This is a genomic window from Bacillus piscicola (genome assembly GCF_022458745.1).
Lineage (GTDB): Bacteria > Bacillota > Bacilli > Bacillales > Marinococcaceae > Alteribacillus_A > Alteribacillus_A piscicola.
The window spans coordinates 1-57,671 of record NZ_JAJJJF010000009.1 but is presented as its reverse complement, the minus strand read 5'-3'; the positions used below and the strand labels follow the sequence as shown (position 1 = coordinate 57,671).

Annotated in this window: 60 protein-coding genes (1 of these 60 running past the window's edge); 55 read left to right on the top strand and 5 right to left on the bottom strand. The window is 39.4% G+C overall.

Going from position 1 to position 57,671, the window contains the following annotated elements:
- From LOR49_RS13345 to LOR49_RS13300, 10 genes are all read left to right on the top strand, one after another.
- Positions 1 to 540: the 3' end of a ParM/StbA family protein gene (locus tag LOR49_RS13345; protein WP_240377242.1), read on the top strand. Its footprint begins 753 nt before the window's first position; the window shows 540 of its 1,293 coding nt (coding positions 754–1,293); its start codon lies off the left edge, out of view; its stop codon occupies positions 538 to 540.
- A gap of 55 nt (positions 541 to 595) precedes the next feature.
- Positions 596 to 1,075 (top strand): hypothetical protein, encoded by a 480-nt coding sequence (locus LOR49_RS13340; RefSeq protein ID WP_240377241.1) that lies wholly within the window; start codon positions 596 to 598, stop codon positions 1,073 to 1,075.
- Between the two features lie 292 nt (positions 1,076 to 1,367).
- Positions 1,368 to 1,562 (top strand): hypothetical protein, encoded by a 195-nt coding sequence (locus LOR49_RS13335; RefSeq protein ID WP_240377240.1) that lies wholly within the window; start codon positions 1,368 to 1,370, stop codon positions 1,560 to 1,562.
- Positions 1,563 to 1,587: 25 nt separating this feature from the next.
- Positions 1,588 to 1,935, top strand: coding sequence for a hypothetical protein (locus LOR49_RS13330; RefSeq protein WP_240377239.1), 348 nt, complete (start codon positions 1,588 to 1,590; stop codon positions 1,933 to 1,935).
- 141 nt (positions 1,936 to 2,076) lie between these two features.
- Complete coding sequence (locus tag LOR49_RS13325) at positions 2,077 to 4,053, top strand: CAP domain-containing protein (RefSeq protein WP_240377238.1); 1,977 nt, start codon at positions 2,077 to 2,079, stop codon at positions 4,051 to 4,053.
- Positions 4,054 to 4,146: 93 nt separating this feature from the next.
- Positions 4,147 to 4,668 carry a hypothetical protein gene (locus tag LOR49_RS13320; protein WP_240377237.1) on the top strand — a complete coding sequence of 174 codons (522 nt, stop codon included), beginning with the start codon at positions 4,147 to 4,149 and terminating at the stop codon, positions 4,666 to 4,668.
- Positions 4,669 to 4,985: 317 nt separating this feature from the next.
- Positions 4,986 to 5,525, top strand: a complete 540-nt coding sequence (locus LOR49_RS13315; RefSeq protein ID WP_240377236.1) for a hypothetical protein — start codon at positions 4,986 to 4,988, stop codon at positions 5,523 to 5,525.
- Positions 5,526 to 5,553: 28 nt separating this feature from the next.
- Positions 5,554 to 6,180, top strand: a complete 627-nt coding sequence (locus LOR49_RS13310) for a hypothetical protein (protein ID WP_240377235.1) — start codon at positions 5,554 to 5,556, stop codon at positions 6,178 to 6,180.
- Between the two features lie 118 nt (positions 6,181 to 6,298).
- Complete coding sequence (locus tag LOR49_RS13305) at positions 6,299 to 6,628, top strand: hypothetical protein (protein WP_240377234.1); 330 nt, start codon at positions 6,299 to 6,301, stop codon at positions 6,626 to 6,628.
- Positions 6,629 to 6,630: 2 nt separating this feature from the next.
- Positions 6,631 to 7,170, top strand: a complete 540-nt coding sequence (locus LOR49_RS13300; RefSeq protein WP_240377233.1) for a restriction endonuclease — start codon at positions 6,631 to 6,633, stop codon at positions 7,168 to 7,170.
- Positions 7,171 to 7,341: 171 nt separating this feature from the next.
- Here the strand turns inward: LOR49_RS13300 and LOR49_RS13295 are convergent, their stop codons facing one another.
- A complete protein-coding gene (locus LOR49_RS13295; protein ID WP_240377232.1) occupies positions 7,342 to 8,115 on the bottom strand; it encodes a helix-turn-helix domain-containing protein in 774 nt (257 codons plus the stop codon).
- A 152-nt stretch (positions 8,116 to 8,267) separates the two neighbouring features.
- Between LOR49_RS13295 and LOR49_RS13290 the strand changes: the two genes are divergently transcribed.
- From LOR49_RS13290 to LOR49_RS13130, 33 genes are all read left to right on the top strand, one after another.
- Positions 8,268 to 9,260, top strand: coding sequence for a hypothetical protein (locus LOR49_RS13290; protein ID WP_240377231.1), 993 nt, complete (start codon positions 8,268 to 8,270; stop codon positions 9,258 to 9,260).
- Complete coding sequence (locus LOR49_RS13285) at positions 9,214 to 10,053, top strand: ATP-binding protein (protein WP_240377230.1); 840 nt, start codon at positions 9,214 to 9,216, stop codon at positions 10,051 to 10,053. The genes LOR49_RS13290 and LOR49_RS13285 overlap by 47 nt, the downstream gene beginning before the upstream one ends.
- A 277-nt stretch (positions 10,054 to 10,330) precedes the next feature.
- Positions 10,331 to 10,507, top strand: coding sequence for a hypothetical protein (locus LOR49_RS13280; RefSeq protein WP_240377229.1), 177 nt, complete (start codon positions 10,331 to 10,333; stop codon positions 10,505 to 10,507).
- Between the two features lie 80 nt (positions 10,508 to 10,587).
- Positions 10,588 to 11,574 carry a 3'-5' exoribonuclease YhaM family protein gene (locus LOR49_RS13275; RefSeq protein WP_240377228.1) on the top strand — a complete coding sequence of 329 codons (987 nt, stop codon included), beginning with the start codon at positions 10,588 to 10,590 and terminating at the stop codon, positions 11,572 to 11,574.
- 5 nt (positions 11,575 to 11,579) lie between these two features.
- Positions 11,580 to 11,858 (top strand): hypothetical protein, encoded by a 279-nt coding sequence (locus tag LOR49_RS13270; RefSeq protein WP_240377227.1) that lies wholly within the window; start codon positions 11,580 to 11,582, stop codon positions 11,856 to 11,858.
- Entirely contained in the window at positions 11,855 to 12,589 is a 735-nt protein-coding gene (locus tag LOR49_RS13265) for a metallophosphoesterase (protein ID WP_240377226.1), read from the top strand. Before LOR49_RS13270 ends, LOR49_RS13265 begins: the two co-directional genes overlap by 4 nt.
- 113 nt (positions 12,590 to 12,702) lie before the next feature.
- Positions 12,703 to 15,117: a DNA topoisomerase 3 gene (locus tag LOR49_RS13260; RefSeq protein ID WP_240377225.1), complete on the top strand. Its 2,415-nt coding sequence runs from the start codon at positions 12,703 to 12,705 to the stop codon at positions 15,115 to 15,117.
- A 361-nt stretch (positions 15,118 to 15,478) separates the two neighbouring features.
- The gene (locus LOR49_RS13255) at positions 15,479 to 15,703 is read left to right on the top strand and encodes a hypothetical protein (protein ID WP_240377224.1); all 225 of its coding nucleotides are present in this window, start codon (positions 15,479 to 15,481) and stop codon (positions 15,701 to 15,703) included.
- Between the two features lie 266 nt (positions 15,704 to 15,969).
- Positions 15,970 to 16,503 carry a hypothetical protein gene (locus LOR49_RS13250; RefSeq protein ID WP_240377223.1) on the top strand — a complete coding sequence of 178 codons (534 nt, stop codon included), beginning with the start codon at positions 15,970 to 15,972 and terminating at the stop codon, positions 16,501 to 16,503.
- Positions 16,504 to 16,536: 33 nt separating this feature from the next.
- Positions 16,537 to 18,495 carry a type IV secretory system conjugative DNA transfer family protein gene (locus tag LOR49_RS13245; protein ID WP_240377222.1) on the top strand — a complete coding sequence of 653 codons (1,959 nt, stop codon included), beginning with the start codon at positions 16,537 to 16,539 and terminating at the stop codon, positions 18,493 to 18,495.
- 35 nt (positions 18,496 to 18,530) lie between these two features.
- Entirely contained in the window at positions 18,531 to 19,421 is an 891-nt protein-coding gene (locus LOR49_RS13240; protein ID WP_240377221.1) for a 30S ribosomal protein S1, read from the top strand.
- Positions 19,422 to 19,430: 9 nt separating this feature from the next.
- Positions 19,431 to 20,192, top strand: coding sequence for a hypothetical protein (locus LOR49_RS13235; protein WP_240377220.1), 762 nt, complete (start codon positions 19,431 to 19,433; stop codon positions 20,190 to 20,192).
- Positions 20,193 to 20,269: 77 nt separating this feature from the next.
- Positions 20,270 to 21,448, top strand: a complete 1,179-nt coding sequence (locus tag LOR49_RS13230; RefSeq protein WP_240377219.1) for a M23 family metallopeptidase — start codon at positions 20,270 to 20,272, stop codon at positions 21,446 to 21,448.
- A gap of 382 nt (positions 21,449 to 21,830) precedes the next feature.
- Entirely contained in the window at positions 21,831 to 22,700 is an 870-nt protein-coding gene (locus tag LOR49_RS13225) for an ORF6N domain-containing protein (protein WP_240377218.1), read from the top strand.
- 82 nt (positions 22,701 to 22,782) lie between these two features.
- Positions 22,783 to 24,132, top strand: a complete 1,350-nt coding sequence (locus LOR49_RS13220; RefSeq protein ID WP_240377217.1) for an ERF family protein — start codon at positions 22,783 to 22,785, stop codon at positions 24,130 to 24,132.
- Positions 24,125 to 24,427, top strand: a complete 303-nt coding sequence (locus LOR49_RS13215; protein ID WP_240377216.1) for a hypothetical protein — start codon at positions 24,125 to 24,127, stop codon at positions 24,425 to 24,427. Before LOR49_RS13220 ends, LOR49_RS13215 begins: the two co-directional genes overlap by 8 nt.
- A gap of 25 nt (positions 24,428 to 24,452) precedes the next feature.
- On the top strand, positions 24,453 to 25,226 hold the full coding sequence (locus LOR49_RS13210; RefSeq protein WP_240377215.1) for a CHC2 zinc finger domain-containing protein: 774 nt from the start codon (positions 24,453 to 24,455) through the stop codon (positions 25,224 to 25,226).
- Positions 25,227 to 25,262: 36 nt separating this feature from the next.
- Positions 25,263 to 25,709 carry a single-stranded DNA-binding protein gene (gene ssb / locus LOR49_RS13205; RefSeq protein WP_240377214.1) on the top strand — a complete coding sequence of 149 codons (447 nt, stop codon included), beginning with the start codon at positions 25,263 to 25,265 and terminating at the stop codon, positions 25,707 to 25,709.
- 139 nt (positions 25,710 to 25,848) lie between these two features.
- Positions 25,849 to 26,490, top strand: a complete 642-nt coding sequence (radC, locus tag LOR49_RS13200; RefSeq protein ID WP_240377213.1) for a RadC family protein — start codon at positions 25,849 to 25,851, stop codon at positions 26,488 to 26,490.
- Positions 26,491 to 26,685, top strand: coding sequence for a hypothetical protein (locus LOR49_RS13195; RefSeq protein WP_240377212.1), 195 nt, complete (start codon positions 26,491 to 26,493; stop codon positions 26,683 to 26,685).
- 63 nt (positions 26,686 to 26,748) lie between these two features.
- Positions 26,749 to 27,597, top strand: a complete 849-nt coding sequence (locus LOR49_RS13190; protein ID WP_240377211.1) for a hypothetical protein — start codon at positions 26,749 to 26,751, stop codon at positions 27,595 to 27,597.
- Between the two features lies 1 nt (position 27,598).
- On the top strand, positions 27,599 to 27,796 hold the full coding sequence (locus tag LOR49_RS13185) for a hypothetical protein (RefSeq protein WP_240377210.1): 198 nt from the start codon (positions 27,599 to 27,601) through the stop codon (positions 27,794 to 27,796).
- A 102-nt stretch (positions 27,797 to 27,898) separates the two neighbouring features.
- Positions 27,899 to 28,228: a hypothetical protein gene (locus tag LOR49_RS13180; protein WP_240377209.1), complete on the top strand. Its 330-nt coding sequence runs from the start codon at positions 27,899 to 27,901 to the stop codon at positions 28,226 to 28,228.
- Positions 28,225 to 28,689: a hypothetical protein gene (locus LOR49_RS13175; RefSeq protein ID WP_240377208.1), complete on the top strand. Its 465-nt coding sequence runs from the start codon at positions 28,225 to 28,227 to the stop codon at positions 28,687 to 28,689. The genes LOR49_RS13180 and LOR49_RS13175 overlap by 4 nt, the downstream gene beginning before the upstream one ends.
- Positions 28,690 to 28,718: 29 nt before the next feature.
- Positions 28,719 to 28,970 (top strand): hypothetical protein, encoded by a 252-nt coding sequence (locus tag LOR49_RS13170; protein ID WP_240377207.1) that lies wholly within the window; start codon positions 28,719 to 28,721, stop codon positions 28,968 to 28,970.
- A 668-nt stretch (positions 28,971 to 29,638) separates the two neighbouring features.
- Positions 29,639 to 30,598, top strand: a complete 960-nt coding sequence (locus LOR49_RS13165; RefSeq protein WP_240377206.1) for a hypothetical protein — start codon at positions 29,639 to 29,641, stop codon at positions 30,596 to 30,598.
- 227 nt (positions 30,599 to 30,825) lie between these two features.
- Positions 30,826 to 31,170 carry a DUF2325 domain-containing protein gene (locus LOR49_RS13160; RefSeq protein WP_240377205.1) on the top strand — a complete coding sequence of 115 codons (345 nt, stop codon included), beginning with the start codon at positions 30,826 to 30,828 and terminating at the stop codon, positions 31,168 to 31,170.
- A 36-nt stretch (positions 31,171 to 31,206) separates the two neighbouring features.
- Complete coding sequence (locus LOR49_RS13155) at positions 31,207 to 32,274, top strand: DUF6094 domain-containing protein (RefSeq protein WP_240377204.1); 1,068 nt, start codon at positions 31,207 to 31,209, stop codon at positions 32,272 to 32,274.
- 12 nt (positions 32,275 to 32,286) lie between these two features.
- A complete protein-coding gene (locus LOR49_RS13150) occupies positions 32,287 to 32,514 on the top strand; it encodes a hypothetical protein (protein ID WP_240377203.1) in 228 nt (75 codons plus the stop codon).
- A gap of 47 nt (positions 32,515 to 32,561) precedes the next feature.
- Complete coding sequence (locus tag LOR49_RS13145; protein ID WP_240377202.1) at positions 32,562 to 33,518, top strand: hypothetical protein; 957 nt, start codon at positions 32,562 to 32,564, stop codon at positions 33,516 to 33,518.
- A 26-nt stretch (positions 33,519 to 33,544) separates the two neighbouring features.
- Entirely contained in the window at positions 33,545 to 33,745 is a 201-nt protein-coding gene (locus tag LOR49_RS13140) for a hypothetical protein (RefSeq protein WP_240377201.1), read from the top strand.
- A 110-nt stretch (positions 33,746 to 33,855) separates the two neighbouring features.
- Entirely contained in the window at positions 33,856 to 35,277 is a 1,422-nt protein-coding gene (locus LOR49_RS13135; protein WP_240377200.1) for a DNA cytosine methyltransferase, read from the top strand.
- A 274-nt stretch (positions 35,278 to 35,551) separates the two neighbouring features.
- A complete protein-coding gene (locus LOR49_RS13130) occupies positions 35,552 to 40,081 on the top strand; it encodes a hypothetical protein (RefSeq protein ID WP_240377199.1) in 4,530 nt (1,509 codons plus the stop codon).
- Between the two features lie 129 nt (positions 40,082 to 40,210).
- Here the strand turns inward: LOR49_RS13130 and LOR49_RS13125 are convergent, their stop codons facing one another.
- Positions 40,211 to 40,882 carry a MerR family transcriptional regulator gene (locus tag LOR49_RS13125; protein ID WP_240377198.1) on the bottom strand — a complete coding sequence of 224 codons (672 nt, stop codon included), beginning with the start codon at positions 40,880 to 40,882 and terminating at the stop codon, positions 40,211 to 40,213.
- Positions 40,883 to 41,549: 667 nt separating this feature from the next.
- Between LOR49_RS13125 and LOR49_RS13120 the strand changes: the two genes are divergently transcribed.
- From LOR49_RS13120 to LOR49_RS13080, 9 genes are all read left to right on the top strand, one after another.
- Complete coding sequence (locus LOR49_RS13120) at positions 41,550 to 41,786, top strand: hypothetical protein (protein ID WP_240377197.1); 237 nt, start codon at positions 41,550 to 41,552, stop codon at positions 41,784 to 41,786.
- Between the two features lie 49 nt (positions 41,787 to 41,835).
- Positions 41,836 to 42,138: a hypothetical protein gene (locus LOR49_RS13115; protein ID WP_240377196.1), complete on the top strand. Its 303-nt coding sequence runs from the start codon at positions 41,836 to 41,838 to the stop codon at positions 42,136 to 42,138.
- Positions 42,139 to 42,227: 89 nt separating this feature from the next.
- Positions 42,228 to 43,148, top strand: coding sequence for a hypothetical protein (locus tag LOR49_RS13110; RefSeq protein ID WP_240377195.1), 921 nt, complete (start codon positions 42,228 to 42,230; stop codon positions 43,146 to 43,148).
- Between the two features lie 724 nt (positions 43,149 to 43,872).
- A complete protein-coding gene (gene ltrA / locus LOR49_RS13105; RefSeq protein WP_240377194.1) occupies positions 43,873 to 45,774 on the top strand; it encodes a group II intron reverse transcriptase/maturase in 1,902 nt (633 codons plus the stop codon).
- A gap of 332 nt (positions 45,775 to 46,106) precedes the next feature.
- Complete coding sequence (locus LOR49_RS13100) at positions 46,107 to 48,356, top strand: helicase-related protein (RefSeq protein ID WP_240377193.1); 2,250 nt, start codon at positions 46,107 to 46,109, stop codon at positions 48,354 to 48,356.
- Between the two features lie 22 nt (positions 48,357 to 48,378).
- Entirely contained in the window at positions 48,379 to 48,627 is a 249-nt protein-coding gene (locus LOR49_RS13095; RefSeq protein ID WP_240377192.1) for a hypothetical protein, read from the top strand.
- 73 nt (positions 48,628 to 48,700) lie between these two features.
- Positions 48,701 to 48,859 carry a hypothetical protein gene (locus LOR49_RS13090; RefSeq protein WP_240377191.1) on the top strand — a complete coding sequence of 53 codons (159 nt, stop codon included), beginning with the start codon at positions 48,701 to 48,703 and terminating at the stop codon, positions 48,857 to 48,859.
- 98 nt (positions 48,860 to 48,957) lie between these two features.
- Complete coding sequence (locus LOR49_RS13085) at positions 48,958 to 50,670, top strand: hypothetical protein (RefSeq protein WP_240377190.1); 1,713 nt, start codon at positions 48,958 to 48,960, stop codon at positions 50,668 to 50,670.
- A gap of 110 nt (positions 50,671 to 50,780) precedes the next feature.
- Positions 50,781 to 51,929 (top strand): ATP-dependent DNA helicase, encoded by a 1,149-nt coding sequence (locus LOR49_RS13080; protein ID WP_240377189.1) that lies wholly within the window; start codon positions 50,781 to 50,783, stop codon positions 51,927 to 51,929.
- 58 nt (positions 51,930 to 51,987) lie between these two features.
- Here the strand turns inward: LOR49_RS13080 and LOR49_RS13075 are convergent, their stop codons facing one another.
- The 3 genes from LOR49_RS13075 to LOR49_RS13065 all read right to left on the bottom strand — a co-directional run bounded on the left by LOR49_RS13075 (position 51,988) and on the right by LOR49_RS13065 (position 54,452).
- The gene (locus LOR49_RS13075; RefSeq protein ID WP_240377188.1) at positions 51,988 to 52,308 is read right to left on the bottom strand and encodes a hypothetical protein; all 321 of its coding nucleotides are present in this window, start codon (positions 52,306 to 52,308) and stop codon (positions 51,988 to 51,990) included.
- Positions 52,309 to 52,425: 117 nt separating this feature from the next.
- Complete coding sequence (locus tag LOR49_RS13070) at positions 52,426 to 53,157, bottom strand: EAL domain-containing protein (RefSeq protein ID WP_240377187.1); 732 nt, start codon at positions 53,155 to 53,157, stop codon at positions 52,426 to 52,428.
- 14 nt (positions 53,158 to 53,171) lie between these two features.
- Entirely contained in the window at positions 53,172 to 54,452 is a 1,281-nt protein-coding gene (locus LOR49_RS13065; protein WP_240377186.1) for a helix-turn-helix domain-containing protein, read from the bottom strand.
- A 212-nt stretch (positions 54,453 to 54,664) separates the two neighbouring features.
- Here LOR49_RS13065 and LOR49_RS13060 point away from each other — a divergent pair, with 212 nt between their 5' ends.
- The 3 genes from LOR49_RS13060 to LOR49_RS13050 form a co-directional block, all read left to right on the top strand.
- A complete protein-coding gene (locus LOR49_RS13060; RefSeq protein ID WP_240377185.1) occupies positions 54,665 to 55,753 on the top strand; it encodes a tyrosine-type recombinase/integrase in 1,089 nt (362 codons plus the stop codon).
- A 36-nt stretch (positions 55,754 to 55,789) separates the two neighbouring features.
- Positions 55,790 to 56,530, top strand: a complete 741-nt coding sequence (locus tag LOR49_RS13055; RefSeq protein WP_240377184.1) for a Fic family protein — start codon at positions 55,790 to 55,792, stop codon at positions 56,528 to 56,530.
- 194 nt (positions 56,531 to 56,724) lie between these two features.
- On the top strand, positions 56,725 to 57,671 hold a 947-nt coding region (locus LOR49_RS13050), incomplete at its 3' end, for a DNA/RNA non-specific endonuclease (protein ID WP_240377183.1).

The following is a 57,671-nucleotide window of genomic DNA, read 5'->3' as shown; positions in this document are numbered from 1 at the left end:
ACATTATCCCAAAGTTTGAACATAGAGGGTACAAATCCTTACATCGATCGCATGATTGAAGCAGTTAACAAGCTCCCAGAGTACGAGAAATTAAAGAGGCTCATTGGCTTGGGTGAAGAAGAGAAAGCCTATCAATCAAGAGAAGATTTCATGAATGAGGTGGTAGAACCTGGTATTTTGGCATTCATTAATGGAAACGAGGAAAGACCACTATTTGAAGTGCGATTAATGAAAAAGAAAAAAGTGGATGTCACAGATATCGTGATGTCAGAGCTGCGATTATATGCAGATGAACATAAAGCAGCGCTTAGTAAAGCGTGGAACAACTCTGGTGTGAAGGATTTAGTTCTAGTAGGTGGCGGAGTGTTATTTGGCTATCCAGTATTTAAAGACGTACAGCAGCAGTTCAGAGAAGCTTATGGAGAGGATTGGGTCGTTTTCCCTGATAACATTGAAGATGCTCCTTTCTTTACATCAAGAGGTTACTTGATTGCAAACTTTATGAACACCATAATTAATCAAACACAACCTTCTGCATGACGGTAAATAGATAAGCCAATTACCACCATGCGAAAGAAGGGGGGCAAAAGGATCAATGAAGCCAGGAAATGAAAAAGGGTATGGAAAAGGGGTTGGCCGAACATTCACCCCTTCCCGAAAAGCGGATTGGGTCGATCACTTCAATCGCATATTGAAACAGGAACCTGGATGGAGCAGAAATAGTTTAACGGAACACCTCTTGCGCTGGGCACTTTCCATGCGTCAACCTGATTCCAGCACGATCACGATCCGCCATGACGGCTTGTCGCAAGAACAAATTCAATATCTCCGTTCAGAACAAGGTAGAGATTACATCGATGGTATTGTTAAATTCGCGTTTTGGCAGCAAACACATTTTGCAGAACCAGCGACCCCACCATCGAGAACAGGTGAGCAAGAAGCACCAACTCAGGAATCAGAAAATTTTCGTACAAATGATTATATTACCAAAGAGAATGAAAAAAGTAACAAGGAAATTAAGTTATCTGCAATAGAGAGGGCGCAAAGAAAGCTAAATCGACAAGAAAATGTATAAATAGACAGTAAATAACCTCCGCTTGTATGAGAAGTTTGGTCCATACAAGTGGAGGTTATTTTTTTATTTTAATTATTGATTAAATTTAAAGGTTCTTTTGACTTATGAAAATAGCAATATTATAATATAAAAAACAAATGTTCCATTGGAAAACGAATAAAATAATTACCCCCTTGTTTATAGTATTAGACAATAGACAGTATATCTTTAGGATGATAGGCAATAAAAAACATGTGTAGTAAGTCATTTTTTCTATATAATAAAAAAATTAGGAAAACAAGGAGTTGTAGTTATGTATGCGTCAACAGGAAAGACAAAAGAGTACTTGATGGATGGCTTAGAAATGATGTTGGACCGTGATGTTAACCTTGCTAGGTTTTACAAAAAACACATGAAAAATTTAGCGGATAATTTAAATTTAGACATAACTGAAACAGAGATAGCAGCAGAAAAAACGATCAGGGCTAAAGCGACAAGAGGAAAATAAACAAATAATAAGAAAGGGGAATGGGATGAAAGAAACCATTAACATGAAAAATGTTTGGTTGAAACGAACACCGTCCATGATGCAGTTTATGGAACGAGTGTTCTTTTTAAATGTGCATTCAATGATCTCAAAAGACAAGGAATCACTCTCGGTAGAGTTTCAGCTAGATGGATACAATTTTGTGTTAAGTGGTGTTACGCCGCTAGCTGGGGATTTGGAATTTTCATTTGATGAAGCAACAGTTAGACGCAAAGGAAATGTAGGAATAACACCTTTTTATTTTACTGACGAAGAGAAAGTGTGGGTTTGGATGGCGCTTTGTCTTAATGTAATCAAACAAAAAACCGGGGTCATTCCTCCTAGTTCTGTTTAGAATTGAGTATTTGCTTGAAAAATTATTTTACTTACCGATAAAAAGATAAATAAGTTGATTCTTATATTGTAATTACCACTAAAAAGTTATATAATTAAATTACAGTATTTTAGATATAAAACAATATAAGAAGGTGAGTCTATGAAGAAGAGAAGTGGGAAGCTGACTGCTGCTTTGTTATTTACTACCATAGCGCTATCTAGTGGTGACATTCATGCAGTATTAGCACAAGAGAATAAAGAAGAACAGTTGCCGGAAAAAATCGAGGCGATAGAGGATCAATTAAATGAAAGTGGAAAAGTCAACCCTTTCACGGGTACAAATACCTCGTTAGATTGGTACATTGAGGAATCAAATCGCTTCAAAGAAGAATTAAATATAGTTCGAGAAGCGTTAGGTTTGAGTGAACTTCATCATGACGAACGTTTACTGTTTTCCGCAAGAGCAACAGCAAATTACTGGTTTGAGCATTATCATGGTAATAATATATCGTTGGACATCAACAACGCACATACGCATTCCGAAAAGGAATCTGATTTTTATGTAGGCGCAAATCCGTGGGATCGTATGAAGTATTTTGGCTTTGAAAATAAAGGATCAATGGACACTACGGAAGTAATAGCGCCAGGTAGTATCAATTCAACACATGGATTTGATGTACTTATGGCAGCTCCCTATCACCGTATGAGTATGCTGTCACCTCACTTAAATAGCATTGGAGTCGGTGAGAAACTTAAAATAGGGAATACATACAGAACGACCGTAGCTCACTTAGGCCGTAATCGCTCACTGGAAACACCATCTGTTTCAGAACCAATTGTATATCCCTATCCCGGCCAAACAGAAGTACCAATTGGGTGGGACGGAGCCGAGGAACCAAACCCACTTCAAACTGTTGGGAAAGAAAACACGTATGTTGGTTATCCTATAACCGTTCAGAAGCGTTGGGGAGGCGTTGAGCGGTTAGTGACCAATAAAGCAACGCTTCGTGATGAAGATGGTAAGGAAGTAGAGACATACACGATAGACAGCAAAAAAGAATTAAGCGGAACAGGACGTTTAAATCATTTAATCCTTATACCTGTTCAGCCATTGAAGCCAAGTAGCACGTATACCGTGACAGTTGATATGTTAGAGGAAAAACCAGCATTCTCAGGAGAGGGTGAATCATTCCAGAAAGAATGGTCATTTACCACAGCATCCTCTCCACAATTGAAAGACATTGGGATCAAAGGAAAGCAGTTTCAATTTAATACAAACGTAGGGCATGTAGATGAATACGCTGTTGATATCTATAAAGAAGGACACACGGGTACGTATCATAGTTATCGTGTTAGAAATGGGAAGAAGTACCACTATACACCGAAGACGCCAGAAACAGGTAAATACAGGGCTGTGTTTACTACCGAGTATATGGACGGAAAAGAAGAATTGTTCTTTGACGTAGTGGAAAACGACGCCGGAGAGCGCAGTGTCGTTTTCCAAGCAGAGAATAACCCACCACAACCTGATGACAAAACAGAAGAGGATACAAATAATCCAGAGGATCCAACTGAAGATAAGGATACTGATAACGGGACACCGGAAGAAGAGAATGAGCCACCAGTAGATGAAGAAGTACCGGCACCAGAAGAACCGGAAGAAGAGGGAACGCCAGATGCTGAAGAAGATGTCGAAGAAGAAGGGTCGCCATCAGATGAACAGGAAGAGGAAGTAGACGAGGAAGAGAAACAAGATGAGGATGAAACAGAAGCTCCCTCTATAGATGAAGAAGAGACGGTTACAGACGGAGGCAAACCGGACTTTCCGAAGTCCTTCAAAGGGTATAAAAAGTTCCCTACCATTCAAAAAGTGCCGAATGACTGGGAGTTCACTATTAATATTACAGGTGCAATCGATCCAAAGACAGCAAATGAACACTCAGTATTGATTTATGATAAAAACAAAGAAGCGATAGACACGGAGGTTCGCGTCTATAACAATAATAGGAGCATTGGAATAAAATCAACAGAAGGGTTTGCGCCTGGCACGTATACAATGGTGATCACCAAAGGCATCACAGCAACTTCAGGACGATCCATAAAGCAAGAAGGGTACTTAACATTCACAGTGAAATAGAAAGCTCACAAAAGGCATTGTTCTCTTTTTAGGAGAGCAGTGCCTTTTTGAATACAAAACAAATTAAAGAAGAGAAGAAAGGAAGATCTTATTGTGAAACAAATATTGCTACTAATTACAGCCGCCTCGGTAATTATTTTAAGCGGTTGCGGCTTATTTGGAGAAAAAGAGGAAAGTAAAGCGGCTGAAGAAGACCCTATGGAAAAATACGCCACGTTGATGACTACAACTTTTAACGAATCAAATAAGTTATTGAACGACTTTAATCATTCATTAGACAAATTATATGCAGAAGACATATCCGATAAAGAGTTTGGACGACAAGTTAAAGGGTATGTCCCTCGGGCCAATGAAATAGCAACCAATCTGGATCAAATTATGTATGACGTAGATGAAGGATTATACGAATACCATCGAAAAGTTATTTCGCTGCTGAATTACCAACATCAAATGATATTAGATGCAGTCGAAATGGTTAATAACGATAAACGCCCAATAGATAAACAGAAACTAAGAAACAGTTATGTGGAGATTAAAGAAACACAAGCCACGCTACTACAAGAGTTGAAGCAAACATTTCAAAAGTTAGGACAAGAAGGAGAGGAAAAGGACTAAACTCTTAGATGCAACAAAAAAAGGGGCTGAACTACATGGGACACCTCCATTGGATCAGCTTCTTTCACTTTTCTCTAACCGCTTCAGCCATGAGTTACCACTAAAAAATTGCCGAAAAAGATTACGGAAAATAAATCTCTTGCAACATGCCATCGTTACAGCCTTATAGGGGGAGCAATAACAAAGCTACGTTAGACACGTTGCATTTATGTCTTTTTAGATATAATAATAATTGAAATAAATGATTGTAAATGTTATAATAATGGTATATTAAAGCTTAAATGTTGTTATATTTAAGTTAAATAGGGGGAACTTAAATGGATGTGCATCACAAGTTTCAAGGGGTCATCAAAAAGGCAATCGAAAAGGCAAGAGAGAGCGTTATGGATGACGAGAAATTAAAAGACATTTTATTTCACAGATTGCAGCAAAATCACCCACACTATCTCTTCTACAATGCCTATAACCAATCACTCGAATTACTTTTTGAGATTGAAAACAAGCACTTATTCGGTCATTATGTGGTACTGGAAAAATCAGAGGAGAAGGTTCATGTTGTCGAGAGACGCATAGAAAGAATACCAGAGCTTTACATTGACTTCCCAACCCTTATTGATTTCTGTTATCAACACGGAATAAAATTGGATTTTTTACACCTTTGCGAGACGGACATATACGCATGCATGCAATCAAAAGAGCGCCCAGTTCACTTCCTAGAGTCGTTTAAGAGATATGATATAAAAGAATATCAGAAATTTAAAACCTGCTCTATCGAGGCGTTTTTTGATTATGTGGAGGAACTAGGTGAACACTTAATTAGAAAAACGGTGTCTGATTTTTCTAAAATGAGTTTTTGAGAAGATCAAAACGTAGGATGGGGTGAGTATGATGACGAAAACCATAGGGGCATATCGGGATACTACAAACAAAGAAATAACAGGACATAAATTATACAGGCACGTAAACAAGCGAAGTGCAATGGATGTAACGCAGGCGTTAAATCACTTTGTACAAAAAAACAATGACAATGAGTACAAGGGTAAAATTATTTTCTCCATCACGCAATTACATACATCAGAGAAAAACAAAGCTGCATATCAAAAAGCTTATGTTGATAAGGCGGCGATCAAACCCGTGTTACACGCCATTGCCTCTCACAACTTTCCACGAGTATTCACCAATGGATTCACAGTTTACGGGGGAAGTATTGTGAATGGGGAGCCGCGAGCAAGAGTATTTAAAATCCAGTACAAAAAAAGTGGCGAAGGGGAGCACACCAAACGTCAATACGTCTTTACAGTTGATGAAGGACTTGGGAGGAAAACCCAAACAGGAGCCATTCAGCTCGTGAGAAAGGATACTAATGTACAAGCCTATATTAGCTATGAAGAAGCGTTAAAGATGTCGCATGAGGTATTGGATTTCATCCATCATGCTGAATTGGCAGCTATGATCAACGGGAAGCCGCTTTATACGGAATACACCATACCCACCGCACAACAAGTATTTTAAGGAACGATTGCACTACAAACAGCAACAAAAAAGAAGAAGATTGAGTAGGGAGGTGATAGCATTTTAATAATACAGGGAAAAAACATACATACTTTGCTCACTACTGAAATAAGGACTAATGGGAAGTGATCGGACAGAAATGCCAACACAGCTAAGTTTATTTGATTCATCAGACAACCACCTGCCATCCCAAGAAAGCACCTCACGACGTTGCAAAGTAGACAAAGGAGATGTTGTCAAAATAATAAGAGCGGTTGACGATGCCGCAGATACACTTGGTTATTTCGAACTCTATAAAAATAAGTGCGGTATAGTAACCTGCATCAAACCAACAAGTAGTAAAGATACGCGGTATATGTATGCCGTTGGTATTTGGCTGGATAAAGAAAAGAAGGAAGTTTTCTTCTATGATAAAGAGTTAGCGATTAGCGACAAGGGGGGAGAATAGACATGAAAAACAGTATGGAATCCCTAGCAAGCCTTATAGTGCTTGTGACTGGAGTCATCACACTGAACCAGACCAATTCCTTTGCTACCGCAGCCTTAGCGTCGGTCACGTCACTTATAATTTTGATTATACTTGCGTTCGTGTGGTCAGCATGGAGAAAAAATAGAATAAAACAGTCAGGCATACTGGAAATAGATCAGATGAGCGGTATAGCGTTCGAGGAATACCTGGCAGAATTATACCGTTCTAAAGGATATAAAGTTAAGACCACTCCCAAGACATCTGATTATGGAGTGGATCTATTATTATATAAAGACAAGGTAAAAATTGCTGTCCAAGCTAAGAGGTACAAATCGTATGTTGGGATTAAAGCTGTCCAAGAAGTCGTATCGGGTAAGAGTTATTACAATGCGGACATAGCTTGGGTAGTAACCAATAGTTATTTCACGAAGGCCGCAAAGAAGCTAGCAGCAAAAACGGATGTACAACTAATAGATCGTGATCAACTTGTAAAGTCGATGTACCGTTCCAAAATAAGCTGAATGATATGCCCTAAATTTGAAGGACATTATATATAGGTGGTATAATGGAGTTTACAATTTACATAGGGATCAATGTGTCTTGTTAACTGTCCGTTACTTAACTACACTTGATAAAGTAGGACTTTCCAGCAAATATGGGCTGGGAAGTCCTTTTTGTGTTCTTTGATTTAATCACTCTCTTGGTGGTTGGGTTTGAGAGTTACCTGGGCTTTTTCTCCGGTACTTAATAATCTCATCAGGCGGCACTTGGAGATAATTACAAATCTTTTCAAGCGATTCAATATCAACCTGAACCGCTTCATTGTTTTTCATCCGTCGAATCAAAGAATAAGGTACACCGCTCCCCTGGGAAACCTTTAACATCGAAGTGTTTTTCTTTTTTAATACAGCGCTTAAATTGATGAATATGCTGTACTCTAATTGTCCGTAAGGGGAAGTCGTTTCTTTCAAAACCGTACCATCACGGATATCCAAACGGAAGAGATCACTGATCCCACAGTCAAAAAAAGCAAGAATCTTCCCGATGGTCCGAAAGGATAATCGTTTTACCTCTTGGTTCGCAAGTTTCCAAAGGTTATTATACGTTTCGTCTATTCTTTGAGAAAGCTGCCGTAAAGACATCCCTTCTTTAGCAAGGAGATAGCGCAAATTACAGGTGATTTCAATTTTTTCAGACTTAGGGTCCAAGTTTGGTAGATATGTCATTGGAGGAGATTCCCCTTCAATAAACATGAATTGATCAAGGTGACACTGGGTGATCGTGCAAATCTTTTCTAACACATCCAATGTAGCTCTCTTGTTTTCCCCTTCTTCTCTTGACCATTGAAGTTTATATAGCACTGTCGGGTGTATTTTGGTTAACTCGCTCAATTTATTTAAGTTTAGTCCTGTTCTCTCTAAAACAGGAGAAAGATCAATGTAAATTTCTTTTATAGGCACGGCCATAAGGTAGTCTCCTTCGCTACACATTTATAATTACATTATAAAAGTTTAATTTTTTAGTGTCAATTATGTTGATTATACTAAAAAATTATGATATGTTTTTAATAACATTTAAGATATAAAAAGTTTCATTATGCGTTTAGGTGGTAGTGAACATGCCAAAACAGGAGAGTAGGAGAGACTTGCATCCAAAGGACTTCACGGTACAGCCGTGTTTATCGTTTGATGATGTGAAAGATCAGCTGATTTACCATTATCTTTATATCCAATCAGCAAAAAGTGATGAAAAGGGAACAATATTAGTATCTGCTCATTCCTTGTCTAAAGAAGTGGGATGGGGATATCGGATTGTACGTGGAATAATCAAACGTTTGGAAAACCAAGGATATATAAACGTGGACTCCGCGAAAAAAGGACATGGCATTCGTATTACAATCAATGACTTTTATACTTTCGAAGATACAGTAGATCAAGAAAGCGAAGGAAATGTAAAAATGATTGTAAAAGGGAATGTAAATGATAACGACAGTGAAAAGCATTGGGAGAGTAAGGCTCCTGAATATCAAGGTAGGAGGTATGTAAAAGAGAAAGTAAAAGAGGATGTAAATGAAGTTTGCATAAAGCCAGATAGTATGGATACCGAAACAAGTGAAGAAATCACGCCAGGTGACAGTGGGGAAGAAATGAACCTATACCAAAAACCGCTTACATATAAAGATGTGGCAGCTATATGTAAAAAGAAATTACCAGCGGTTCGCTCATCAACGGATTCCGAAACTTTTGTCGAAATAATACAAAATATTGATCAAGTGTCTGAGATTAACAAGCGATTGCTCGTTCGATACATTGAGGTCATTCGAATGACACGTGCCACATGCAAAGTAACTACGAATATTCTTATTCGATTGGCCGAGCGGTTCTCTAAATATCCGCTTGATGTGGTCCACTACGCCTTGTACAAACACGTACTCGATCATGAAGACAAACGAGAAGAGTATACCGCCGGTATTCTGCGTAACACAAATGTTCATGAAGCGAGAAGAAGATTAATGAAAATCAAAAATCGTCGAAGGGAGGAGATTCACAATGAAGGAATCGATCATGAAGACGTTGGATCAGTTAACCACCAGTATGATTATGGATTCTAAACAGGAAGAAAAAGAGGATTCATCACCATTTAAAAGAGAAGCGATCAGCGAATATGTTTGCGAAGGCTGTGGCTGTTCCGTTGTGGTTTATAAGATGTATATTCCCTTCGGCCCCAAAAAGGGACAGTGGGTTGAAAAACCCAGTCCATGCGACTGCGAAGCACTTGCAAAAGTGAAGGTCAACCAACAACAAGCAAAGGTAAACCGAGTACAACAATTATTTGAAGAGAACAGCTTGATCAATTCTTCCCTAAAAGATGCAACCTTTGAAACGTTTGAGCCAGGAGAATTCCAATCTGCATGGGAGCAGGCTAAATCATTTGTAAAAAGATTCGACCTGAATCATCCGGAAAACTTGCTATTCCAAGGTACGGTCGGTACAGGAAAGAGCCATCTGTCTGCAAGTGTCACAAAAAACTTGATGGAAAGAGGATATTCAGCCATATTTATCTCCACACCAAAGTTATTAACCAAAGTCCGGCATTCATATGACAAAAAAACAGCTTATACAGAGGTTCAACTACTGAACGCTATCTCTCAAGCTGACATTGTTGTTTTCGATGATATAGGAGCAGAAGGGGACATAACCGGTTGGGGAATGCAGAAACTGTTTGAAATTATGGATGATCGAGCTGGAAAGCACAATATCTTTACGACTAATCTCATGTCTAAAGATTTCAACTCTACTTTAGAAATGCGACGGATATTTTCCCGGATGATGATGCATACCACTCCGCTCATTATGAATGGTACCGACTACCGGCGTCGTCATTTCAAGAAGGGACATATATAAAAACTCTTCACCATAGTTAGAAACCAAAAAAGAAGGGATGATGTCATTCATGAGTGAAGAAAGAGCTGTCTATCAAACAAAAAATAGCAACGTATCTGTACATTTACTGAAGGTGTATGCCGAAACGGTTCATTTCTGCCCCAGTTGTGGAGTGTCCCTACCATCGGAAGACACACTACGTTACTCAGGCACTACGTGCACCTCCTGCGGTGTGAAGGTGATGTTTGAGTAGCAAGTAGAACTCGCATTATTTTTTTAAAGGGAGGCAATACAACACATGGCCAATAAAAAAGAAATAAACTTGACAACTGAAAAATACAAATGGCTTTCTCAAAAGATAACCGATGCCGCTATTGCGCAAAGGTATGGAGTGAGTTACTCATACTTACGAAGATGGAAATTAGATAACGACGTTCCGCTAAAAAAGAAAAGTAGGTCTATTAAGCAGGCGTAAAGACAGCTATGAACCACATAGCCTGCTTAAAAAGGAATACTTATTGGCTGTAACTGTTAAACATATTTTAGGAGGAAAAAATGATAACACACACATTTCAAGAGTTAAAGCAAGGCGGTCAAATTTTCCAGGATTATGTGATTATTCTGGATTGCAACATTGGATACACCAAAAATCAAGATCCTTTTCTGACATTTCGATTTGGTCAAAAAGAGAAAGAAGTTGAGGGTAAGCTCTGGAAAGGCGAATTTCCTCTTGGAGAAACAGAGCAGATGCTTCATCAGAAATTTAAAGCCGGTACAATCGTTCAATTAAGAGGGGAAACCACGGTTTTCCGCGATAAGCTACAGATCAAAATAACAAGTATAGAAGCAGTAGCGGATGATGATCCCAATGTAAACATAGGAAATTTAATCCGGACAGCCCCTCTGCCGGCAGGAGAAATAAAAAAAGAAATCAATCGATTTATAGAAAATATAGAAGATCCTACATTGCGTAGCATAACAACAAAGTTGTTTATGAAGTTTGACAGATCCTTCTTCCGATATCCAGCTGCTTCTAAAAATCACCATGCATACGTTGGAGGATTGGCCTATCATACACTTTCTATGGCAAGGATAGCGGAGGCTTTGTTCAATCTATATCCAATCGTCAACAAAGATGTACTGATGGCTGGTGTCTTACTGCACGACATGGGGAAATGCAAAGAGATATCCGGTCCATTAGATGCATCTTACACAGTCGAAGGCAATATGATTGGTCATATCACACTCATGGTAATGGAAATCGATCGTACCGCTCAGTCAATCAGAGAAGAATTACAGACATTTGATGATGAAAAAGTCATCCAATTAATTCATCTCATACAATCCCATCATGGAAAGATGGAATATGGTTCACCAAAGGAGCCCATGACACTGGAAGCCATGTTGCTGCATCAAGTCGATATGATCGACAGCAGAATAGAAATGTTCAAAGAAGGAACAAAAGAGATGGATGAAGGCACCGTAGAATATACTCATCCGCTTGGAAGGATATACAAACCAACAACAACAGAAAGTAGGTAAATCTTTTGAGCAAAACATTACCTCAGACAACCAATGAGCAGATTTTTCAAGATAACTTCGAGAAGTTAATTCGTTTAATGATAGTTAAAAACATTCCCCTGGAGATAACAACGTTCAAAGCTATCTTATCTGCGATGAATAAGATAGATCCATTGGGGTACCCGAAAGAAGTAGCAGTAGCTCTTTCGGCCAAACAGTATTCAGTCGAGGAAACGATCATCTATAACTTTATTGAGGAACACCAACTGGAAATAAAACAGAGAAAGGATAAGGTAGAAAAATGACAAATAAGAAATGGTGGATCAGTGATATTCACGGATATGCAGAACCTTTTAAGAAATTGATACAAAAATCTGATATTAATTTAGAAGAAGATAAGCTCCTTATAGGAGGTGATTTGATTGATCGCGGTCCCGACAGTGGAGAAGTGGTGAAGTATGCGAGGTGGCTTGATAAAACTTTTCCTAATGTACGGGTACAGCGCGGTAATCATGAACGGATGCTAGAACAGTATCTCGAAGGAGAATTAGAGGAGAAGTCATTTTTCATTAATGGTGGAGCCGCTACACTAGATAGTTTTGAACAAACCTTCAAAAGTAAACGTGAGCGTGAAACGCATATAAGGTGGTTAACCAGTCTATCCGTTAGTGCTCATTCGGACGAAGAGTTTATGTACGTTCACGCTGGTTTTCATCCAGACATACCACTCAATGCTCAGCCTATGGATTTGTTTGTATGGATAAGAGAGCCTTTTCTTGAAGCTGATCCACAAAAAATTTTAAATAAAAGTGAACAACGCAAGGTAGTTCATGGCCACACACCAATGAACGAAGTAATAGAAGATGAAGCAAGGATTAGCTGTGATCTCGGCGTATTCCGACCATCCGGAAAGTTGGCTTTAGTGAACCTTACCGATAAAACCTATTGGGCATGGGATAAAGCAAGCGGTACGGTTGCTTTTCATGAAATCAAACAAGTAAGGAGCGCCGAAAAAAACTTGGGCGACATTGATTAACATGGATACCAGAACAGTACGGAAACAATACAACAGTTTAATAGCTGACACAATAATCATAGCGTAAAACGTTGTGATTATTTTTTTATTAAAAAACAAGAAAGGTGAGAAATATGGCTACCTTAATAGTTGCAGAAAAACCAGATATGGGATCAAAAATAGCTAAAGCGATACTCTCAGATGGAGGAAAGAAGCAAAAAGGGTACATTGAAGGGAATGGATACTATATCACTTGGGCAGTGGGGCATTTAATTGGGATAGCTCCACCAGCACTATACGATGACAAATATAAGGACTGGAATCTCGAACAACTCCCTATAATGCCAGATCCTTTTCAGTACATTGCGGATACCAGTAAGATGAAAATGGAACGTATTAAGACTATACGTGAACTAGCCTCTCAGTCAAACTTACTTGTGAACGCTTGTGATGCTGGGCGCGAAGGACAATACATTTTCGGACTCATTTACCGACATCTAAGGCTACACCATCCTGTCAAACGACTGTGGACCAATTCCTTAACAAAGAGTGGAATAAGAAAAGCCTTTGATTGTTTGAAGAATAACAACGAATACGAACCATTATTTGAAGCTGCAGACGCAAGGTCAAAAGCGGACTGGTTAGTCGGCATTAATGGGACCAGGGGGCTTTCTGCCAAGCATCATGCAAAGCTAACCATAGGGAGGGTTCAGACTCCTACCTTGGCTATGGTGTATGATCGTGCCAAAGAGATAGAGAACTTTCAAAGTAATACACACTATGATGTTATAGCCACTTTTACTCAAGAGTCAGAGAATTATGAGGGAAAATGGGAAGGTTCAGGCGTGATTAAAGATGCACAACAAGCAACTCAACTAGCAATGAGTGTAAAAGAGAAGCCGGGAAAAATTATTGATTATAAAATTAAAAAGGGAAAAGAGTCAGCTCCAAAACTGTTTGATTTATCTGCTTTACAGTCGGAAGCGAATAAAGTGTATGGGTACACGTTGCAGCAGACACTTAATATCGCGCAGAGTCTATATGAAAAGCATGAAGCCATTACGTATCCTCGCACAGACTCGCGTTATGTCACGAAGGAAGAGATTCCGCTAATGCACGATGTTTTTGATCTCATAAAGCCGCGTTTTCAAAAGATGAAATTACCGGGCGTAGAGCTGGCCAAAAAAGAAGTGATTACAGAAAACTGTAAGCGAGTGTGTCGTCCGGACAAGGTAACTGATCACCATGCAATCTTTCCAACAGAAAAAGTTCCAACAGGTAATCTTACGAATGATGAACAGCAAATCTACGTCATGATTGCACGTCGTTTTTTTCTTCAATTCTTCCCTGCAGCAAGGTTTCAAGAACACCACATCACGACTGATGTCTCCGGACACTCTTTTAAAACAATGATTAAAGAATGGGAAGATAAGGGGTGGCGAACAACACTATCAAAGCAGAGGGACGAAGAAGAGGATACAGAAGAACGAGAAGGGGTTCATTTGACTCCTGACAAAGCAGTACAGTGCGCTAAGACAGAGATCAAAAAACGGGTCAGCAAGCCTCCTAAGCCGTACACCGAGGGAACGCTAGTAAAAGCAATGGAAGTGGCAGGCAAAGAACTAGACGACGAGGATATGAGGGACGCGATGAAAGGGACAGGTCTAGGCACTCCAGCAACCAGAGCATCGATTGTGGAGAGGCTAAAAGATATTGGATATATCAATGGGCAAAAGAAATTGATTGAAATTACCCCAAAGGGTCGAATCCTTATTGAAATGCTGAAAAGTACCAGGATACGTACCCTTACATCTCCTGAACTCACCGGAGAATGGGAACAAAAACTTCATGCTATTGCGAAAGGGGACGGAAGAAAAGATGCCTTTTTAGGAAGTATCGAGCCGTTCACATCGCTTATGGTAGAAGAGATTAAGAATATGGAGAGACAGGACGTAGGTGTAGTTGATGCATTGACTGACTGCCCTTCCTGTAAGCAGGGGAAAATTGTTGACACCAAAAAGGCATTTGGCTGCACTCGTTGGAAAGATGGTTGCCATTTTAAAATTTGGAAGACAACATTTGGGAAAAAAACAGTCACAAAAAAGCAGTGTGTTGATTTGATAGAACACGGAAAAACGTCTGTACTAAAATTTAAAAGCAAAGCTGGTAAGGAATATAAAGCACGACTAAAGATAAAGGACATAAATGAAGGAACGCTTGAGTTAGAATTTATGAATCGTTCAACTAATACAGAAATGAAAAATGAAGAGAAACAAGAGCAAATACGTTGTCCAAAGTGCAAAGAAGGATACGTCACAAATCGTGAAAAGTTATACGGATGCTCCAATTACCCAAACTGCGATTTTCGAATCATAAAGAATGTGAGCGGAAAAGAATTAAATAAAAAAATGGTGTTTGCTTTGATAGAAGGGAAAGAAACTCCCTTGATAAAAGGATTTATCTCCAAAAGTGGCAAGAAGTATAATGCGTATTTAAAACTAAACGAAAGTTGTTCGTTGCAATTTCGTTTTCCTGATAAAAATAGATAGAAAACCATAAATTTTAATTATTAGTTAAAAAATGACGTTTTTATCTTGATTTTTGTAAATTTATATCTTACAATTTACTTATCGTTAAAATAAATTAACGACCCCAATGATCCTAAAGATTGCAATGATTCTTAACCCTATGTGTCCCCCATTACACGCATAGTAGTAGCATGTTAACAATTTCATACATGCAAACCACTGGAACCCCCAGAGTTTGCTCGAGGTCTTTTATTAATAGACACGAGTGACTCTGGGGGTTTTATTTGTATAAAACGATTCATTGATTGCTTACAGTTTATAATCCTCACCAAACCAAAACTAAAAAGGTGACGGAAATTAGCGTAAGGAGGTGCTTTAAAGAATGAAAACAGATGTGATAAATAGCTTGATTTCTGAATGGAAGATCTTGTTTCAATCCGTCCCAGACTTACTCCCCAAACAGGAGGTTTTAGAGCAACTGAGTGGGATGAAAGAGGACGCACAAAAATCAATATACGAGGCATATAAAGAGTGCACAAAAGACGATATTCATTTCCTTACTATTCACTATAAAATTCACGAGTATAACGCAGAGATGATGCAATAACGAGAGGAGGTGAACAGCTCCATGACAAACCGTCCTCAAAAGAAAAGAGATACTCTGGCGTATGGTTTAATGATCTCTTTATTGGGGGTGACGTTAGCGATAAGCGTCTTTCAATCGTATCCTTTAGCTCCTGATAGTTTAGGGTCACATACTGAAACTCTCAAGAAAACTGTAGCTTGATGTCGGTGTTATCCTTTTCCAAAAGGGTGCGCTTCAGAATTGCAAAGGGGTTTCTCGTACAGAAAATCTGTAAGAAGGGATCTTGTATGAGCATTATTTTTATGTTTCTTTTGTACATTTGCGCTTTATTTTTTGCTGTTATCTCTGTTGTGAGCAAATGGTTGACCCTTATCATCGGTATCCCATTAACGTTGTTTTCCATAACACGGTTTCGCCGGTATTTTGGTTACTTTGCCATGATTTTTGCAGGTATGGCTACGTGGGTATCTTTTCTTTCTATTCTTAACGTTGTGCTGAATTGGCCGATTCACCGTCTCCTCATGTTAGTTCTTACACTTGTGAGCAGTATTGCGGTTGGTGTTGGAATATTTCTTAGTTATAAAAAACATTTTCATGAGGAACCAAAAGTGCGTATGCAGGTGAAAAAAACACCACGGTCAGCAAGAGAATCCCTAGCGAGCTTAGATACCACGATTCAATATAAGAAAAATAAAGTGAAACAATTTGGATGGATTGGGTGGTTTATGACTCCAGAAGATGAAGTAAAGACGGACAACTCATTGTATTTTGTGTTAGGAGAAGAGGTCGAATTAGAAAAAAGAAAATCAACGAACCGTTAGCACAGATTTGATTTCAATAGGGGGGAGTGAGACGTGAATGGTGCAAACAAACATGAAGTATTAAAATGGGGCGGCTCCGATGCTTTTACCCATACATTGATCGTCGGTCCAACGAGAAGCGGAAAAACCGCGACTATTCTGAAACCTATTGTATTGCAGGTATTAGAACAGCGTGCTAAGGGCATTCCGGCTGGCTTAACCGTGATTGAGCCGAAGGGGGATATTGTACGTGCTGTCAAAGAAATATGTGATGAATTGGAAATCCCCTATCATTACATTGACCCGCTGTATCCCGATGAATCAGAAGCACTGAACGTCATGAAAGGACCCAAAACCGATATTGCAGAGGCAACGGTTGCAGTGCTCAAGTCAATGTTCGGGAAACAGGAAGCTTTTTTTCAGTTAGTACAGGAATTATCGACAAGAAAAATCACTCTCTTGTTAAAAACGTTGTATGAAGACGACATGTACTTAATCGATGTTCTTCGAAACCTCCGTAATGAAAAGGTACTAAAATCAAACGTGGAGAAGCTGAGACAGTCCAGGCTTGACCCGGAACTGGTTGAGTTCTTTGAAAACGAACTACTGCAAGGTAAGGATGCGGATAAGTTCCGAAGTCTTGTTTTAGGATTGAGAGCGCAATTAGATAATCTAATGTCCAATGATTACCTGCGTCCGCTCATATCGAAAAAAAGTGACATGGATCTTGATCTCCATTTTAAAGAGGGTGGTATCCTTGCGATCAACACAGCACTTGGAAAACTGGGTGCTGCAGGTGATGCTTTTGGACAGTTTGTTGCCATGCACATGCAGTTAGCTACATTCCGTCGTCCAGGAACTGAAAACACTCGCATTCCGCATTATCTCATCATTGATGAGTATAGCCGTTATATAAACCCAGACGTAGAGCGCTTTTTGTCCATCGCTGCTGAATACAGAGTGGCTGGACTATTCGCTGTTCAATCTTTGGGACAGTTGGAAGTCGATTCTGGTCAAATCAACGCACGAGCCATGAAAAAAGCGATTCTAACTTCCTGCCGTAACAAAATTATCTTTGGAGGGCTTAGTGCCGAAGACGCCCAGGAAGTATCGAAAGAAATGGGAATGGACCTACTGTCAGTGACAGAAAAGCGGTATGACGGAAACATTTTGAAGCAATGGCAACCGAAAATGACCAGTGACAGAGAGATGGAGAAAGAGCGATTTTCGTACTCTCTCATCATGGATGGTTTACCCAAGATGCATTTCATTCATAAGCTTCTAAAAGATGGAACGCCCCAACCACCAGGTGTTGGGATGGGAAACTTTATTCCGAGAGACCCTAAGGAGTTACGTGAGCACTTTCGCAAGGTAAAAAATCAAACATTGGAAAAAGAAGAAAAAGAATTGGTAAATCAACATGTCCCTAAATGGCAGTTTCGGAAATTTATAAAAAAGCAGAAGAAGTTGGCCATTATTCGTAAGCAACTAGAAGAGAAAAAACAACATAATGATGCGATGAAAGAATCCTCTTCCGTCAGCCCTGTTTTAGATAAGGTTGCACATGAAGAAAATGCAGAAACACAAGAAACAATGGTGGCATCAGAAAGTGTCGGCCATACCTTTTCCCCATCGTTGATCAGCTATCAACCGCTAGAAAGAAAGAAGGATCATAATACCTTATCAATAGATAGCGTGGAAGAGGAACAGATGGATGGAAAAGGAATGAACGAACAGGAAAACTTGGAAACAACGAAAATAGCGGAAGGCGACATAAGAGAACAAGTCCTCGAGGAAGAAGAAAATGAAGCTGTCGTCGATGTCAATATTGTAAATGAACTGGTTGAAACAACTAAAGAGTCTCCCATCGAAGAGGACAAGGAACAACTGAGAAAAGACACAATATATGCCACTGATAACGAACTTGATTATGACCAAGATACAAATCATGAAAACAAAGATGAATCATCACCCAAAGGAGAAGGGGGAGAGGATCTCGGAGTTTTCTTTTAGCAACTATATTGATCAAGATTAAGGAGGAAAAAACAATGAGCGAAGAAACAATGCTTGATATTTTTGTTGAAGGTTATCAAACCAATGAACCTATTACGGAGGAAGAGGAAAGGCAACGTGCATTAGAAAAAGTGTATTCAGCTAGACAGAACAGTACCATCTTACAGTCAGAAATGATAGCGATTGAAAATCATGGACAAGGAGAAAATGACACTCCTTGCGCGGTAGTAAGAATAGGAACGGTCAAAGGGATAATTCCTATGGAACAAATGGAAGCGAAAGACTATCGTCAGCTCCGAAACATGATGGGTACGTCAATTGATTTTAAAGTGATTGGGATTGATAGAGAGCGAGATCTTTTTATAGGAAGCAGAAAAGCGGCTCTGGAACACATGAAGGGGGCCACATTCAATAGGTTAGAAGAGGCATTCCGGAAGGCAGAAGAAAAGGGTGTCGAAAGCAATGTTATCGTAAACGCTGTTGTTCGTTTTGTTAATAAAAACTACATGCTGCTCCAAATAGGGGGCATTGAAACAACTATGGATGTATCAGAATACGATTATGACTGGATAAACGATCTTCGCGAAAAAGTAAAAGTGGAAGAAAAAATTCCAGTAAAGGTACTTAGTTTTGACCGAGAAAATGAAAGAATTGAAGTCAGCCGGAAACAGACAATCTCAGATCCTTGGATAAACGTTAGAAAGTTCTACAATGAACGTTTTGAATACTCCGGCACAGTGTCAGGTGTAAGAGAATTTGGTAATTTCATTAAGTTAATGCCAGGGATTAATTGTTTAGCCCCACATATGAAATTTGAGGCACTAAACGCCGGGGATAAAGTGCTCGTCAGAATAAGAGAAATTGATGAGGAGAATCAAAAAATTACGGGCCGTGTTATAAAAGTTATTCAGAGGGCTAAAAAGTAGGGGTTACCTATGGAACTATCTCGTTTGTCGGCATTCCACTCTTATACAATAAAGTGGAATCGTATACTTTCCACTGAATCTAGCCTTATAAAAGGATTAGACATTCAAAGTGAAAAAGAACTAAATGCCCTGCACGCCATAGAAAAAATAGGAGTAATTGGACGGGCACAATTAAAAGCTATATTCCTGGGTCGAGATAATCAGAGAGTTAAAAAAATGGAAAGATATCGCCAGATTAAGCGCCATGAACTTATACGCAATAACGAAATCATTCCTATTTATACATTAGGAGCAACCGGTATAGAGTTTTTGCGATGTCCATCTAAAAAAAACGAGTGGTTTCAGTTAAATGAATATATGGTGCTTGAACGTCTGATCTTCTTTCAACTGTATGACAAGCTAAAAAACATCTATTCAGACTTACAAATCACCGAAGTCGAGCCCCCTTTTATCGGGGGGATTCAGGCAAAAGGCGAAAAAAAACATTTTAATGTATTAGTTGTTCGTGAAAACAAAGAAAAAATACAAAAGTTGCTTGCCCGCTCTAACCCTAAAAAACCTATTATTTGTGTATGTGAAGATTTAATATACTTGGAATCCTTAAATCCCTATTTGAAGCAAAACAAAATAAGGGTAACGACAGACAAAGAACTGAGACATAAAGATTTTGAGAGCATGTTTTACCTATGGCATCAAGGAGGATGGGTAAACGAAAACGCGCTACTGCAAGAGAAAAACAATAATCAAACGAAAGCTGTCGATCACCAGTAGTACGAAAGGGAGACAGCTTTCTTTTGCTTTCTGTATATATATTCGAATACTCATAAATAGAAAGAAGGTAAAGGTGAATGAAAGCACTTCAAACAATGGTTGTGACAGGGGTAGTTGGTGCTTCTCTTATTCTATCTCTTCCAACCTCCGTATTTGCTAACGGACAAGCTGAGACTGAACCACATGTTGTAGAAACAAAAACTGAATTAAACCAAACAGAAGATAATGAATTTAAACTTCCTGAGCTACGTGATCAAGTTTCCGTGTTGAAAGGCAAAGCAAAAGAACTGGAGAAAGAGACAAAGGAGCACGATGAGAAGATTGCTTTTTTGGGTGAGATCATGCATGACTATCAAGAACAAATAATAAAAAAACAAAAAGAAATTGATAAAATCGGACGTGTCTGGGAAAAAAATGAACAAACTAGAGAAAAATATAAACATTTTATTCAAGATAGTGGACGTATGCAACAGAAAAGTGAATCGTATTTGGACCTCTTATTTGATAGTAGAGATTTAGGAGATATGCTCAGTCGATTTATCGATCATCAGAAAATCGTGAGCACGAATGCAACAATGCAAGATCAATATGAGTCCATCAAAGCTTCTTTGGAATACGGAGAAGAAGAACTTACCCACGAATTAATTTTATTAAAAGAAAAGAATGAGACAATGAAAGCGCTAGAAAGTAGATACAGAGAATTAGAAAAAGGAAAAAAGGAAGCCATTGAAACAGTTCACCAACAATTAAAAGAAACAGAGAAAAGATTAGCCAAAGCAAAAGAAGAAAAAGCAGAACAGAATCGCATAAATTCAGCACAGACGACCAATCTAGACCAAGTAGCTCTTGCCGAGGGGAAAGTGTTCCTTCGTCCGACGACTGGTGTTATTTCTTCAGAGTTTGGCTCTCGCTGGGGGCGAATGCATAATGGAATTGATTATGCGAATAAGATAGGAACCAGTGTCATCGCAGCAGCAGACGGTGAAGTAACGAGGGCTAGACACATGAACGGATATGGGAACACGGTTACGATTAAACATTTCATTAATGGTCAAACATACGAGACACTCTATGCGCATCTCAATCAATTCTCTGTCTCTGTAGGGGACAAGGTGTCAGCAGGGCAGGAAATTGCAAAAATGGGTAACACCGGAAGATCTACAGGCCCTCACCTTCATTTTGAAACACATGTTGGAGGAGGTTGGAACGGGGCGAAGTCAAATGCTGAAAATCCCAGAAGACTCGTGCAAGAATAGTAAAGCTTACAAAAAATATTGTAAACTTATCTTAGTTGATGTATAATGTTAATTGTAATTTATGTCGTCAATGTTGTCTTGTACCTCTCCACCTAATAGGTGAGCCGGAGGATGTGGACATTTCAATAGACTTGTAGTGTAAGTTGCTGCTTGTCTAAGAGTACCGTTTGAATACCTTCCCACGTAACTATGTGAGCCGGAGGAAATCAAACCTTCATGTGGAAAGCGGATAATTTTTTTATCCCAGGGGTGACAATGGGAGACGTATGTCTTCTGTTCACAAAATATAAATATAAACGCACAGGGCGTATCTAAAAATCAATTGATTTTTGGGTACGCCCTTTTTTTGTGCGTAAAAACCAAAAAATAGGAGGATCAAAAGATGGAATTACAGTTACAAGAATCAGCACTGGTATGTGGAGTAGACATCCCCTGTATTTACGGAGGGTTTGGCAAGAACAAAAAAGCAATGTTAGCTCATCACATCGCGGATATTCATGGTAAGTCACTCAAAGCGGTCAATAGAGCCATTAACATGCACCGCTCTCGCTTTCGGAATCACGTGGATATTATCGACCTCAAGGAGCATGATTTTCTGGTACATCTCATGTACCACGGAATCTTAAAACAAAAAGCAGTGAATAGATCGAATAATATCTATCTATTATCTGAACGAGGATACGCGAAACTCATGAAAATATTTGATGATGAAGCATCTTGGATCTACTACGACAGACTGTTGGATGAATATTTTGATTTAAAAGAGGAAATAGCAGAAACTCCCTCCCAATTAAAAACACACTCGTCGCCGGCTGAAGTGATCCTTCAACTAGCGCAGCAGTTAGTAAGCCAAGAAGCGAAAGTTAATGAATTAGAAAAAAATTCTCAAGACACCGAATCCAAAGTTACATCAATCTCTAATTACCTCACTGAAAAACCTTCCCGAGCGCACATCAATCGAAAAGTGATGGAGTACGCACGCATGAAAGGTACGCGAAACATTAATGAATGTTGGAATGAACTCTATGAATATTTAAAAGACAAGCATGGAATTGACGTTCTAACAAGAGTGAAAAACAAAAGGTCTTATATACAAGGTAAATACCTTATAGAGACCGGAAAAACGTATGCTGCGTCTACCTTAGAAAAAAAGGTGAACGGCCTCGACATTATTTTTGAACAGAGACTGGAAGGAGAAGTATACGAGATTCTAGTGGGACTCATCAGTCGTTATGCGAAGAGTCATGTATAAAAATGATTGTAAAGAACACGTATCAAAACAATTAGTCGAATTTAAAATCTAAAATTTTATTAATTTATTGGAGGAATGTAAAATGTGTAACTCAAAAAATGGACAGAATATTTATCAAAAGCTATTAAATGTTAAAAAGGCAGTGCCCTATATTCAAAAACAAGTGCATGGTGAGGAGTTTTCTTACGCAAGTTCTAGTGACGTAATCGCACCGCTGCGCGAAAAGCTAAATGAAGTAGGACTTTTTCTATCTACTCATGTAAAAGACACGAAAGTCACGATAGGGCAACAAGGTATATTAACGGAACTATACATCGTATTTACATGGATCAACGTCGATAATCCAGAGGAAACCATCGAATATACTTTTTATTCGCAAGGGATGGATAATCGTGATAAAGGACCGGCTAAAGCCTACACTCATGCGGAAAAGTATTTTTTACTAAAGCAATTTAATATACCAACCGATGAGGTAGACCCAGATGCGTTCCAGCAAAAAACGGAATCACCATATATTTCAATTAAGCAAGCTGAAAAACTGGAAAACTTGTCTAAGGAATTAGCCGAGATTCGAGGAGTGCCAAGCGAAGGTTATCTCAATCACTTTGATATACCATCCTTTACAAAAGTGAAAAAAGAGAATTTCGCAAGCATATTTAAACAACTTAACAATTGGTTAAAAGATTTAAAAGAAAAAATGAAACAGGAACAATTGAAAGAGGAAGACGCTACGTCTAATTTATCCTCTACTTCTCCCGAACAACAAGATTCAGAAGCGAAAACAGAAATAAACGAGAAACAAAAAGAAAAAGCGAAAACCCCACAAAAGTCCACCAACAAACAAGATGAAACTCAGGAGGCCACAACACCTTCTGAACGTTCCTCAGGACAACCCAACTCTTCTCCCTCTTCTCAATCAGCAGGGAACTCCAAAGCTAAAACATCCCAATTAAAAGAAAAAGTTAATACATCGGCTGATTCAGCGCCTCAAACTGCACAAAAAGTAAATAAAGCCCCAGAAGGTAATGAGCAACAAGAAGAAAAAGCTGAACAGATGGGTAGCCGACAAACACCTTCGTATAAGCGGGAAACAACACAGGAAACGGAGATTACGAAGATTCCTTCTAATCAAAATGACCAAAAACCTTCTACTGCACCGCAGCAAAATAGTGGCTATGTGGAAGTGACAATGGAAGACATAGAAATCAAAAAAACTAGTAACCGAGTAATCGGACAGATCACATGCGTACACCGAACAGAAAAATCCTTGAATCGAAAGACGATCTTCGTAAATAACGAAGATCAACTTAATCAATTGGATGAACTACAACTTAACAGCAAGATTTATGTGAAGGTAGTGAAAAAGGGAGAGTTTTTAGTGTTACTTGATTTTAAATTACCAATGACAGAAGGAGCCGTAATCAATGGCTAAAGAAGTTTTATCGGTATTCCAAGATGGAAGAGCGATTGTCGTCGTTCTTCCCTCCTATTCCTACCATCAGGATGACATTGTTTATGGTCAGGTTTTAGTCAGAGTTGAAAAATTGGCTAGTGACCTTTTTGTGACTCATGAATGTGGTGTGGTCGAAAAAAACAAGCATGCGTCCTGTCCATGTGTTGAAGCAGCTATTAATGCCTATTTAACAGTGACACAAGAGACATACGAGGACGTAGTATTGGAAGAAAAAAAGATTATTTTGGCTCCTGATATGAAACAGCTGTCATGATAGATATTTTAAAAGGAGGAGAAAGATGAATAACCTTCCGTGTATCGTTGATATTGCCGAAGAGTATGGGCTTGAGTTGAATACAAAGACACTGAACAACAAAGAAGTCATGGCGAAATGCCCGTTTTGTCACGGTGATTCCGGTAGACGGGGGAAATATAAGCTTTCTCTGAATCAAGTTAAAAAAGTATTTAAGTGCTGGATATGCAAAAATGCAGGTGGCGTTTTGCAATTTGAGGCATTGCTGAGCGGACAATCATTTGCAGAAGTGAAAAAGAAGTATTTCGGTCAGCGAAAACGTTCTTACCATCCAGCAGAAATGCTTAGCCCAAAACAACTTAGTGCTATCGAATGGCAGAAGGCGAAACAGGAGTCGTATGATCATTTTCGGAATCATTTAGCCACAGTCTACCAGGATTGGAACACACACTGTTACCGGAATAAGCGACTAGCTCTCGCAAAGCTTTTAGTGGCAAATGCGACAGGAAAATATAATGAAGTGATAGGAAATATTCAAAAACAAGAAGAAACATCCTACGTATCTGATCTAACTCAAATTGTGTTAGAAGCATTTTCCAGTAAACAATGGACGGAGCAGTGGATGGTGGAGAGCCTTCAGTTGGCTGTTTCTAGCCTCCGAACGTCCTTTGATTCTGGAGAAATGGATGGAAACAATGCGTTAGTATATCTTCTCTTTTTGGAACAAAACGTGGATATCCCGGTAATGGATAATACAACCACTTTGCACAAAGAGGAAGAATCAGAAAGAAAACAGCAAGCTGAACCAGTCTTGGCCTAAAGGATTATCTAAATAAATAATGAGGATGATGTTCACATGATCAATCGAGTGGTATTAGTGGGAAGATTAACAAGAGACCCTGAGCTACGTTACACACCAAACGGAGTTGCTGTAGCCAACTTTAGTGTTGCGGTACATCGTCCGTATTCCAATCAAAAAGGGGAAAGAGAAACCGACTTTTTCAATGGAGTTGTTTGGAGAAAACAAGCGGAAAATCTATCTCAATTTATGAAAAAAGGAAATCTTATCGGCATTGATGGAAGGTTGCAGTCCCGTAAGTACGAGCGTCAAGATGGACAGCAGCAAACCGTTATTGAAGTCGTGGCCGATAGTATACAATTCCTGGAAAGCAATAAAGACACCCAAAAGGGAAATCAAAACAGCAGGAAAGAACAACATTCATCCAATAGCGGGGCACTGTCAGGCAGTTATAAGCCCGTAAACATGGACGATCCTTTTGGTGATGATCATTTACCATTTTGATCTAACCTGCGCTGTTGATGTTTAGTCTAAAAAAATATCCGTTTGATCAATAGTAAGCCTTCCCCTTCGGCTAAAAACAAGGTGGCACGTATCTTCTGTCACCTTGTGGTGGCCGAAGTGCGTGAAGGAGGATACAAAAATGGAAAAAATGCTTACTAAAAACTATGTAGAGCTTGCAAAAGAAAAAGCCGAGTATTATGGATACGAAAATATCGAAATGAATGAATTAATGAGTATTATCCTTGGTGAACATATCCCGGAGCTATGTCAACTTCCGCTCAAAGACATTTATCAGTTGTCTAAAGCGGAATTGTTAGAAATTGAAGGGATAGGGTCTGGACGTGCCGCTAAATTTTTAGCAACCATTGGCTTCGCAAAAAAATTAGCTGCTACTGGGAATATGCAACAAGAGGCCGTTATTAAATCTCCAGAGGATGCTTATGAACTCTTTAATTATTTAAAACACGAAAATCAAGAACACTTTGTAGTTGCAGCACTGGATGTAAAAAATAAAGTGATTGGGAGAAAGACACTTTTTACTGGATCTTTGAATTCCAGTGTGGTGCACCCACGCGAAGTTTTTCAATACGCACTCAAAAAAGGATGTGCATCAATCATTGTTGCGCATAACCATCCATCGTATATAAGCCAGCCTTCGTCTGAAGACATCAGCGCTACCAAACGATTAGCCGAAGTAGGCAAGTTAACAGGCATTGAATTGTTAGACCACATCATTGTGGGGGAAAACTGCTACTCACTGAAAGAATGGGGGCATCTCTAAATGGATAATTACCTCCAACTTTTAGCAGCACGTCACGGGAGTCAACAGGCATTGATTGCCCTATTAATACTAGGCGCCCGTGCTCATCATGACCCTACACTACTCAAAAATTTTGATATAAATAAGATCCGTCATATTATTCGTGATAAACGAGCAAGAGATATGATGGACGCTATCCCAAATGCAAAAGAGTGAGCTGTTTTAAGCTTGCTCTTTTTTAATTTAAAAAACTCAACTTATCTTAGGAGGAATCTAAAAATGGAAAATGTAACAGTTGTAGGCAAACTAATGGAGAAATTTATTGAAACCGGAAGATACAGTGATTATAAAAATTTCGAAAAAAAGAAAGACAATTATCAAAAGAAAATACGTTCTATTGCCGAAGAGTATGAAACTCGACGGCATGTGTTTGAACATTATGGAACGGTAGCTAAGTTTATGACCAAACCTATATACGAGTGGGATTATCCCTCTTTAAATGAATATTTAAATGATATTGGATTGTTACCTATGGTGGCTGACATTAACATAAAATCAATAAAAGAAAACAATGCTGAAATACTAGAAATTATTGAAGCTTTTGAAAACCCAGCCGAGTACACTCTTGGTGCTTCTTTTAACAAAAAAGGAAAAGAATTGGCGCAAATTCAAGAAGTATATTTGCCAAACGAGGGATTTGACTGGTATATGCGGCATTTCATTCATGCAAGAAGTCATTTTGAAGCAATACAGGATGAGTATAAGGCCATTAAAGGAAAAGCGATGAACGTTTTGGTTTATGAAACGAAGAAAAAAGTTGAACATGAATATGGTTCTTTGTATTTAAGAAAGAAACCGAAAACATATGATATAGCCGCTATCCTGGAATTAGATATGTTCGGAGAAGATTTCCTCATTAAGTACGGAAAACCAAACAGAAAAAAATTAGAACGCTTCTTTTTAGATGGCGTATTAAAGGAAAGTGACTTACATCCTTTCCGTCAAGAAGTAGACCGAAGAGTAGACTTCATCATTATGGATATTGAAAAAGAGCAATCCATGTTTGAGTGGTTTTCGAAAAAAACACACATATCGTCTCGTAATTACAGTCGATTGGGGGCGATGTAAAGTGTCACTCAACCATGATGGACAAACGGTTGCATTAGAAAAAGGTTATGTCATCGTCGAAGAAGGTAGTGATCTATTTAATCACCATTCAACGATGCTTGACAATCAAGCACCGGCAGACATCTTGTCTAGAAAAGCCACAACAATGGTGAATGTGGATGCTCACTTTATAAAAAAAGTGTATCTACCCTTTCAATGAGATAGGCGAGGTTGGATGGCTAGGACCAGCCAATAAAATAAACCAATAACCAACAAGCCCTTGTATTTGATACAGGGGCTTTCTAAAGAAAGGATGTATTATATGCGTTTCCCTATTATCAAAGTAAAAGATATTGCACAAAAAACCGAGCACATTGTTGGCACAAATATACATGATACGTTGGAGATTCAAGATGACGGAACCATTTCTTATTACAATTTACAGAACGGAGAAGGTACTAGGGTGTTCGGAGATTACCGTTTTGTAGGAAATGTTGATGAAATGGGTATGACAGTTGAATTTGTGTCGTTCGAAGAAATAAAAAATATATATCAACAGATGGAACAGAAGGATGAAGAAAAGGAAAAATTCATAGAGAGTTTATTTGAAATGATTTGGGATGAGAAGAGTAATAAGGAGAACAAGTCATGAAAGCAGTGTGCATGGATGAAAATGCCGGGGCTATGCTTGTAAAAGGGCAGACTTACTTTGTTTTCTGGAATGGTCCGGATCATCTATATGTGAGCCACTTTAATCGAAAGAGTGCCCATTGTGGCTGCTACAAAAAAGAGTTGTTTCAGCTCGTTGAAAAGGAAGAACATACAACGATAAGAAACTACCCTGAGCTTGACTCAGAGAAGGTATATAAAGCGAAACTGGTGTATAGGGATGATGGCTACAAATCAAGGCAACTAAAAGAATATTTTTTGTGTCCGATAAAAACGCATGCGTATTTTTATCAAGACGAGAGCCTGAAACAGTTTTGTGGTTGTTTCCCTCTACATTGGTTTGAAGAATTTGAAGAGATAGACCCCAGGTTCACACAAAAAGAAATAAAAACTCAGTCTGAAGAAGAGATAGTTCAAGAAACGGAACAACTAACTTTGTTTTAATGGTTAGTTAAAACTAAAGGAGCGAAAAAATGGATAATTTAAATATTATAAATGACTCTCACTTTTTAGGGAACGTTTCTCTCTCCATCGAACGGATCTGGCAGCGTAATTACACGTATTGTGAAGTTATGGTGAGCTACGAAGGAACACCCTATGAACAGGAATTTGCTTCGTATATATGGCAAGTAGAGATTCCATTCATCGTGAAGGACCCGAAAGAAGCGTTAGTTGAGCTAAAAAAGATAGAATATGTGAACGAAGGTGGAAGTGAAACAATTTAATAAGACTAACAGTTAATATACGCACAGCCCTGATATCTCAGAATATCAGGGCTTATCACATTGCGTTTGCATCTTTTTTAATAATTGCTGATTATAGAGCTGACTACTCTCTACAAACGCGTGAAAATTGAAGTGTTAGATATGATATTTATCAACTAATTCATTTATACACTGCTACACATGTAGACCACAGTCTACATGTGTAGCACATTGTAGTGAAAGAAAAATACGAGGATTGGTCCACATGTGGCACACACACCACATGTATACTACTTGTTCTTTTGAGGTTGCTATAGTGAGTTTTGTTTGATAACTCAACAAATCATGCTATAATATAAAGTGTAATTTATGTCGTCAATGTTGTCTTGTACCTCTCCACCTAATGGGTGAGCCGGAGGATGTGGACGTTTCAATAGACTTGTAGTGTAAGTTGCTGCTTGTCTAAGAGTACCGTTTGAATACCTTCCCACGTAACTATGTGAGCCGGAGGAAATCAAACCTTCATGTGGAAAGCGGATATTTTTTTTATCCCAGGGGTGACAATGGGAGACGTATGTCTTCTGTTCACAAAATATAAATATAAACGCACAGGGCGTATCTAAAAATCAATTGATTTTTGGGTACGCCCTTTTTTTGTGCGTAAAAATCCAAAGGAGAGATGAGTAAACATGAGTGACAAGTTAGACCTATTTGACTACACATTTCATGTAAGCAAAAGAGATATTCAAGAGGCATTGGAAAGCACAAGAACCTTCTACAAAAAAATGGGAAATCCCAGACGTTTAGGTGTAGAAAAAACAGCGACAAAAGTTAATCCCTTCGGACAAGTGGAGGTTGTGTCAATTCCTCACAATATCCGATCCATGCTTTGGCGTTTACGCGATGAAGGCATGGTTGAATTTGATGGAGAATTTTTCTCCCTCCGTGAGGAATATAGAGATTACCACACTGCCGATGAAATCGACGATTCGTTTAAAGAAGCCTGTTATACGGCGTTGGAAAATGGTGCTGTATTTTATGATCTTCTCAGCCTAAGAACCACTTTTTCCATTTCCATGCACACAGATCCAAAAGAAGAGAAGTCTGCTTCTGACGTTTTAGAAACGAGACTTAATTTTATAGCAAAAGAACTGGGAGTAAACCATTTCAAAAAAAACCCAAAGGCAGCTGGACACAAAATGAATATCTTTTCACGGTACTCAAAAAAAACTAGAGAAAAAGTAGTCGATGCAATTCGTCAAAGAACAACACCTGAAAGTGTAAGTCATTACCTAAAAACACATGGACTATGTAAAGGAGAGTTTGTATATAACACAAAGGCTCCTTGGATTAACCATGATAAGGTATCTTTTCTTGATATACAGACGCTTACACCCACTCAGGCCAAATGTATTTGGCTTGCTGAAACTAGGGACGAGAAAGTGATAGAAGCGCTTTTGAATTATTGCGGTGCTATGATGGCACCAAAACCAGACATTAACTGTGTAATTTATGATGGGGAAGAAAAAATGTATAACAAAGAAACGGATCTAAAAAAGACGTTCGAGGAATTGACCTCTTTTCAGGAGTTTATCGAACAGCTTGAAGCAATGGATGAACCACAACAATTACTTGAAGGAGTTGTTTAACATGCTTCCGCTCTCGTCTCAAGATTGGGGAGAAGCAAATAAAAATCCGATGGTACGTGCATACGGAAAGAAGAAAGGCGCAAGGTCGAAATGTCAATCCTGCGCTTTTTGTATGCGAAAAAAAAATAATTATTACACTTGCTACTATCGCTATCCCGTTGAGCATGACAGAAAATACATTGCGTGCCAGCGGTATGTGAACAAAAGTCGAAAAGGAATGATTCAAATTGAATGAGCAATTACTCGAAAAAAGGAATGTGGTTACAGATGTGTGTCTGTATAAATTAGCCGTTATAGGCGGTACCCAAGAGAAGACATTTAAAAAAATAGGTAAACAGGCAGGCTTTGAGATCCTTTTTGATAATGCCTATAAACCTAAAAAAGATAGATATCATAGCATCATCACGCAAGCCGATTGTGTTGTCATCATCGTGAGAGACTGTTCTCACAAGGCGATGTGGTTGGCTAAACGAATTGCTAAAGCTACAAACACCCCAATCCGCTTTTCGCACGGAGGGGCAACAGGAGCTATCTTAGATGGTGCAAAAGCGTGTTATACAATACGAGATTAAAAATAAAAAACAAAATGGCAAAAGGAGCTATATCAAATGAGTAGAATGGTAAGCGAACAAAAATTGGGATTTTATCCCACCCCAACAAAAGAAATGGAGTATATTTTAAAACGCATTACAATCTCACAAGGAGAATCAGTAACCATACTTGACCCTTGTGCAGGGGACGGGATTCCTTTAGAGATGACTAAAAATCATCTTAGTAATAAAGGGGGCCTTGTCACCTCGTATGGTGTAGAAATAGAGGAATCCAGAGCAAACAAGGCGAAGCAGCGGATAGATCATATGCTCCATTGTAGTTATGAGGAAATGCAGACGTCTGCTGAAGCCTTTAGTTTCCTTTACCTCAACCCACCCTTTCAAGAAGCGGACAAAGAACGCATGGAGAAAACATTTATGCGAGATTTAACCGCAAAACGTTTGAGTCCTGATGGGATATTTGTGTTTAATCTCCCGCAATATGTTTTAAAAGATTGTGCGGATTTACTCACCAGACGTTTCGAACACATACGAGTGTACCGCTTCACTGATGAAAATTATGATTCATACAAGCAGGTCATCGTATACGGGGTGCGTCGGGGCTTACACCTGCCAACCGAAGATAGCGAACGAAAAAAAGCAAAAACAAAAAAAATGTTAGAAAAACTGTCTCAGCAGGGAAAAGACGCTTTTCCGCCGTTAGATGAAGAAGATTGGGACGACGTTCAGTACACCGTGAAACCGGCACTAGAATGTTTAGAAACGTTTCGATCTGATAAAGTAACGGCCCAGGACATCTTGGATAGTATGAGCAATGCAGAATCCGTCGAAGAAATAGACTCAAATATAGAGAAACAAATGTCAGACATTTATGTGATGGAATCCAAAAAGAGCCTAACACCCGCCATGCCATTGAAAACAGCTCACATAGCAACCGCTATTGCCTCTGGTGTGTTACCAGAGCAAATGGGAGAGGATCATTTACTTGTTGGGGTATCAAAACGTACAAGGAATGAAAAGAACCAAATAAACGAAAAAAGTGGTAAAGAAGAAAAGGTCGTGACAACACAACCTACATCGCTGATCCGTATTTACAGCGAAATGGGCATTTTCAACTTGCGGTAGGGGGATCAAAAAATGGAAGTGAAAAAAGATAAAGTGATGCAAAGCCTTTCTAACATCAAGGAGATTGAGGACGTGCGTTTCCTATTAGAGAAAGAGAATAACCTCTATTTTACCGCCTTGATGTCAGATATTTATTCTAAGGAATACATCGTAATCAAAATAGATGGTGAAGGGAAGCTGTTTAAGCAGCATCCTTTCTTTCTTCATTTAGATAAATGGAAGTATTGCGCTACAATTTAAAGAGCAGATGATGACGCTGTTCCTTTTCACTATTTGGGGGAGTGAACTTGAAAAAAGGATGGAAAATGATCACTTTTGTCAGTGGTTGGATAATATTAAACTTATTTATGATAGGTTTAATTAGTTATTGGGTTAGCGAAAATATCTTCAATAACATCAATTTCAATCAGGAGATGACAATCAAAGTATGGCCCATTTTAATTGCTATAAATCTCGTTATTGTAGTAGCAATCGTGGCAAGACAAAAGTTTCCAATTACTCATAAACCAAACCAAAAACAAACGCTTCATAAGACGTTGCATGATTTCACTGAAAATGTAAGGCGATCTTATGTTATAGCAACTCAACTATATGAATATGACTATTCTCCCGCCAAAGGAGAGGTCATTATAAAATTCAGGGATGGAGTTTATGCGAGAAGGGAGAACATTAAGCATATCGCTCAGCATGTGTACTCAATAAAACCTTCTATCCTCATCGGGCTAGAAAAAGGTGTTCACTTAGCCCATAAAAAGTCTGAATTTAAACAGTTAAAAAATGTTTATCATTCTAGCTTAAAAGAGGTATTCAGTATTCAAAAGAATGGATTAACAAAACAAAAGATGGGAGAGGCCACCAATAATTACTCTATTTTTTTGTTGATTACAGAATACCTTTTAAGGTTGAAGAATGAGGGTTCTTACTTTACTCAGGAAAAAGTGGAACCAATAAAGGAAGTACAGAGAGAAGTCATTGAAAATGAAAATACAGGTCTTTTTAGAGCTGTGTTAAACAGTGAGATTTTAAAAGAAGAACGATACATTTTTCGTAATAACGCATATTCCACCAAAAGTGGTCGTACCTACATTTCTTTCAAAGTAGAAGGAAAACCACTGCTAATATTGGTGACTTTGTCTGAATCACTTATCCATATGGATAGAGAGCAGAAAGATCATTACATGGATGAAATTGTAAAAAGGTACGAACAAATGCTGACACAAAAGGGAAAAAGTTTGATAAAATAAGAAATAAGAAAGGGGCGGATCTTGAAATGTTCTTTAGAAAAAGGTTCATTGAAAAAAGCATGTCTCCCCACTTAAAAAATAGGCAAAGAACAAAGGAACACGAACCTGAAGTAAGTTTAGAGGATCTGCTAAACGAAATGAAAAAAGACGGCATTACATTTAAAAAGGTTGAAACATTTGAAGAACAATACTCTGGACCGGTTGGCCCTGTTCTTTCAAAAAGGTAGCAATATAGGAAATTAAAGAGTTCAAAAAATAAGAGTAATAAGCGTATCGAAAACACATGCAATGAAAGATGTGTATTTCGGTGCGCTTTTTTTATGGGGGATTAAAAATCATGTTAATAAAACAGAGGAAAGCCAAACTATCGAAACGCGGTATATATCTACAAGATCGTGAGCTTCTTCAAACGGTATTTAAACCCGGAGCCCATTACACGTATAAAATAGATCCAACGTCTAAATCTATACTCATTCAGCCTACGTCTGGCAGCCAAAATAAAGTTTCCAAACGGAAATATAAAGACACGTATAAGTCTGTCATTGACATTCGAAAAAAAGAAGCCCTTGAAGTGTTTAGAGGTGTAGATTACCTGGAAGTAGAGATTTTTAAGGATCACATCACCATAGCCGGTTACAGGAATAATGAACCTCTAACAGATCATCAGTCTTCACAAAAGTTAGCTGAAGTATCTTTTTCGAGAGTACAAATACGTTCTCTTATTCAAGAGCATTCTCTTAAAGACACGTACGGTCGCTCATTAAAAACAATCAGACCGCCGCTTGATGAAGTCATAACAGCGGTTAGTTTATTTTCGGGCGCCGGTGTTTTTGACTTAGGGTTTCTTGATGATTTCAAGATTATTTTAGCATTGGAAAAAGACTCAGATGCTGTAAAAACCTATCGCTACAATATTGGTGACCATGTTCAGGAAACAGATATTGTCTATACAGAAAAATCGTTGCTCCCAAAAGCTGACGTGATAATCGGTGGCTCTCCCTGCCAGGGGTTTTCCAACGCCAATCGACACACTCACTTTTTACACAATCCTAATAACCTTTTAGTTCGTCAGTTCATTGATTCAGTAAACTCCAATGAAAATTGTAAGGTATTTGTATTAGAGAATGTTCCGCAGCTTTTAACAGCGGGCAACGGACAATTTAAAAACGAAATTGAAGAGGCATTAAGCGATTTTGACATCACATCCGGTATATTGAATGCATCGCATTTTGGAACGGCTCAAAATAGAAAGCGAGCCTTCATGATCGGTAGTAAAATTGGGAAAATAAAACTTCCTAAACCAAGGGAAGGGCTGGTAAATACAGTAAAGCAAGCCCTCTGTGGTCTGCATGACGACATACCAAATCAACGGGATTATTCCCAATCGACAGATACGACGATAAAACGGTTTAAACATGTACCGCCAGGAGGTAACATATTTGACATACCGGAAGATATTCGACCAAAAGGTGGACATTCCATTTACTATCGTCGTTTGGAATGGAATGAGGTGGCACCATCTATCGTAAACCCGAGGAAAGCTAATATACTTCATCCATCGTTGAATCGAATTCTTTCCGTACGTGAATGTGCCAGATTGTTTGACGTTCCCGACACCTTTACTTTCAAAGGAACATTATCATCGATGCAACAACAAATTTGCAATTCCGTTCCTGTATCGCTTGCTAAAGCGATTGCCAAAAAAGTGAAGAATGCTTTTGTAGCAGCTTCAAGGTATTCCGTAGCAACTTCAAACTAACCAATAATTTAAGGGATAAAGGGAAGGAAGGTTAAATTAAAGCCTTCCCTTTTTATTTAATCGTTTAAATTTATTGCATAATAATCACATTTTTTATATAATATACATATATGTTGTTTGTCCAACATGTATTTTTAACAGAATAATAAAAAACTACCGAAGCCCTCGGCGTTTGATACAAACTCTTTTTCTAGTGAAAGAGAAGAGTTCGTATGGAATGCCGAGGGCTTTTTTGTATGTGGCATGAACATAATAGAGGAGGATTAAAGGAAAAATGAAAAAAACTAATCAAAAACTCTCACCGCTGGTTAAGTACCCAGCAATGGTAGTCGCAACAACCATGATCGTACCAGCGATGGTGCAAGAAGCACCGGGCGCGGACGCTCAGCAAAACGACCAAAATGACGATAACACACCATTTAATGTACTGGCGAAACCGTTGGCGTTTGTAAAGGATCAAGTGGCCCCTGCGACAGCGGAAGCGGCGGATGTGATTGAGATTCATACGGTTCAAGATTTAGATAATATAAGGAATAATCCTTCTGGCCATTATCGGTTGATGAATGATTTAGACCTGTCTGGAGTCGACTGGGAACCGATTGGTAGTTACAGGAATGAATTTGAAGGCGTTTTGGATGGTAACGGTCATGTGATTAAAAACTTAAAAATCGATACAACAAATATGGATAGTTTTAGTGATGTCGGTCTCTTCGGCATTGTGCGTTCTGCTGAAATTCGTAATTTAATCATTGAAAATCCCGAGATAGTGTTCGCTTACGATGATTATATGTCAAGTGCCGGTTTTTTAGCTGGTAAATCGGAAGGAGGTGGCACCTTTTCAGGTATATTTATCAAAGGAGGTACTACCACGAGCGAAAAATATAGTGGGGTTGAGAATATCGGTGGTTTGATTGGCCTTGCTGAAAATATGAGCGATGAGATTTTGCTCATAGAAAAAAGTTATTCTGACGTAAATCTAACAAATGATAACGCTGAAACAATGGGAGGACTAATTGGATGGGTGTTCTCGACTTCTAAAGAACAGGGTTTTGTTTATGATTCATATTCTACAGGTGAACTAAATGGTGGAGGAGGTAATGCTATTGGTGGTTTGATAGGTCATAGTAGTGATGCTACTGTAAAAAGAGTGTATTCATCAAGTCTAATTTCGGCAAAACAACCAGACTACGTGGGTGGCTTAATAGGGTATGCAAATGATACTGTCATGACCGATTCTTTTGCCCTGAATGCGGATATTAGAATAGTCTATCGGTATGATCTAGGATGGGTGGTTGGTGATCACGAGTACAGTACGATTTCTGCTCATATTCTTTCGAAGACGGATAGAAATATGAATGATTATGGAGTGGCAGGAAGGATCTCGTCGGCCGCAGCTCACCAAAAACAAACTTATGTAGATCAGGGATTTGACTTCCAAGATACTTGGGAAATAGACGAAGGAACTAGCCTTCCCTACTTAACGATGAGCGTACCGGAGGTAGCACAACCACCTGCAGAACCATCCCTACAAGTAACGGATACCACACCAAACACTATTCAGTTGCAGTGGTCCGACGAACAAGATGCAACTTCTTACCAATTAAAACGGGACGGGGAAGTTATCTACGAAGGAAGCGGCACATCTTTTACAGATGAAGAGTTACAAGCAAACACAGATTACACCTATGAGCTAGTTGCCATAGGGGAGGGTGGTTCATCTGAACCTGTCACACTTACCGCTTCCACTACAAATCATGCCCCTGCGGTGATTGCGGCGATAGATAATCAAACAGCTATTGTCAATGATAAACAAAAAAAATATATCACTCTGGATTTAAACGAGTATTTTCATGATGAAGATGGTGATACGTTAACATTTTCGGCAAATACGGAAGACACTTCCATCGCCACCACAGAGATAAATGGCAGTGAGCTAACTATTGAAGTGCTGGACATGGCGGCAACGGACGTTACGGTGGTCGCGAAAGATGGGAACGGTGGAAAAGTGTCTCAGACGTTTACCGTTACGGGGGATTTCGTTTATCAGACTGTAATATTTAATTGGTTGCCAATATACGATAACAACGGAGAGAAGGCAATCAAATACAAAGTTACAAAAAACGGAGAAGTGGTAGCGACAACAACTGGCTATTCATACACCGACGATAAAGCGGTACCTGGAGAAATGAATAAATATGGGGTCATTCCCGTATTTAAAGATGGTACGGACGGACAGGAGATCGAAATAGGAGATATTGAAGTGCCTGTTGACGGAGAGGACGTGGAAGTTGATCCTCCTGCCGATCAGGATCAAGGAAACAATCCGGCAGATGACTTAGAAGATCCCACTGGTCCCGGAGTCGATGTAGGAAAAGACTTTTTGAGGATTGCTTGGGATGCCATCGACGGGGCTGATTACTACGAGATCAAACGGAACGGCAACTTGATTCATACCGAAGAGCATGTAGCAGGCACAAATGTTTACAGCTACATCGATCAGCCGATTGACCCGACAGTTTCACACCGATATGAGATCATTCCATACGCAGCGAATGGTGATAACGTCACCGAAGAAGGCGATAACAATCCAATCCCACCGTTTGATGTGCTGGCAAAACCAACCTTCACGGAGATGCAGGATGCAGACGGGAATCTCTTACTGGATCTTTCCGATCTATCGAACGGCTCCACAGTCGCTTCTCCAGAAGCGGAAAGTCTGGTGTTAACCGCTGACTATCACGACGTCAAGGAAGGCCAGGTGGCAGAGTATTACACGGATGCGGATGGCTGGACCACGTATAACGACACCATTACCTTAACGGAAAACGGGGATGTGATCCTGCGCGTGCGTTCCACAGACCCAGGTGACAACAGTGTGAGTGCCTACAGCTTTTTAACGTTTGCGAATATAATTGGAATCCCTGATGCGGGGGATGGAAACAATCAGGGCGAGGACGAAGGAAAAGACGACCCATCGAAAGATTACACCGCTATTCCGTTCACCATCACCGATGGTTTCCGTGGCAGTAAAGTGTTGGAGATGGAGGAACTGGAAGACGGCGTGACCGTTGAATTGAAGCAGCAGGATGAAACAAAGTATGATGCCTACGTACGGAACGGACAAGCAAACTTTGGCAAGGTAGCCGCCGGCACCTATGACGTGTACTTTGACGGGGCGAAGCACCAAGACCAAGCGGTCATCGGCGATGCTTCCGGTGAAGATGGAAGCGGAGAGGGCGACACTGGGGAGCCGGGGGAAGACCTGGATTACAGCACCACCCCGTATGAGGTTGTGGAAGGCTTTCGAGGAAGCATTGGCATTCGCATGACGGGACTCCAGGACGGCGAAACGCTGGAAGTCACGCAAAACGGTGAAGTTATCGCCGATGCCACGTCTAAAAATACCGAAGCGTACTTTGGCCGCTTACAGGACGGCACGTATACGCTCGTGATTAACGGTCAGGAACACGAGACCCCGATGGTTGTAGGAGATGCTGCCGGCGAGGACGAGGGCGGTACAACACCGGACGGTGATTTTACGGCGTTGCCGTATGAGGTGGAACGCGGATTCCGTAATGCCGTACTTCTGAATATGGAAGGACTGCCGAAAGGGCAGAAAGTAGAGCTTCGCTTAGATGGCTCGGTCATCAAAACAGCAACCTCCACAAACGACAAAGTAAACTTTGGCATTGTTGCCGATGGCACCTATGACCTGTATATCAATGATAAGCGTCATGAGACGCCATTCTCGTTACAGGATAATTCGGATAGTGGAAACGACGCTAGTGGCGAGGACTACCAAGATACACCGTTCACAGTGTCCAACGGTTTCCGCAACACCATCAACATGGAGATGGAAGGGTTAGCGAGCGGGTTACGTGTGGAGCTTCACCAAAACGGAGAAGTGGTGGCTTCTGATACGTCTTCCAGTGGCACGGCGAACTTTGGTTTCGTGGCAGACGGGGAGTACGAGCTGCATATTCAAGGCACGAAGCATAATCAACCGTTTGTCGTGAGTGCAGGGGGAAATGGCGGCAGTCAGCCAGGTGGCAGCGATTCTTCGGCAGACTATACCACAACACCGTTTGAAATTGTTCACGGCTATCGGGGATCCATCGGCCTCTCGATGGAAGGACTTCGGGACGGTGTTATGTTTACTCTTCAATCCGGAGACCAGGTTGTTGCAGCAGCCACATCACTACGGCAAGAGGTGCAGTTTGGGGAAGTAGTGGATGGAGTATACGATGTATTTATTGATGGAACGAAGCACCAAGACACGTTCACTGTCGGAGATCCGGGAGCGCCGGAGCCGGAAGAACCGTCTCTTGTTACCACACCATTTACCATAAAAGACGGTTTCCGTGGTAGTAAGACTCTCCAATTGGAAGGGTTGCCCAAAGGTTCGGAGGTAGAGCTGAAACAAGGGGAAGAAGTGATTAAAACCGCTACATCTCGCAAAGGCAATGTAAAATTCCGCTCCGTATCTGACGGAGTATATGACCTGTATATAGATGGTAAGAAGCATGCCTTTGCCTTTGTCGTTGGCACAGTCGACGCGGAGAGCGCCACCGTAACAGACTTACCAAATGGGTTCAAACTCCAACTCGCTACTAGTCGGGCTGGGGATGTGATTACAGCGTATGATGCGGAAGGTGAGGTTACCCTTTTCTCGATCCAAGAAGATGGCACGGCACTTCTAGAAAACCTAGAATCCGGGAATTACAAGCTTTATGTGAATGGTTTTCTTCCTTTGGGAGATGACCAGTCATTAGAAAATGATACTCTAACCATCACCGTTTCATAATATCGACATCCTTACAAGATAAACCGAATAACCCCGCCGTCAATGGTGAGCGGGGTTATTCGTGTTTAAAGTATTATTACTGCATAATTTGAGCGAAGAAGTGTGGCCTGTGGGTCGAGTGAGTCTTTTTCACTCATCTAAACCAAACGCTTCAAGTAGTTCAGATTCAAAATGATTATCGATATGTTTTTTTATGAACTCTTGTTTTTTCTCCACGTTTTCTTCTTTTCGAAAAAGTCCTGTGCGTATCAAACGTTCTTCTTCAGGTTTTTGATTCCATAATTCTAGAGCCTCTTGCTCTAATTTTCTTTCCACTTTTCTTCGTGTTAATATTTCATTAACTTTTTCTTGCCTTTTCTGAATACGTGCTGCTTCTATTTCTTCCTGTGATGGTTCGCTAGACAGGCGTTTCAAAATAGATTCCATTTTGTGCTCTAGTCGATTTTCTTGAGTTGCAGCTATACGCTCTAATGAATCTTGGATCTCTTGTGTTAATTCTCGCTTCAGGGCACCAACGTTTAACTCGTTGGTTTCTGGAAACTCATCGTCTAGCGGGAAAGGTCTTAATGTAAAATGGTTTCCTAATACATTAAATATCCCTTCAAGTGTCCATTTTTCCTCTCTTTTCTGTCTAATAAATAACCCAATTTCATAATCAAGAGTATCGTAAACCTTTTCCTGGTTCACCCTATTTACGTAATGTATCCGTTGATTCTCCAGTTTTTTGAACCAAGTATCTACTGTGTTTGCATGTTTCCCCAATTGATTCGCAAAATCACTAATCTTCCAATGATCCGTCAACGCTATCCCCCCCTCTTAATAATAATATAGAACACGTGGAGAGCACAAAAAACATGTAGTCCACATCATCTTTTCTACATGTGAAGCACATCCCCCATGTGTAACACTGTTACAAGATATAGGCGGACCCAAACCACTTAGTTTACACATTCTTTTTGCATTTCAATATTCCTTTTTACAATTAGTCTTCCATTGCAAAGTTATGCTTGGTTAATAGTCAGTTAATTAAAAACGATGTGGACCACAAGTGAAGTGTGCTTCATATGTGGTCGGAGTATAAAGACACAGATCTTTGATATTGTTTGATGACTCAACAAATTATGCTATAATATAAGGTGTAATTTATGTCGTCAATGTTGTCTTGTACCTCTCCACCTAATAGGTGAGCCGGAGGATGTGGACGTTTCAATAGACATGTAGTGTAAGCTAAGCTTCTATATGTCTAAGAGTACCGTTTGAATACCTTCCCACGTAACTATGTGAGCCGGAGGAAATCAAACCTTCATGTGGAAAGCGGATAATTTTTTTATCCCAGGGGTGATAACGGGAGACGTATGTCTTCTGTTCACAAAAATATAAATACAAGCGCACAGGGCGTATCTAAAAATCAATTGATTTTTGGGTACGCCCTTTTTTTGTGCGTAAAAATCCAAAGGAGTTGAATATCGTGGAACGAGCATTGAAAAAACTATTTGAATTTGATCATGTGGATCACATGTATCAAGAAGACTGTCACGCAAAATATTTTAGGGGAGTGTGGAAAGAAAACCTATCTATGTTAAAGCAAGAGAAAGTAGTCAACGTAGATATAAAGGTAGAGAACGAAAATCAGTTGGTTTCCGTCAAAAGAATTGGAAACGAAGACTGGAATATTCTTGGTTATCTTTCCGATGAAATAGCTTAAAAAGGTATCGAATAAAAAGTGTAAAAAAGAGAATCAGGAGGATCAAAATATGGATAAAAAGATGGTGTACGCTCTATATTGTGCTTTTTACTCTCTCTTTAGCTTGGTACTGGGATGGTTGTTTCATTCCAATCCCCATACCCGAGAGGTAGAGTGGCTATACAGCATTCAAACGACAATAGCCTCTATGCTGTTTATCATCAGTATCACAATGGCTGTTTTTACAATCATTCTTATAATGATGACAACAAATAAAAAGAGAGGAAAACACAAAAGGCTCCCGTTCTTTAAGCAGGGAGCCTTCGTTTTTAAACAGGGTGAAGTGAATACCAATAAGCAAGGAAAAAACTAAAAATAAAAGGGAGGGACAGCCCTTCATGTAAAGGTTGATTGTACATGAGGGGTCATCTCCCCTCTTTTCCTTTACGTAAGGGCAAGTAAATGTTAAAAATTCGAGTTAATGAAGAAAATAAAACAGTAGAGTTATTTGCAAAAACATTGATATATAAAGAAACATCATTAGGCGAAAAATTACTTATCGGTATTGACATGGCTGGTAATGCATCAGCGGTTGCGTCAGTCTATGCTTCACTTTATCTATCAGAGGAAATAGAAATAGTGGATGACAGAACTGGAGCCGTTGAATCCGTGCATTCAACAGGATTGTACAGAAGAACATTAACCAAAGCCGGTGACGTCAGACACTGTTTTGCACTCCCACGTAATGCTGTCACAAATGACTATCAAGAAGAGTTATACCAGCGGTTAAAGGAGAACACAGACGATCCCGTACTACCGTCTCGGACAATTGTCGCCAAAAACGGGAACATACGGGAAATGGCTGGAAACTTTCTTGCCGATGCGTATGGCTTACCGAAAACATGGAAAGAACAATATATCGATATTTTAAAAGAGCACTGCACGGAATTAAAAGTACAAACGACGTCTCTTTCAGGTTCATGGAAAAACATGAGTGTCATCGAGATCGAAGGCATGAAGGAGTCAGACGTTCTTAAAAAAATAGAAGCAGCCATTACGGATGGACGACTGCAAATACGGAGAAATGATGAGCCGGATTCCATAAAGTCCGAGCAAGCCCAATTTGAACAAAACATGAGTACCGAAGATTATTTAAGAACAAATGCAAATATCTTGGCCTCTAAAGTAGAACACCATTTAAAGCCTATATATGATGGAAAGTCATTTCTCAAATATATAGGTGAAACAGAGCGTGTATGTGTTCCTGCTCAAGCAAGAGCGGTGATGGGTTCTTATCATGTACTCAAAAAGAAAAATGGTGTCTTTAATGTTGGAGATATGGGCACCGGAAGTGTGAAACGTTCAACTATAAGTGCAGCATGAGCACGAAATGTTGGGAACCTTCATTGGTTCTAACTGTATCTTTGACTAACTAGGTGAAATCCCTAGTCGGGAATAAAACCCAATGATATTCCCGCCATAATACTCCTGCATGCGTTTCTGAATCCATGTTCAGAAAGGTATGAGAGCCAGGTGAAGTCGTGGATTGAGAAGTACCTACAACCTTCAATATATCTGCGGTGGTCCTTAAAAACATCCTATGACGAGCGAAGTCGAACCCTCGATATGTACGCATCGTAACCCATGCCCACCTTACTGTAGGTAAACGGGTGGATTCTAAGGGAATAGACTTACTTTTGCCTGACGTAATTCTGCCACATCATAGTTTTTCCTGACCTATGGTGTCGGAACTAACAAGTTTAAGGGTTATCTCTGTTAGTGAGTACCTTCGGTGTATAGAGGGCGTCTAAGGGATTGTAAATGAAGGGATAGAAGATACGGAACGTTTGAGGCTCCATATAAGGAGGTCATGGAACCGTTGAATTATGTGGAGAGTCAGCAGTGTCATAGTAGCGACAATTATCGGCTCAAAGACGGAGATATAAAACAATGGAAGCATTGTGGAAATTCTTCTGAGAGGAAAAATCGATATAGCGAAGGGCACTAGTCGGAAAGGAAGAGGTTTACGGACTTTTCGCCATACGAACCATAGTGGGAGTCAAACAGTCAACTCATAAGACCATTATCTCCCGATGGAGGAATGTCTATGAGGGTTAATCAGCGGAAAGTCACCAATGAAATGGAACTCCAAGGCGTTCTCGATAGTATGTACGCCACGTCAAGGAATGAATCAAAACCGTTTTTTGGCTTAGTGGAACTCATGACTAATCGTGAAGTGATCATTACAGCTATTCATAATATAAAGTCGAACAAAGGTAGCAAAACTGCGGGTATAGACAATAAAGTAATGGACGATTTTCTGCATATGGACATGGAGAAAGTCATAAATTGCGTACGCTCAGTGGTCGGAAACTACAATCCGCTACCAGTTCGAAGAGTATATATCAAAAAGAAAAGCGGGAAGAAACGCCCTTTAGGTATACCTGCAATAATAGACCGTATCATTCAAGAAATGGCTCGAATTGTTCTAGAACCAATCGCAGAAGCAAAATTCTACGATTACAGTTATGGTTTCCGCCCATACCGTTCTGCAGAACATGCCACAGCGGAAATACTAGAACGAATCAGACGGTCTAAAACGTATTGGGTTATAGAGGGGGATATAAAATCATTCTTTGACAACATCAACCATAATAAATTAATAGAAATATTGTGGGGGATGGGCATAAAGGACAAAAGGTTTCTCATGTTAATTAAGAAAATGCTAAGAGCAGGGGTCATGGAGGACAACACAGTTACACCTAATGAAACTGGATCTCCACAAGGGGGTATCATATCTCCTTTATTGGCAAACATCTACTTGAACAATTTCGACTGGATGATTGCACACATGTTCCAAAAACACCCTGCTAGACAAGCAGTTAAAGACCCACTGAGACAAGGGCTCAGTTACGTGAGACGCAGACATCTAAGATGTCACCTAGTCCGATATGCTGATGACTGGATCATACTATGCGAGACAAAAGAACAAGCGCAGAGGATATTAACAAAGATTGATAAATACCTCTGGCACGTTTTAGGTATTGAACTGTCTAAGGAGAAAACAAAGATAACGAATATTTTGGAGAACAAGATTACTTTTCTTGGTCTGAAGATTTTCGCACAGAGCGATTACCGTAATAAACAGAAATATTTCGGTAAAGCAATTCCCGACATGAAATCACTGAACAACAAAGTAAGAGAAGTGTTGAAGGACGTGAGATGGATAGGCAGACATCAGCCCATAAAAGAAGATGATTTCATCAGATGGGCAGCTGTCAAAACGGAGAGAGCAAATGCCAAAATTGTGGGCTTAGCAGAATACTATAAAATCACTACATGTTCACACATCTATAAATCTCTCGATCAGAGAATCTACAATCAAGCTTGGCACACATGGCGGAAAATCTATGGAAAGAAGAAGTATTGGGAGGATTTAACCATCCCATCCAATCAGCTCTCTAACCGTACTGATCGTCATAAAAGGCGGAAAGACCGCCTGTTTGCCATTGAAATAGATAATATACATGTAGGGTTAACGAAGTTTCAATTCACCAAGAGTGTCAGAGCCATGAAATTCAACGAGAAAATGACACCTTTCTCTAAAGAAGGCAGGAAACTGTTTGAGAAGAGAAGTGGAAAAAAACTACCGCTACAACGAGGGACTTACTATACGGTGATGGAATTATGGTATTCCTATGACGCTTACAAGAAATACCGGAATCCTCTCAGAAACTTTGAATTCTTAATGAATCGGGAATATGCGCTCTTACGGGATAAAGGAAGATGCAAATGCTGTGATGATGACATTAGAAAGGGAATCCTTCATTGTCATCACATCAAACCATATCTACCACTAGACAAGGTAAATAAGGTTAGCAATCTGGCCACGGTTTGCCGTAAATGCCATCTTCTAATTCACAGCAAGAAAGAAATATTTGACTCCAAAAGGAAAGACAAAATTATGAAATACCGAGAACGTCTTATGAGGAGAACTGTTAAAAAGTAAACCGAAACTGTTTGATGCGGCGACAATTCAAACAGTATGAAATAGGATGGTACAAACCAAACCTATATCAATCCTTTTCGATGGAACGCCGTGTGCATTGAAAGGTGCATGCACGGTGTGGGGCGGGGGAAAGGCTGGAGATAATTTCAAAAGCCTACCTATCGCCATAAACGCAGGTTTCATTAACTACAGCCTACACGATTGCACGTGAACGTGAAGAAAGCGGAGCAGCCGATGGTCTTAGAACATTAATTGTTGGACCATCTAATGTACTGCCAAAATGGGCTAAATCTGAGATTCCTGAAATATTAGGGAAAACACAATCAAAAATCTTGCCAGCGAAAGACTTATACCAGTACGTAAGCGGCGAGCGCTTTTTACGTAAGAAAGAGCGTTTTCTAATCACCATGTTAAACAGCACAGAAGATGCTGCGCAATATATTGATGCTGTACGAAAGGGTTGGGTCGTACCACGAGGAAAAATACACTTCGTCCTAGTGAGTACAGATCGTATGAAATTGAGTGCTCAAAAATTTGTCTTTGCGGGAAAGTGGGATTCTCATCGTTTTGTCTGGCGTTCTCCAGACACCGGACTTCCTTTACAAGCCCCGCCAGAAAAGATTGAGAAAGAGCGAAAAGAGAGCGATGCAGACGCATTGGCTCAATGGACGGACGCAGTAGCATCTCCTGCGGTTCCTCCGACACGAGAAGAAATAAACACAGCACGAAAAGAAAATAAACTAGGAAAAAACGGTGTGCCGATCGGATATATCACACGATGGAAAGATGGCTTCCGTTCTTTTCAGGAAAGTTACGATCCAGAAAGTAAAAGGGACTGTTCTTTAGCGCGTCCTGCACAAAAGAAATGGAAAGAAGTAAAGGGAAACCATCGTTGGATGATTGCACAGATGATGCAACGAATGCTACCAAACCATTTCCATTTAGGTATATTTGATGAAATACAACACATGAAAGCAACCGATTCCGGGCGCGGAGCCGCTTTTCACAAGCTTTTAAAAGCATGTAGAAAATCCATGTTCCTCACAGGAACACTTACCAATGGGGAATCATCGTCGATTTTTGCAACGTTATGGCGGGCCTTCCCTGGAGAATTGATAGAAGCTGGTTTTTCTCATAATACATCAAAAGAAGCATGGGCTACCCGCTATGGTGTTATTGAAAAAACCACTAAAACAGGAGAAGACAACAAAAACGTTGGTTCAACGACCAATCGGTATAAAGATACGACAATTGTAAAAGAAAAGCCGGGGATTGCTCCAGAGCTTGTAGCAAATCACTTGCTTGATAAGTGTATTTTCGTAGAGCTTCAAGACCTGCAGGTACCGCTTGTCGAAATTGAAGAGAAACCTGTAATCATCGACTTAGACGAGGAACATAAATATGCCTACGATCAAATGCATTCCGAGTTGTATGAAACGTGTAAAAAAATGCAGAAAGAAGTAGGAACGGGAGCCTGGGCAAAATTCAATCCTGCCACCCTCAACTATGCCGATCAGCCATCTGTACCAGTAGAAGTTATCTGGAAAAAGAAAGGTGACTCCGAAATACTAGGCTGTGTGACGGCAACAACGTTTCCAACAGAATATTTAACAGCAAAAGAAAGGACACTGTTGGAGATTGTAGAGGATGAATTAAACCAGAACAGACCTTGCATTATCTACAATAACTTTACAGGCAAAAGTGGAGATTATCGTACCAACAGCCGTATACAAAAAGTGTTAAAAAGACATGGAATTGATGCCAAAATTCTTGATGACACCATTGCTTCTAACAAGCGATTTGAATGGTTGGAACGACAAGAAACAGAAGGAACTAAAGTCATCATCACAAATATGAAGCTCGTCGAGTGTGGTTTGGATTTAATGTCTTTCCCGACGATCATCTATTTTCAGTTGTGTGATGAAGTGTCTACCCTTCGTCAATCCAGCAGAAGAGCATGGCGACTTGGTCAGCCAAAAAAGTGTAAAGTTCTATTCCTTGTCAATGACGGGACCCAACAACTGAGTCAATTTAAGCGCCTTATGTCTCGGCGGGTATCGGCTATGATAACGGAGGGACGTATTGAACGTTCCGACTCATTGGCTCAATATGCTGATGCAGGGGCTGGACAATTGACCAGTGATTTATCTAAACAACTAGCATCATCTGACCTTACTTCGGCATGGGAGGCTATGGCTAAAAAAGATATTGATGAAGACCTGGAGCTAGTGAGCGAAAAGGATTTTCAACAAAATATCAAAAAGGCGTTTGCGAATCTGACAGCGGAAACAATAAAACTTTGCGGACTGGAAGAAGAGCGGATGTCTGATACTTCTGAAGCCGATGAGACCCTTGAAGTAAAACAAGAAGGTGTTCCTATCACTGAGGACAATATCAATGAAATCCTGGACTTCTTGGATACGCTGGACCAACTATCCGACGAACCAGAAGAAAAGCATCTGACGGAAGATACAAGACCAGAGACAACTATTGAAAAAGTGACTCATGTTGTCGAGTTGAATGCTTTCACACCAGCCGATAAAAAAGAGGATATAGAACAATTATCCTTGTTTTCTTTCTAAAATTCTAAAAAGAGGGGATCTCATGAGAAAAGTGCCAACCTTTAATGAGAGGGAAAGAGAAGCATTTTCTTCCCTTTTTCAAACAATCGATGATCCGTATTATTGGGACATATTTGCATTGCTCTATGCTCGCGGCTATGTCTTGTTTTCATCGAAAGAAAAAATTATGACTTTCATTACGAAAAAATTGGAAGAACACTACATCAAATACGACGTTTTGCCTTTATCGCAAGGCGGCGTGTGTGATGTGTTGGTGGAGCTTCCTCAATAGTTGAGAATGACCAAAAGATAGAGGAACGGCTATAAAGCCGATCCTCTTTTTAATAGAAAGGAATGAAATGGTAATGAAAAAACATACAAAATCACAGAAAAGGATTTCAACTGTCTATCGTAAGTTTGTTACAGCTGAACATTCTTATGCTGCGTTCAAACTGGTGGAGAGCTTGACTCCCCTAGAAGCGGTTGAATTACTTAAACTGATGGCAGTAGAGGCCAAAAAATAAAGAATAAAAAAACAGTAATAAAAAGTCGTGTAAACGACATGAGGAGATAGCCTTTGGGTTATCATTTTTAAAATAAATCAAAAAGGGAGAATGAGAATATGTCAAAAAAAATAACCACGGTTATGGTAGATAAACAAGAAATGATGAAAGAAAATTTCAAGAAAAAAGGGCTTCCGGAGTTATTAAGTGAAGTTAACGTTTCATCTCTGATGTTAAAAATAGAGGAAGAACTACCACGGACCCAGCTCAAAAAATTCATTGCTGCTGTTAAAAGGACATTTAAAAAAGAGTATTTGAACCAGCAGGGAATGGAAGCAAGAATGGAATATCTCGCTAGTATCAATAATAGCGACTCAATGTATCAAGTGGAGTTTAAAAAGATCGAGATGAGAACGGATGAGTTCCTGGAGGATATGAAATTCAATAATTATGTACGAGACTTATTGTTTCGATGTCAGCCACAGAACATACGCGCTAAAAAAATTAAAGAGAAGCAAATGATGGCGAAAGTGATTGTGCGTAATGGAAGTAAAACAACAGAAGGTTATACCTTTTTGGATGGAGAAATAGGAAGCACTTACCACAGAACGACACGTGCTTTCTCAGGCTCGAAACCTTATGGATATATCCCTGTATTCGATATATGTTCCCTGATTGCTGAAATGGTAGCCATTCAGTCATTATTGGATTTTTCGGAGAGGAATAAAGAATTAGTACAATATTTGTTTGTAGAACACTTCATCGATAGCAGCAATATGAAGCAAAATTCGAATCTCCCAATATCAGAGACCTTCAAGAAAGACTTTATGGCCGTTGTCAACCGGTATGAGTTCCCTCTATATCGACCAACAGAATCTGAGATGGTGGAACGTCATGCAGAAGACTTCTATCTGACTAAAGACAGCATAGGAAACAGCAGGGGAATTTTGAATGACTTTTTACTTCGACGTGTTGTTAAAGCATTCATTCAACATTCTCATGAGGTTAGACAAAAAACGAATGATGAATATAGAATGCGCAGTGATTACGCCAAAGCATTTCAGACAAAAAAACATATTAAAAAAACTCATCAGGAGCGGATGAAACATAATTCGTTCTTAGATTATTTTGGGTTTGTCGAATTAGATAATGATGTGTGCTTGGAGAAGTTTTCAATCATAGAAGAGAATTTCCAAGAGTTATGCAAAACCATGACTGTACCAAAACGAAAAGATTATCAATTTCGCATCAAAAAGTTGGGGAAACATCGAGCAGCTGGCTTATTTTACCCCTATTTCAAAACGACGATATTCGATTTAAACCATCCTAATGCGTTTGTTCATGAATTATGGCACCAAATAGATCATATTCTGGGCGAAAGTAAACGGGAAGATTATTATAGTGAAACGATTAATTTCCGCCCTTTTCTTAGGGAATACAAGGAATTGATCATAGAAAAGATAAGGAAATTGCCAATGGATGATCCTTTTAAACAACAATGGAACGGTACATCAAAGTTCAATAAGTCCTATTATTTCACGCCGACAGAAGTATTTGCTCGTTGCGGAGAAATCTATATTGCAGAGAAGGGTCTCAACAATTCATTACACAAGACAAAAGAGGAATTACAAAATGAAGTGGTTTATCCCCTGGATAATGCTTTCATTGAACGTGTGACGCGCTGTTTCGATAAGTTATCAGAAGAAGTAGCGTATGCCCATTCCATTGAAATTCCAGAAGAAAATAGAAAAATAGAAGAAACGGTAGCCTCCAATGCGTCTGATTCGTTGGTAGAGCCCTCCGTCATCGAACAATTACAGTTATTCAAATAAAAATACCATGATAGCCATATACGATGGAACAAAAAGTAAAATACGGAACTGTAAGTGGCTGCACATGCATGTCAGTCACTTACAGTTTTATAATTAAGAGGAGATATAAAATGAGCGAAACAGCTGTACTACCTAACGTGGCACTGACGGAAAGCCAAAAAAATTCGATAAACAAAGCGGTTTACTGGTTCAAAAAAGAAACGCATAAGAAACAAGTATTCACCATAGCTGGTTATGCCGGCACGGGAAAGACGACTATCGTTAGAGTTTTAATAGAAGAATTGGGTATTGGGAAAGATCATATCACCTTCGCCGCTTTTACCGGAAAGGCAGCCCTTCAATTAAGACGTAATGGAAATGAAGCAGAAACCATCCATCGTTTGATTTATGATGTGAACACCGTGAATGGCCAGGTGGAGTTTGTGAAAAAACCGGCAGGCAGTTTACCGTATCAATTAATCGTGATTGATGAGGTGTCAATGGTGTCCCAGGACATCTTACAGGATTTGCTTTCATTCGGAATTCCTGTTATCGCGCTGGGAGATCATGGACAATTGGATCCAATAGGGAAAGATAATGGATTGCTCAAAAAACCTGACGTGATACTAACCGAGATTCACAGGCAAGCGAAAGATAACCCCATTATTCACTTATCCATGCTTGCGCGCGAAGGGAGAACCCTTCCTCTTGGGAAAATGGGAAACGAGGTCTATGTATTACGGAAAGGCCAGTCAAGAATCAATCCAGAAACCTTACTGCGTGCGAATCAAGTATTATGTTCAACAAACAATAAAAGACGAGAATTGAACATGAAAATGAGAAGAATTAAGGGATTCACAAGCAAACTTCCAGAGAAAAATGATAAAATCATCTGCACCAAAAACAACTGGGAGGAAAATGTGAATGGTATATCTCTCATTAATGGATTGATTGGAACAGTAAACCGTTTGAAAAAAATTGAGGACTCAAATATTATAGAATTGGATTTTTTACCAGAGTTTTCAACGAATCAGCTTTTTCGCAAGCTTCGGACCCTGGAAGACACCTTTTTGGAGAAAGAAGTCTCACTGAAACAAAAACAAGAGTTTGACATGTTCGATTATGGCTATGCGATAACAACACACAAAGCCCAAGGTTCACAATGGCCCAACGTTGTTGCCTATTTTCAACCGATGAGAGGGGACCAAGACAGTCAAAAAAAGCTCTTATACACTGCTATTACTAGAGCACAAGAAAAATTAATTCTTGAGTTACCTTAAACGACAGTTAAGCAAAGAATCCATTTCGACACATTTAGTCGAAATGGATTTTTTTATTTTAGATGTCATAAGTATTATCGTCAAAGGGGTCGTTCTCCTCTTGGTTTATTCGTTCTGTAGCATGATAGCTATATGATACATCAGCATACTCATTTAACGTTAGACGACCATCGGTGTAATCAAGTATGTCATCTTTGTTAATGAGCCAATATTTCCCTTCCTCGAAGTTACCCTTTTCTCTCAAAAACTTTCTTATTTCCAGATGAGCATAAGTAGAGTTATATTGATTAGGTATAAAACCAACAAATTCGTGTAAATGGAAATCAAAACTGTCTCTTAGCTCAGTCTTAAAAATAAGAAAATCCTTTTTTTGTTTCATGTCTCTTCCCCTCCATCTTTCCGCAAAACAATATATTGACTACCATTCTCCCATTTGCTATATTCTAGGTACTCCATATTTTGATCCTCCTAGATTCTATTTTTTATATAGATAGGTTTAGGAGGAAACCGACTTTACTTCAAAGTCGGTTTTTTCTGCGGAAAACTTCTTCAGTTGAGAATAAGGCACTGGATGCCCCAAGTAATACCCTTGCATGAAAGGAACACCTAGTTGTTCAGATAATTGATAGTCTGTTTCTCTTTCCAGTCCTTCTAATACAAGTGCCATCTTCTGGTTTTTAGCTAGGTTGATAAATAAAGTCAGAACGTCTTGTTTTAATAATTGTTCTGACAGATTAAACGAAAAATACCTGTCCATCTTAATGATATCTGGTTGTATCTCGATGATCCGTCTTATTGAGGATGAGCCTGTTCCCACGTCATCTAAAGCGATGAGGAATCCTAACTTTCGTAACCATTGTACCCTCTTTTGCAGCAAGCGCAACTCTGAAACCGTTTCAGATTCATTGATTTCAAACACGATATTCTGAGGATGAAAATGATACTTCTTCATTAAACTTTTCAAAAATTCCGGGAACTCATCTGAAATAAGCGTCGTTGGAAAAATATTAAGCAACAGGGTACCGTGGACGTCGCATTGGAAAGTTTCTAATGCAACTTCAATGGATAACGTGTCCAGTAAATATATACTACCATTTTCTTTCGCCGCTTCAAATATTTCTGCTGTAGAGTAAAAATTGTGCCTTAGTAACGCTTCAAATCCCACTGCTTTGCCTAGCGAATTAACCACAGGCTGATAAAAGTGTTGAATCTCTTGTCGCTTGAACAAAATAATCCCCTTCTTTATCTGTTTTTTCGAATGTGCTCAATAAGGGCAAACAAGACTTTTTCTTCGATATATTCGAATTCTTGATCCATGAGTATCCGCTCATTATTATAAAGAAAAGCATCTAACAAATAAGGAACGCGCGGTGTGCTGTACCCACGTTTATGAGTGGACACTTCTTCCCACACACTATCCCCAAACTTTTGGGAATACCCTCTGTGACGAATACATTCCATGACTTGTACTTTCTTTAACTCAATATATCCTTCAAGAAAATTTTTTCTGACTAACTCCCACCATATTTCAGAGCGGATATTTTCACTCTCTACTTCCTGTTTTTCATTATTGTTTAGATGATGAAATGCTAGTCGTTTTATTGCGCTGCCAAGTGCTTCGTCGGGTGGTTTATGCATACTAATTGTTCGTTTTTCTTCTTCGCTAAGGTAAACGGTAATGGGGAGGTTGTCACTATATATAGACACACGACCATCATTCCATTTGACATGTCCTTGTATAAGGTTACTGTTTAGCAGTTGATACTCTTGGTTTGTGGCATCAATGGTGGTATTCCTTACTCTAACAAGGTAGTTCCCGAGTTCTTCCTCAAAAACCTTGACATTTCTGATCCCAATTTCAGATAAAAGTTTATTCAATAGCGAGTAAACAGGATGCAAAGGATGGCGTGGAATAGGAAATCGGAAATAAGTAAACCCTTTGTTCCTGACATATGCTCTTTCCGGCCATTTTTCCATTTCATAGTCTAACGAATAATGAGAAGCTGTTGATATGCTTCCATCTTCCTGGAGAATTTTCGGCGGCGTTGTCTGAATAACGCGGCCATGCTGTCCAGATTCGCCCTCGATAACGTGAAACAGACGGTATCCATTGGCATAAGGAAATAACGGTTTTTCGTTATTGTTTGTTAACGAGGGCTGCCCCCGTCTATCCATCCACATCTCACAATCTTTTTCGGAGAAAGACCATCTTTTTTGTTTTCCATAAAAGACTTCTCTTCCTTCAATTTCACCTTTTTTCCTCAAAAAAGATAAGTATTGTGGTGTTATTCCCATATACTCCGCTGCTTCTTTTAAACTTAAATCTCTTTTTGTCGATGCTAAAAATCGCTCAACTTCTTCTTCATCGAAGACGTATCCACCGTCAGCTTTATAGGTATCCAGATTGATAGGATGCAGCCACTCATTCTTTATCCATCGATTTATCGTGGACGATGACTTATACGTTAATTCCTGTAATTTTTTTGCGGTAACGTATCGTCTTGGTAAATTCTCCCTCATCATAACCAACTTTCCTTATAAAATTAATCAATCATGGCAATTTATTTATGTATACGTTAAACTATAACATAAAATAATGACTAAATATACTTATTTTATAATTTAATTTTACAGATGAAGAAATAACTAGTTTCTTTAGGTTTTCCTCCAAAATGAAATTTATAACATGATACAATGATTTTATGAAGTAATAAAGTGAACAAGGAGAGATTGTATTGAAAAATGGGATAGGTGTAAATAATGAAAATAATTTGATTGTTCATTCATCCAATCAAGATGTTTTAGATCTTTCGAACACCCTCTCTTTTTTAAACGAACAATTGTATGTACAAATTTCCGCAGAAGGTTTTGAAGGGGTCGAATGGGAAAATATTCCTGACGAGTTTCTTCTATATATATACTTGCACAAAGACACACAGATTAATCGAAAACGATCCGAACGAACGAAGGCAAAATATATAGAAACGCTGCGCCCTTTCTTAGAGTATGCAAGAACGTATGGGGGACTGAGACAACTCACCCCGCAGCTGGTGTATGCGTATCAACTTCATTTAGAAAGGGAGCGCGATTACCAGGCCACCACGCTCAGCAGACACTCAACCGTTATCAAGCAATTCCTCCGCTTTCTTCGTAACGAAGACATTTTATCGACAGACCTGACGTATAAGATGGTGAAAGTGGCCAAGCCAAAGAATGAATTGGTGGATCGCGATCTACATGAAGAAGAAGTCGAAGAGCTGCTTCACTATTTTCGTTCCAAAGATTGGTTTACGTATACCATGTTAGCGGTTCTCACGACAACGGGGATGCGGATTGAAGAGTTAGCTACCGCGAAATGGAAGGATGTACACTGGCGTATCGCGGAACAAGCGTATTTCCTTGAAATAGAAGGGAAAGGGAAAAAAATTCGGCCCGTATTGTTATTTGAAGATGTGTTAGATATTCTAAAAGAGTTACGGGCAAGAAGGGGATGTGAAATAAACCGGTTTGAAGGAGAAACTGCTTTTTTCCCAAAAGCAAACGGGGACCACTATCATCCGGCCTATTTAAGTGCCGTTTTTTCAGAGCGGGTAAACGCCGTTCCTTTCGATTTTATAAAAAACCGTAAAGATCCGATCACGCCGCATACATGCCGGCACTATGCAACGTATTATATGTTGGAGCATGGAGCGGATATCGCTTCTGTCCGGGATATGTTAGGGCATGCATCCGTTCAGACGACCGAGCGGTACATGTTAAATAAGAGAAAGTACAGGGAGCATGCTGCGTTAAAAATCAAGAAAAGAAGGTTGTTTTCTCAATAATACAGGCGATAATGAGGGAGAAGAGGGAGTGAAAACATGGACTTTAGTAAAGTGAATCAACTGAAGGATAAACTGGACCAATTACGTCCGTTACCGCCTGCTGCTTTGAAAAATTTAAAAGAATACTACAAAGTAGAATGGACGTACCATTCTAATGCCATTGAGGGGAATACCCTGTCTTTAATGGAAACAAAAATCGTGTTAGAAGAAGGGTTAACGGTTGGGGGAAAAAAGCTTCGAGAACACTTTGAAGTGATCAACCATGCAGAAGCCATTGACTATATTGAAGAGCAAGTAAAACAAGAAACAGAGATTACCCATCAACTCATCAAAAACCTTCATTATCTAGTGTTAAAGAACATAGATAATGAAAATGCTGGCCAGTATCGACAGTTGAACGTTCGCATATCAGGTAGTAAACATACCCCTCCGCATTTTTTGCAAGTGAAAAACGAGATGGATCAATTAATATCGTGGTATGAAAAGAATAAAGAAGAATTACATGCGGTTGAATTGGCTGCTTTGTTTCATTTCAAATTTGTGTATATTCATCCCTTTGTTGACGGGAATGGAAGAACGGCACGTTTGCTTATGAATCTTATCCTTATGGAGAATGGTTATCCGCCAGCCATTGTAAAAGCGGAAGATGAGAAGCGATATAAATACTATGAAGCCCTTGAAAACGCTAGTATGAATGACGATTATACTCCGTTCATCCAATTAATAATGGAATGTGTTGAGGAAAGCCTTTCGGTTTATATAGAGGCTGTTAAATGATGGCTATATTCTTTGTTATACCTAGTTATGTGGAGCACATGTGTTGCACGTAACAATAAGGATTGTTTCTCTCACAATAAGTTCATTTCTAAATAACTTTGTCCGTAAAACGGCCTAGCACAATAATTAAATAATGCTCTATAACCAGGGAATGGGCTGCCGCAAAAAAATTGATAGTACAGGAGAGTCACAGAATGAAAAGGAAAATAAACTATTTAATTTTACTTTTAACAATTATCTTTATGGTTGGCTGTTCCGACATAGAAGATGCATCCAGTACAAATGAAACAAAAACACAAGAAGAAACTACAGTTAACACCGATGAAAATAGTAATACTGACGAAAAAACAGTTGAAGAAACCACAGCTGATACAAATAGCGAAAAGGAAGAGGCTGCCACTACGGTTGCCGATGAAACCGTAGAAGAGAAAACACCACACGAAACAAATGATGAACTGTTCTCAGAATACAAACTCATTGAAGTTGATGGTGGTGATTTGTCTGGACACCGCAAACCTAAAGTCGTCGTTGATATTGGTTATGGGAATCGTGAATATTGGGCATTTACTAACGAACACGGGCAACTGGTGCGAGTCATTGCTGACGAAATTACTATACAAGATGACAGTAGCGAACCTGTAAAGTCAAATGGCAGATACTATTATGACGAGGCAAAGGTTCCTGGTGTCGAAAGTGACGTTCTAGATGAAGGCCATATTATTGCCGATTCTCTCGGAGGAGTATCGAATGCTTATAATATTACCCCACAAGATAGTACGCTCAACCGACACGGTGATCAAGCGTATATGGAGAAGGTAATCCGTGATGCAGGTGGGGCTACCAACTTTGAAGCAATTATTACCTATCCAGATACGGAAACGCAGATTCCTTCCAGTTACAAGTATACTTATACTTTAAGAGGTAACGAGATTGTTGATACATTTGTTAATGGAAACCCTGATAAAACAAACGAATCACTTGGACTAACAGGTAGCAAATCTTCTGAATCAAACAACTCAAACACCAATTCACACACCAGCTCAGACAAAAACGGTGACATTTCTAGTGTTGATATAAATGGAAATGGGAAGGTGACGATTAAAGAAGCAAAAGAAGCTGGCTTCAGTATGCCAATAACTCG

Coding starts and splice junctions, on each gene's coding strand:
- LOR49_RS13215 (WP_240377216.1), top strand. CDS start 24,125: ATGGCTAAAGAAGTTTTATCGGTATTCCAAGATGGAAGAGCGATTGTC.
- LOR49_RS13065 (WP_240377186.1), bottom strand. CDS start 54,452: ATGATGAGGGAGAATTTACCAAGACGATACGTTACCGCAAAAAAATTA.
- LOR49_RS13255 (WP_240377224.1), top strand. CDS start 15,479: ATGAAAACAGATGTGATAAATAGCTTGATTTCTGAATGGAAGATCTTG.
- LOR49_RS13080 (WP_240377189.1), top strand. CDS start 50,781: ATGAGCGAAACAGCTGTACTACCTAACGTGGCACTGACGGAAAGCCAA.
- LOR49_RS13235 (WP_240377220.1), top strand. CDS start 19,431: ATGGAACTATCTCGTTTGTCGGCATTCCACTCTTATACAATAAAGTGG.
- LOR49_RS13285 (WP_240377230.1), top strand. CDS start 9,214: ATGAAGACGTTGGATCAGTTAACCACCAGTATGATTATGGATTCTAAA.
- LOR49_RS13055 (WP_240377184.1), top strand. CDS start 55,790: ATGGACTTTAGTAAAGTGAATCAACTGAAGGATAAACTGGACCAATTA.
- LOR49_RS13165 (WP_240377206.1), top strand. CDS start 29,639: ATGAGTGACAAGTTAGACCTATTTGACTACACATTTCATGTAAGCAAA.
- LOR49_RS13310 (WP_240377235.1), top strand. CDS start 5,554: ATGATGACGAAAACCATAGGGGCATATCGGGATACTACAAACAAAGAA.
- LOR49_RS13250 (WP_240377223.1), top strand. CDS start 15,970: ATGAGCATTATTTTTATGTTTCTTTTGTACATTTGCGCTTTATTTTTT.
- LOR49_RS13340 (WP_240377241.1), top strand. CDS start 596: ATGAAGCCAGGAAATGAAAAAGGGTATGGAAAAGGGGTTGGCCGAACA.
- LOR49_RS13190 (WP_240377211.1), top strand. CDS start 26,749: ATGGAAAATGTAACAGTTGTAGGCAAACTAATGGAGAAATTTATTGAA.
- LOR49_RS13265 (WP_240377226.1), top strand. CDS start 11,855: ATGACAAATAAGAAATGGTGGATCAGTGATATTCACGGATATGCAGAA.
- LOR49_RS13210 (WP_240377215.1), top strand. CDS start 24,453: ATGAATAACCTTCCGTGTATCGTTGATATTGCCGAAGAGTATGGGCTT.
- LOR49_RS13240 (WP_240377221.1), top strand. CDS start 18,531: ATGAGCGAAGAAACAATGCTTGATATTTTTGTTGAAGGTTATCAAACC.
- LOR49_RS13150 (WP_240377203.1), top strand. CDS start 32,287: ATGGAAGTGAAAAAAGATAAAGTGATGCAAAGCCTTTCTAACATCAAG.
- LOR49_RS13315 (WP_240377236.1), top strand. CDS start 4,986: ATGGATGTGCATCACAAGTTTCAAGGGGTCATCAAAAAGGCAATCGAA.
- LOR49_RS13330 (WP_240377239.1), top strand. CDS start 1,588: ATGAAAGAAACCATTAACATGAAAAATGTTTGGTTGAAACGAACACCG.
- radC (WP_240377213.1), top strand. CDS start 25,849: ATGGAAAAAATGCTTACTAAAAACTATGTAGAGCTTGCAAAAGAAAAA.
- LOR49_RS13110 (WP_240377195.1), top strand. CDS start 42,228: ATGTTAAAAATTCGAGTTAATGAAGAAAATAAAACAGTAGAGTTATTT.
- LOR49_RS13085 (WP_240377190.1), top strand. CDS start 48,958: ATGTCAAAAAAAATAACCACGGTTATGGTAGATAAACAAGAAATGATG.
- LOR49_RS13155 (WP_240377204.1), top strand. CDS start 31,207: ATGAGTAGAATGGTAAGCGAACAAAAATTGGGATTTTATCCCACCCCA.
- LOR49_RS13220 (WP_240377217.1), top strand. CDS start 22,783: ATGTGTAACTCAAAAAATGGACAGAATATTTATCAAAAGCTATTAAAT.
- LOR49_RS13335 (WP_240377240.1), top strand. CDS start 1,368: ATGTATGCGTCAACAGGAAAGACAAAAGAGTACTTGATGGATGGCTTA.
- LOR49_RS13130 (WP_240377199.1), top strand. CDS start 35,552: ATGAAAAAAACTAATCAAAAACTCTCACCGCTGGTTAAGTACCCAGCA.
- LOR49_RS13275 (WP_240377228.1), top strand. CDS start 10,588: ATGATAACACACACATTTCAAGAGTTAAAGCAAGGCGGTCAAATTTTC.
- LOR49_RS13135 (WP_240377200.1), top strand. CDS start 33,856: ATGTTAATAAAACAGAGGAAAGCCAAACTATCGAAACGCGGTATATAT.
- LOR49_RS13180 (WP_240377209.1), top strand. CDS start 27,899: ATGCGTTTCCCTATTATCAAAGTAAAAGATATTGCACAAAAAACCGAG.
- LOR49_RS13175 (WP_240377208.1), top strand. CDS start 28,225: ATGAAAGCAGTGTGCATGGATGAAAATGCCGGGGCTATGCTTGTAAAA.
- LOR49_RS13290 (WP_240377231.1), top strand. CDS start 8,268: ATGCCAAAACAGGAGAGTAGGAGAGACTTGCATCCAAAGGACTTCACG.
- LOR49_RS13115 (WP_240377196.1), top strand. CDS start 41,836: ATGGATAAAAAGATGGTGTACGCTCTATATTGTGCTTTTTACTCTCTC.
- LOR49_RS13170 (WP_240377207.1), top strand. CDS start 28,719: ATGGATAATTTAAATATTATAAATGACTCTCACTTTTTAGGGAACGTT.
- LOR49_RS13075 (WP_240377188.1), bottom strand. CDS start 52,308: ATGAAACAAAAAAAGGATTTTCTTATTTTTAAGACTGAGCTAAGAGAC.
- ssb (WP_240377214.1), top strand. CDS start 25,263: ATGATCAATCGAGTGGTATTAGTGGGAAGATTAACAAGAGACCCTGAG.
- LOR49_RS13230 (WP_240377219.1), top strand. CDS start 20,270: ATGAAAGCACTTCAAACAATGGTTGTGACAGGGGTAGTTGGTGCTTCT.
- LOR49_RS13300 (WP_240377233.1), top strand. CDS start 6,631: ATGAAAAACAGTATGGAATCCCTAGCAAGCCTTATAGTGCTTGTGACT.
- LOR49_RS13295 (WP_240377232.1), bottom strand. CDS start 8,115: ATGGCCGTGCCTATAAAAGAAATTTACATTGATCTTTCTCCTGTTTTA.
- LOR49_RS13305 (WP_240377234.1), top strand. CDS start 6,299: ATGGGAAGTGATCGGACAGAAATGCCAACACAGCTAAGTTTATTTGAT.
- LOR49_RS13260 (WP_240377225.1), top strand. CDS start 12,703: ATGGCTACCTTAATAGTTGCAGAAAAACCAGATATGGGATCAAAAATA.
- LOR49_RS13195 (WP_240377212.1), top strand. CDS start 26,491: ATGGATAATTACCTCCAACTTTTAGCAGCACGTCACGGGAGTCAACAG.
- ltrA (WP_240377194.1), top strand. CDS start 43,873: ATGAGGGTTAATCAGCGGAAAGTCACCAATGAAATGGAACTCCAAGGC.
- LOR49_RS13140 (WP_240377201.1), top strand. CDS start 33,545: ATGTTCTTTAGAAAAAGGTTCATTGAAAAAAGCATGTCTCCCCACTTA.
- LOR49_RS13095 (WP_240377192.1), top strand. CDS start 48,379: ATGAGAAAAGTGCCAACCTTTAATGAGAGGGAAAGAGAAGCATTTTCT.
- LOR49_RS13280 (WP_240377229.1), top strand. CDS start 10,331: ATGGCCAATAAAAAAGAAATAAACTTGACAACTGAAAAATACAAATGG.
- LOR49_RS13090 (WP_240377191.1), top strand. CDS start 48,701: ATGAAAAAACATACAAAATCACAGAAAAGGATTTCAACTGTCTATCGT.
- LOR49_RS13325 (WP_240377238.1), top strand. CDS start 2,077: ATGAAGAAGAGAAGTGGGAAGCTGACTGCTGCTTTGTTATTTACTACC.
- LOR49_RS13225 (WP_240377218.1), top strand. CDS start 21,831: ATGGAATTACAGTTACAAGAATCAGCACTGGTATGTGGAGTAGACATC.